Genomic DNA, 50,231 nt, shown 5'->3' with positions numbered 1-50,231 from the left:
GGGTTTCATCGGAATACCTCAAAGCAAAACGTTAACGGTAGAAATTGCATGCCTTATTTTCAGCTAAATTCTACTTTTGCTTGCGTCTTAATGCTGAACCTGCCCCAATTGCACTCATTACAAGTAAGCCTAATCCTGTAGACGGTTCGGGGACTGTGGCTGGTTCTGACAGCGTCACAAACTCATACCTGAGATTATCCAAGGCAAAGTTTTGGTATCCTTCTTTAAAGGTTATCTCAGCCCGGAGAAAAGGTACAGTACTTTCAACACCAAAGAATCCACCCAAAAACCATGGGTCTTGACTAGCCTCACCGGAAAGCGTTCCTAAAAAGTTTTCGGCGGCGTCGAATAATTTCACAGTAACAGCATCTTCTTCAAATGTTTTATCAATAGGAGCATCCCAATAAAAATCATCGTATTGACTTAAGGCAAAGCCAAATCCTAGACGATTTTGGGGTTCTGGGAATATAACTGACAGTTGATCATCAAAGCTCCCACTCCAGTGACCAAATTTAATATCAGGTGGATTGATGTTATTGGTCTGAAGTATATCCTGACTGTAGCCACTGTCTCCCAGATAACCGATATGTACAATTCCGTTGACTATATAAGCAGGTGGAATGCTTTGATGCCAGTAACCATTAGATGCATAGTCAATTAATGTTTCCTGTTCAGAAAAATTATCGATTTCGATAGGTTTTAGAGTTGCTGGAATCGGTTTTGTGAGGGTTCCTCCCCAATCAAGAACAACAGCATTAGGATCTGGATCAGCACGGAAAATTCCACTAGAACCGTCAGCCAGTTTCGCAAAGAAAGCGAATTGATCGGCATCGTTGAATCCTTTATTAGAGAAACCTACGCTAGTCACAGTAGAACCAAAGAGTTCATCACCGACAGCAATCACCTTATCAGCAACTGGGTCAGTTCCGGTAAAAATTCCGTATTCCCCAGTATCGAGTAGAGCGCCAAACGCTACAGCATCATTATTGTTAATAGCAAGACCTGAAAAAGAACTAAATGCCCCGCTAGTATCAGCGATGGAGGAGAAGGAACCATTCTCACTGGAGAAAGTGAAAATACCTTGGCTTTCATCATCGTCTAGGGAAGCGACGAAAGCCAGAGTATCAAAATCTTTCGTATCAGAATCGTTCAGCGAAAGGGTGCCAAAACTACTAAATATATCGTTAGTGTCGGCTATTCGGATAGGTTGCGTATCCCCATTGCCGATAAAGATACCACTATTTACAGCATCGAATAACGTTGTAAATGCAACATATCCATTGTTATTAATCGCAAAATTACCTCCGCTACTTTCAGCGATAATTTTGCGGTTTACACCATCGCTGGTAAAAATACCATTTTCTGACAACACTCCCTGATAAAGGACAATACCATCATTGTTAATAGCTGAGTTACTAAAAGCAGAATGTTGAGTGAGGCAGTCTTCGCTTTTGGTAATAGTAGTAAAGGGTTCACCATTGCTCGTTAATAGTACATTGATTGGACAACGAGGAGAACTTTCAAATGTCCCTAAAGCAATAGTATTACTATCATTTATATCCGTCACATAGAAAAAATCTCTATGGGGCGTAATTTGGGTGATAGATTCACCATTACCAATCAAGATAATATCTCTCCAATAATCATGACCCCAGCTAGCATTGTTCAAGGGCCATTGATCAGAGTCTAATGTAGCTGTAAAGGCTACATTTCCTTGATTGTTAATGGCGGGTAAGTTGTAAGAGAAGTTGTAGGGACCGCTATCATCAAAAATGCGACTAAACGTATAGGCGTCAGCGTCTCCCATCGCCAATAAGCTGAGAGTCACACCTACTGCTGTTGCTGATAAGTGATAAATTGTTGGGGGTTTCATCGGAATACCTCAAAGCCAGAATTTAACGAGAGAAGTTAGAGGAGTACAGAGTTCGTCTATCATGAACTTTCTGTCTTTTCCAGGTACTTCCGTGCTTTTAGGATTTCCTACCTCAGGCGTAGTCACCGATTAATGATGTCTGGCTGGGGGAGACGATGGGAAAATACCTGGGGTTCAGCTATCTGTTTTACACGCCCGCTATAAACGCTAAAACAGAATACCTACTCTTTATTATTCTCCCAGCATAGTTGAAAGGCTGTGAAGATTTGATGAAGATTTAGCCGTTAGATGAAGCTTGTGTGAAGATGGGGGGCGGTGGGCGAGTCAATAAAAGTGAGAGGTTGTCCGATTAACTTGGGTACAGAGACTCACCCCTACAGCCCCGACATTGGATATGTATTTATGTGAACGACCAACATCAAACCGAGCTAGTTAAAACTGTCGCCTACCATAGGTAAGATAGATTGGGTTAACCTGTATCCATTCATCTCATCGCGCGATCGCACTCTGTAAACCAATACCCTATCTCTGCTATTTAGGCGGGTAAAAGAAACCTTAGCAAAGGGCGACCCGATCAAATTAAGTGGACACCGTTGTTACTTGCTGCAAGCGGGTCGCCCCTACAGTCAATCTGACTTTTCACGGCATATAATAATTTTGACCGGAAAACCGGGATACAATCCCCGTCCTTCTAGGACGGCTTTTTTATGTCCTTTATCCAATCTCGAACCACCTATGAACTAACGTCCTTGCTAGTCAGGTATGGTGCGTAAATGTGTAGGGGCGGGTTTCACTACTATTTCTTCGGTTGCACCCAGATGAGACTAAACCCGCCCCGATTCGTCGGTTTTGTGATTTCCTGTGAAAAGCCAGTACGGTAAAGAGTGACCCGATAAAATTCAGTCAAGGGCGACCCGATAAAATTGAGTGGACACCGTTGTTAATTTGTGCAAGCGGGTCGTCCCTACCGTTACGATAACCATTCAATTTCACACAATCTATCAACATTCACAATACAGGTGGAAGTCCCACATCTCTAGGCTTGACAAACTTACCATTAAACCCTACTGCTTTCCCCTCAATTGTTCTGGCTTCCGCTAATTCTCGCCGCAGTTCTGCTTTTTCCATCCCATCTTCTGTCCCCGCAATAATATAAATCAGTAATCGGGCGGCTAAATCTCGTCCTGATACCATGATCCGCTTCTTATTTGGGTCAAATAACACCCCATACCACAAAGATTGGGGCGTCTCCATCTGACTAAATCCTCCTTCCGCGTCGTATTTACTGAGTTTCTTAAATACCGTTTTTAGGGATAACTTTTTCTTAAATATCACAATTCCTAAGGCTTGGGTAAAGGCAATTTGCCCGACGGGACGGAAGAGAATATTCCCTTCCCCACCATTTTTCTCAAAGCTGAAACGGCGTAACTGGGGGGTTTCTTCTCCTTGTTCTAATCGTTGATAGCTGGGTAAGCTGGCTAAGTGGTCAAAAAATTGATTAAAGGTGTCAATTCCCGCTGCTAATTCCTCATCATCGGGACGCATCGGGATTAACCCTTTCTTCTCCGGCGGTTTCCAGTGGGGGAATTGATGGTCTAGATACCGTTGAGACATTTCATTTAACGCCTGGAGGGTGGTTAATACGGTGGATTTGGCGGCGACGGTGGCGCTATCCCAATTGACGCGGGGGTTGCGTCCAGGGACTTCTTTTAATAAGGGATGGTTGACGGCGATTTTGCGGGCGACGATGGAAAAACCGTCATTTTCATTTAATAGCGCCAGTTGTCCTTTACTTAAGCGTAATGCCATTAAGTTGACGTGGACAAAAATCGACCGGACGCGCCGCCTTGCTTCGTCGCGGGTTTCGCCTTTGGCGATGGCGGGGATGAATTCGATACCGATTTTTTCTTGGGCAAGACTTTGTAAGTAGGCGGGCTTGAGTTGGTATTCGTCGATTAGGTCGTCTATGGTAATTACACTGCCGACGGGTTTCTTGTTTTTGTTGTAACGTTGCAGTCTTCCGGTTTTAAGTAAGGTCATTAGTCCCTGAACACCCATGAGTCGGTGTTGACCATCCAGGGCGAAGATGGAAACGGAGGGGGAGACATCGAGGAGTCCCACGGTTTGGTTTTGGTCAAGGGGAATGAAATCCGCCGCAGACTGGCGGGCGCGTCCTTGTTTATCCCATTCCTTGGCTTTGGGATTGTCTACCCAGGTGGGGCTGTGAACGACGAGAACGGCGGGGAATTTGTGGGCTTGGCGGGCGGCGAGGTATTGGGTGAGGGGGGCTTGGCGTGACCAGTCGAGGGGACGTTGCAGGATTTCATCGACGGTTTCTTCGTCCCGGATGACGTTATCGGTTTGGGGGTCGAATTTTTGCCGGAATAGGGGGAGTTGGGAGGCGAAGCGAACGCGGCTATCTAACCATTCGAGGGTGACGGACCCGATAAAGGCTTCGGTACTCCCCATCTGGGTTTTCTGGACAAGAAGGCGATCGCTTCTGGCTAAATGGCGATCCAATAGCAGGGCTAGCGCCTGTCGATCCTGGCTGTCTTGTTCCAGGATTTGGCTGGCGATGTCTGCTTTTGGCTTGTCGGGGCTACTCATAGGTTTTATAAAATTTTAGTCTGTTTTTAAAAATAACTGTTTTAATATTTTTATGTCAAATGGGTTTTTAAAAACCAAAATTGTGCCATACTAGGGATGTCACCTGCTTTTGGCTTGTCGGGGTGAGTTTAGCCAACAGCTACAGCCCTCACCCCCAGCCCCTCTCCCAAGCTTGGGAGAGGGGAGTAAGAGAGGATCTTTCTTTTCACCGATAACCTATCAACAAAATCCGCCATGAACCAATATTTTAATAACGACAATGAGTCATCCAGTAAAGGTTTTAGATCCGAATTCTATTGAGGCGTATCGGACACGAGTGCAACTTCTCGCAGGTGAGTTGAAAGCTGCCAAAAATCAGGTTGCGCGTGTGAATATTGCCTTAATGTTAGCGGATGCAGCAACAACATTAGCACGGCTGGAACACGATGAATGGCAAAACCCAAATTCCTAATCGGTAAATCAATGTAAATCAACCCAACTTTATAACTAAACCTATAACCAAGGACAAAGGACAAAGGACAAAGGACGAATGACCAATGACCAAGGACAAAGGACTGATTCCTTCTTTTGAGTACGTTTTCCCCGCAATCCGAGGGATTCAAGCGGGACGGGAATATTATGTGTCGATGTGTCCAGTACGATTTATTCCTAAGCTGTTTGCGAGGGAGGATGAGGAGAATCCGCCAGATCAGAGAGTGGCGCGATCGCTAAATTCTAAACGAGTCCCAGATATGGCGAACTATATCTTGAATAATCCCGATAATTATACCGTTTCCGCGATTACCGCCGCGATTGATGCTGATATTAATTTTGAACCCATTGGTATCGAAAAAGAAGGGCGAAAAATGGGGCGTTTACGAGTTCCCATGGATGCGCGGTTTCAGATTACTGATGGACAACATCGCTGCGCGGCGTTTGAGTGGGCGCTGAAGCAGAATCCGGCGTTGGGATATGAGACAGTGGCGGTTATTTTGGTTTTGGATATCGGGTTGCGCTATTCCCAGCAGATGTTTTTGGATCTCAACCGTTATGGGGTTCATCCCGATGCGTCATTGGCGATTCTCTATGATCATCGCCATCCCCAAGCAACTGTGGTCAAAGCAGTGATTAGAAATATTAATGTGTTCCGCAGCCTAATAGATAAGGAACATCAGACATTACCTGTGCGATCGGGGAAGCTATTTACGCTGCATACCCTTTATAATGCTACGTCTATGCTGTTGGCGGATTGGCAAACGGCTGAATTAGAACAGCAGATTGATTTGGCAATCCGGTATTGGCAAGCGGTGAGTTATTGTATTCCCGATTGGGAGGCGGTGAGACAACGGACTGTAAGCGCCAGGGAGATGCGCCAGGATTATGTTCATAGTCATGGGATTACACTTTTGGGATTGGGGGCGGTAGGGTCAGTGTTACTCTCGGTTTATCCCCATAGCTGGGAGGAACGTTTGCAGGAATTGCGACAGATTGATTGGTTGCGTTCTAATCCCGATTGGGAGGGACGAATTATGGTCAAGGGTCAGATTTCGCGATCGCGAACCAGTATAGGGCGGATGGTGGCTTATTTGAAAGGGTATTTGGGTTTACCGTTAACCTCACAGGAGGAGGAGTTAGAAAATGCTAGCGGTTTAGTTAAACGGAGTTAGAAGATTGGATGAGATTAAAATGATCACCACTATTTACATCCAGCCTAACTTTGTCTTAGCTGCATTCACAGCTATTCTGATCGGGCTGGCACTGGCTGAGATTTTGTAAGGTTTAGATGGATTTTTTGGGTTAGGGTCTTTTTTGATAATATTTCCCTGCCAAAGTTCACTGGCTGTTGACCAATTTAGTTGGGCAAGTTGTAAAACTTTTTCATCGTCAAATGTATAAATGCCTCGGTTCAATGTTAAGTAGAGCAAGCGTCCCAGAATTTCTAGTCCAACACTTCTGCCTAAAATACAGTCTTCTTTGAATGTAGCAATGTCTTCAACGGTTAAGTCATCAACATTAGTTTCACAAATATCTTGCGTTTGACTGCATTCTGAGAAAAACTGATTGAGGCAACTCGCTAAGGCTTCAGAGGCTTGAGCAACGTCATGGTTTTTTAGGTCACTATTCGGATCATTGACAAAAGCACAACTTACTGATTTAGCTATATAATTCGTTGTGTAAATTAATTTCTTTTTCGTAGATGGAGAATTTTTAATGCGTTCTGTCTTATCTTCAAACATGGAAACTTGCTCGATTAAATTCTTGGTAATGCCAACTGTACCTTCAAATTCACCAAAGGACAAAAGTAGAGATTTATCCAATGCTTTAGTTTGAGCCATATCTCTAAAATCAGTCTGGCATTGTCTAAAATCACCCTCTATAACCAGTGTTATGGGAAAATCATTATCAGCGATTGACTCACCATGAGGACTTTCTATGAGTTCGTGAATCGCCCGCTTGCGATGCTGTCCATCCGTAACATCTAACTTAACCCCGCGAGGAATGATGACTAGACAAATTCCCCTTCCCAATTCAATTAACTCAATCTTCTCTGGATCAACATTGGCGGTTAGGGTTCCGACAATCCAGGGTTTGTCTTTACCAATACGATTGAGGATATAGTGTTTAATTTCATCCGTATGTCCTTTTACCTCTGGACGATTTTTACCCGAATCAGGATTGTTATCCGTGGAGGGTTTAGCTTGAAGCAGAGTAGGCAAATCATCGGCAGGAACGTTAATCTGGATCATTTGACGCTTGCCCTGCCGGAAAATCAGTCCAGGATAGCACTTTTGACGGTGATGCTTAGCAAAGTACGGCTCAAGCACTTGATCAAGCTGCTGATTGGATTCAGACTGGAGGCGGTTGTAATCAGACATATAAACCAATAAAATCAGTGAAGCATTATGTATCTATTCTAATTATGACTCGCTGGAAACGTAAATCGGTAAAATACGGACTTTGAACGATGACACAAGCCCATCAGACTTCTCTCTTCCCACCACGTACTGTGGCTGAGTTAGTGGAAGATATACAGAAGCTAACAGCAGAAATCCAAGATTTATACTGTCAAGATGAAATACCCTTCGTTATTGGCTGGAGTGGCGGGAAAGATAGCACAACCGTACTCCAGTTAATTTGGAACGCGATCGCAGCCTTGCCACCGGAAAAACGGAGGAAAAAGATTTATGTTATCACAACAGATACGCGGGTAGAAAATCCGATTGTCTCTACCTGGGTTCGTAAATCCTTGGAACGAATGAAGCAGGCGGCAAAAGAGCAAGAAATGCCGATAGAACCCCATTTGCTCTACCCGAAAACTGAACAAACATTTTGGGTAAACTTAATTGGCAAAGGATATCCAGCACCACGCAACCAATTTCGTTGGTGTACCGAACGTCTGAAAATTCATCCGGCTAACCATTTTATCCGTGAAGTTGTTCGCATGAATGGTGAAACAATTCTGGTGTTGGGTACTCGTAAAGCAGAAAGTGCTAAACGTGCTGCCACAATGGAAAAGTATCAAGCGGGTAGACTTCGCGATCGCCTCAGCCCTAATGGGAGTTTACCCAACTCTCTAATTTACTCTCCGATTGAAGATTGGCGCAACGATGAAGTTTGGCTTTATTTGATGCAGTGGCAAAATCCTTGGGGTAATACGAACAAAGACTTATTCTCCATGTATCAGGGCGCAACAGCCGATAATGAATGTCCTTTAGTAGTTGATACCTCAACGCCTAGCTGTGGTGATTCCCGGTTTGGTTGTTGGGTTTGCACCATGGTTAATAAAGATAAATCCATGGAGGCGATGATCCAAAATGATGAGGAGAAAGAGTGGATGCAGCCTCTCCTTGATATTCGCAATGATTTGGATATTAAAGACGATCACGATAAGAGAGACTTCCGCCGTATTTACGGTAAAGTTGAACTCTTTGAACGCAATGTTGATGGTGAAATCTCAGTTAAACCGATTCATGGTCCCTATACGAAATACTGGCGGGAACATTGGTTAAGACGAGTTTTAGAAGCCCAAACCCATGTCCGAAATACTGCGCCCCCAGATATGCGCGATATCACTCTAATTACACCAGAGGAACTTAGTGAAATTCGCCGTATCTGGTTAGAAGAAAAGCATGAATTTGACGATAGCTTACCTCGTATCTATGAAGAGGTTACAGGCGAACCCTTTCAAGATTCCCGCCCTAGCGCCGAACGTAAACTTTTGGGAAGTGATGAATGGACAGTCTTAGAAGAAATCTGTAACCAGGATGAAATGCACCTGGAACTCATGGCAAAACTTCTAGACACTGAACGTCAATATCATACTAAATCTAGACGCGGTATCTATGAAGCCCTAGAAAAATGCTTTAATAGCAGTTCTCGTTCTCGAGAAGACGCGATTGACCACGCCCACTATCAGCGACATATGAAAAATACGGTTGAGGATATCAAACAGGATTTGTCAGACGTTCATGAATTGAGACAGGCTTGGGATAAGCCGAAGCAAGAGAAACCTAAACAGCTATCCTGGGCGAGTTTAAAATTCCCTGAACCCGATTCAGAAAATACTGAAGATGCAGACGGATAGATAGCCAAAATATTGTAGAGGCGTTTCATATAATGTCTCTACAATCAACATTCACATTCTATTGTGTTCGTAGTAGGCACGAAGCGTGCCATAAGCGCTAAAGCGCTTACTACAAACTTACTATAAAGTGACATTTCTATTCGGTTAAAGATCATCGCTGATTTTATCCCCCGTCTAAATTAGCCCCTGACTATGATATTTCTGGAACTCGCCCTGCAAAACTTTGGTCCCTATCAAGGGCGACAAGTGATTAACCTGCGTCCCGAAACTAACAATTCTACCCATCCGATTATTCTTTTTGGCGGGATGAATGGGGGTGGAAAAACTACCCTAATGGACGCCATTCGCCTCAGCCTCTACGGTTCCCGCGCCCAATTTTCTACTAGGGGAAATTTAAGCTATAACGACTTTCTCACTCAATGCGTGAACCGGAACACTCCGCCCACGGAAAAAACTCGTATCGAATTAGCCTTTGAAGTCGTAGAAGAGGATAAACCCAGAATTCTGAGAATTGTCCGCTATTGGACAAAAGACGCCAAAGATGGGAAAGATACTCTGGGTATTTTAGTCGATGAAGAGTGGCCCGATAAAGCCCTGGCAAATACCTGGGATGACTATATCGAAAATCTGCTTCCTCTGGGTATTTCTAATCTCTTTCTCTTTGATGGGGAACAAGTCAAAGAATTGGCGGAACTAGAAACTCCACCCCCGCTGGTGGTGAGTGCAATTCAATCCCTGCTTGGGTTAGAATTGGCTGAACGTTTATCCACAGATTTAGATATTCTCGCCAGTCGGAAGCGTCGGGATATTGCCAATCAGAAAGAAGTGGAAACCTTAGATAATATTGAAGCCAAACTTATTGCACAAAAAGAAAAACAGGAGGCGGCGACACAAGACTTAAGCGCCCTAAAATCTAAACTGGACTATGCTGCAAAAGAACAACAGATAGCCTCGGATAAATTTGTCTCCGAAGGTGGTAAACTTGCCAGCGAACGCAGTCAACTGGAAGCCCAATCGGAAACCCTGATTGAACAAGCGAATCAGGTGCGTCAGGAGATGCGAGAACTGGCGGCTGGTGTACTTCCCTTGTCTCTGATTTCTCCGCTATTGGAACAAGCGAAATCTCAAGCCGAACAGGAACAAAAACAACACCAAGTTAAATTGACACGGGATGTGTTAAAAGAACGGGACGCTCGGTTAATTCAGTATATCAAAAAGATTTCCTTGACACCCAAGCGAGTCAATCAGATTCAATCGTTTATAGAGACAGAAAACCAAGAACTCGATCAAGAAATTGCCGCCCAAGAGGAACCGTGGTTATTGGCTGATGAAGCCGCTATTACTCGCCTAGAAACCCTGCTGAACTATGAACTGTCAACCGCACAAAAGAACGCCCAAAGCCAACGAGAACGCCTGCAAAGCCTAGAAACTGAAATTGATGCGTTAGATCGGCAAATTGCTACCGCCGCATCTCCTGAAGCCTACAACGCACTGAAACAGGCATTTACCGACGCCCAAAATAAAGTGGTTAAGGTTAAAGCCGCCTACGAAAATGCCTCTCGTCGCTGTGAGGAAATCAAGAACCAAATTACCAAAACGAAAAAGGAGTTGGAAACTTATGCTGATGAAACGATTAAACTGAAAAACAATCAGCATATTATTAATTCGATTGCCAAGGTGCAAACCACATTGGAACTCTTTCGAGAGAAGTTAACTCTGAAAAAACTGAACAAACTGGAAATCGAAGTTACCGAATGCTTCCGCTATCTGTTGCATAAATCAGACTTAGTTCACCGTGTCGCTATTGACACCCACAGCTTCAGCCTTTCTCTCTATGATCCGGAAGGACAACCGATTCCCAAACACCGTCTCTCGGCGGGGGAAAAACAACTGTTAGCGATTTCCTTTCTTTGGGGACTTGCCCGTGTTTCTGGGCGTCATCTTCCGGTGGCGATTGATACACCGTTAGGACGGTTAGATTCCTCTCACCGGAGTAATTTAGTGGAACGGTATTTTCCCACAGCGTCTCATCAAGTTATCCTGTTATCCACGGATACTGAGATTGGACAAACTGAGGTTAAACGCCTACGGGAATTAGACGCGATCGCGCAAGAGTATTGCCTGAATTATGACCCCAAAGAACGGCAAACGATTGTAGAACCGGGTTATTTTTGGTAAGGATTAGGGGAGAATGGGTTGGGGGGGTTTCGCGATCGCACGCCGCATCTCCCCCAGCTTCCAGACGCGCCATGGCACGTCTCTACATTGCTTCCCCAGCTCCCCCTGCTCCCCCTGCTCCCCCTGCTCCCTCTGCTTCCCCTGCTCCCCCTGCTCCCCCTGCTCCCCCTGCTCCCCCTGCTCCCCTGCACCCAGACGCGCCATGGCACGTCTCTACTTGGCATCTCCTGGTTTTTTCAACGTCGCCAAATATTTACTCAGCGCTTCTGCCAACTCTTGTTCTGGGGATTGCTTTTTGGCTGGAGGTTTTTTCTTCGGTGCAAAGCCACCAAAGAACCACATCCAAAACAGGGCATACATTGCAATTATTACAAAACTAGACATGATAAGAATAAATCCTAAAAGACACTCGTGAAACAAGTCTGCTGAAATTCTTCACGATAGAATTAATTCTATCCGGATAAAATTCAGCTAGTTAGCACCCTCTTTTAGCGATTTCAATACAATTTTATCCTCTATTATTTCAATAGTCTGGTTTCCCACCTGAATTTGAGGATTAAATTCACTTCCTAGAACCTCAACCTCAGGCGCTGTCCCGGATTGAACCGTCATGACAACAATAAAGCGATCGCGCCCTGTGGCTTGAATCCTTCCCCCTGTCTCACTGGGGATAAATTCCAGGTTCACGTCAGAGGGTGTAATAAAGGTTCCTTGCATCGTCGCCCCGGATTCCGCCTCCAGGGTAAACTGTTGACCTTGAATCGTCACGTCTTCCTGGGTATGCATAATCCAAGTTTGATCCGGTTCTGCGGCGTCAACCACCTGATCCACCAAGACAAACAACCCCGGTACACCAGATGCGCCACTATAATCTACTGCTAGCGATCGCAACCAGTTTTGGTGGTGTAAACTAACCATACCCGACCCATCCGCACTTGCCTGAAATCCGGTTAAGTTCGCCGTCTTCCCCGCCTGCTTTTCCGGTAACAACACCACATTTTCATCCCTCTGTTTCCCATCAGATGCCATTCCCGCCGTCACCCAGCGCCCTCCTAATCCCCAAATTCGGAAACTTCCCGCATCGGGAAATGACCAATGTCCGCCTCTGGGTTTCTCTCGCTTCAAAAAAATACTGGTAACAAAATCATTTTCATCTCGCCACTGATTGCGGAACGTAAAGAAGCCTTTTTGTGCATCTACTAATACCCGCCCCCACACATCTGCGGGGTTCTGAATTGTTACGTCTTGGGGATATCCAGCGAAAATATACGCCGCTTCATGGGGTAACTCAATGCCAAAACTGTTATCCCCCTTCCTCCCCCAATGACGGTTAAAGAACCACATAACTCCTGGTAGCAGCCGTTCCGGTACTATCCCCAATCCCACCGCAAACATAGAACCCGTGGGGCTTAAGCGATGACGCCCATAAGTGGGAATCGCCACTTCCCCATCTTCACCCACCATCCGAGTCACATACTGGGGTAGAAACCAAGCCGCGTGCGATCGCGTGACCAAGTCTTCCCCCAATACAGTCTGATACGCTTGTAAAAAGGGCATTACGGTGAGAAACCAGGGTTCGGTACTGTAATGATCACCCTCAGATCCAAAACCGCGATCGCCAATGCCAATGGTGAGATAGCGTTTAATATTCCGTTCCGCCACTTTCAGCCAACGCCAACTCTGGGCATCCCCCTCCTCCAGTAGCGCCAACGCCGCTAACCCAGCCGCCCCTCGCGCCCTTGCATTCCAGTTACTCGCCGGGTTAGGATTCCAGCCATCACCCGCCGTTCCTTTCACCAGCAGGGCGGTTTGAGTCGCTAACCAATCGGCTACCTGTTGTACCTGTTCCTCATCCCAAGCCAAATAACACAAATCATACGCTAACGCCACGCCTGCGACTACTGTAGAATGTTCCAGTAAACGGGGTCCCGGTTGGTTCATGGAATTGACAGTAATCTGCCAAGCGGTTTCGGCGGCGGTTTGATCCTGCTGGATTAGGGAGAGGAAACAATACCCAGCCGCGTGATAGCCCCCCGTTGGCACATAGCCATCGTAATAGATGGGTTGGTCTAGACTCCGTTGCAACTGTGCCAGAATCGCCTCACCCCTAGGCGTCTTAGCCTGTTGACGCAATTGGGGAAGTTGATCTTGGCGAAAAATTAATCGAGGATGTTCTTGGGGACGCAGAGGACGATGATTTGCCACGGGTTGTGACCAATGGGGACGAATAATTCCCTGGACTTCTCCCTTGACAGGTTGGTCATTTAGGGTTCCAGAATAAGTGCCAATTAGTTGATTATCCTCATGCAACCGCACTTGGATATCATACTCTGCTTGTCCTTCTAGGGATTGCCAAGGATCAGGATAAATTTGCATCTGCACATCCAGATTCCATAACCGTCCCCGTTGACTTATCTGGAGAACTCCCTGATGATCCGCCTGATTGAACTTCGGCGCAAATCCCCATACTTCGCGATCGCACTCATCAGCATCACAGACTAAATCTATGGTTATATCCTGATAAACGGGTTCCCCTTCCCAGGTTTTCCACACGCCACGTTTTAGGGTTAAACGGATATCCCCGGATAACATAGCTGGATCAATCATTTCTGCTGGGGAAGGATGAGAACCTCCTAACCAGAAAATAAATGACGCCGCTATTAAATAAAGGATTTTGTTATTGGTCATTGGTCATTTGTCATTCGTCATTGGTCATTGGTAAGGCGCTTGTAGGGGCGACCCGCTTGCATAAATTAACAACTCCCATCCACTCAATTGGATCGGGTCGCCCTCTCCTCTCTTCCCCGTGCAAAAGGGGATCAAATGTATCCCATAAGAGCGGAAAGTGCTGTAAACTCAACAGTCAATTATGTTAGGTACGATTACTGGAGATATTGTTGGCTCAATTTATGAAGGACAAAGTATCAAAACCAAAATTTTTGATCTGTTTAATCCGAGGCGTTATTTTACCGATGACACGGTACTCACCATCGCCGTCGCTGATACCCTTCTCATCGGTTTTTGACTCCTCATGCAATATCTGAGTAGAACACCAGTTCAGTAGTCTCATCTTTACTCTATTCTTCCCGAAAAATTTACAACGACTTAAATGACTTCCCAGCGCGACGCTGATTGCAGCGTTTGCGTAAATTATCATAGAATATTACTGTATTACTTGTTTTACATTGTCTTACAGCTCTGAGTGCCTTTCAGACTGGAACCTGAAAGATAGAAACCACTCATCACCGACTGAGAGCAAGTTGCCATTGTGTAACAGTGAGTCAAAACCCTTACTCCTTACTGAGTAGACTGTCACGCTTTGTAGGGGAGCATCTATCTGAACAATTTAAATGAAAGATGATAATGCAGCAGCCAGATCAAGGCGGTAAGGGGGATCAATCCCCAGATGTGCTGTCACCCGAACAAGCGTGGAAACTCTTGACAGCCCTAGCGGGTAAAGAGCGCATGTTGCAGGATCGAGGCGCACAGAAGGTTGTACCCCTATTATGTGAATGGCTGGGATATCTGTCGTTTGGCATAGAATTAGTCGGGCGATACTTAGCCAAACATCCCGATATATCTTTAACTGATATGCTCAAACGGCTGGAAGCACGACATCCTGATACAGCAAGCCAGCCGCCAAGCCAACCGACACTCCAATGGCGAATCAACACCATCTTGGACTGGGTATGGAGAGAACTCAATCCCCTAACTCAGCAGGTTAGTCAACTTTTGAGCTTATTTGCCCCAACCCTTTGGCGGTGGCAATGGTTAGACTATGCCAGTGAGATTTTGCATTGGAGACAGGCAGATCTCGACCAAGCCAAAACTCAACTGTATCAGTGGCGTTTAATTAAGTCAGTGGCAAATCGCCGGGGTTGCTACACAGTTGAGCCCTTAATTCGGGAGTTTTTTCGCAAAAAACTGGAGACATTGGATGCACCCACCGTCTTTGTGTCTCACCCTCCTTTTCCGTTCCCACCCCAGACGTCGTCCAAGCCGATTCCCCAGCCACCTCAACTGGATACTCAGTCTTCTTTGCCAAGGCAAATTTCCGATGAGGATTCAGCCTCGCAGACGCCACCTCCTAGAGAATGGTCTTCCTTTCTCTTCCCTTATCCTGACGTCCCGGGGTCTGCTGAAGATTGCCTGATTGAGCAGCAACTCTATTTTCCGATTACGAATTCCACTTGTTCGTGTCAACGAGACAACTCTTACATTGCCAATTCAGGAGTTTCCCAAAAAAGCAAGAATAAAGCACCACCCTTAAGAAAACTTCAGGCTGATGACTTCAGGCAGGCTTTTACCGCTATTCTTATTGAACTGGTTCAGCAAATTCCTGATCATCCTACCCGCGAGCCGATAACGTTTTTGGATGAGATCCTGCCTCACATTCAAGAAATAGCCCACACCCTAGAATCAGCCGTAAGGGATGAAGATTTACTCTGCTTATTTGACAGTTTGGGCAAATTCTCTAAAGGTCAAGGATTAACGGATTTACTTTGGCTATTCGATCGCTTAGGTAGATTTTATCAGCATCAGGGAGTGGGCAATCAGGCAGAATCCTGGTTTCAGCGGTGCGTATCTATCGCCCAAGCCGCTTTTGGCGAGGAACATCTTGATGTTGCCACTAGCTTGAATAATTTGGCAGGACTTTATTATACCCAAGGTCGCTACAGTGAAGCTGAACTCTTTTACCTGCAAGCCTTAGAGGTGAGAAAACATCTGTTAGGTAATCATCATCTTGATGTTGCCACCAGCTTGAATAATCTGGCAGGACTTTACTATGCTCAAGGTCGCTACAGTGAAGCTGAACCCCTTTATTTGCAAGTTTTAGAGGTGAGAAAACGTCTTTTAGGCAATTGCAATCTTGATGTTGCCAGTAGCCTCAACAATTTGGGATTATTGTACTATGCTCAAGGTCGCTACAGTGAAGCTGAACCCCTTTATTTGCAAGCCTTAGAGGTGAGAAAACGTCTTTTAGGTAATTGCCATCCGGCTGTCGCGACTAGCATTAACAATTTAGCCGGACTCTACAATGCTCAAAAACGCTACAGAGATGCAGAATCGCTATTAGTTCAGGCATTAAGTTTGAGTGAACAGCACTTAGGAGATGATCATCCTAATACGGCTATATTTCGGAAAAATTTATCCATTCTCCGCACTCATAATAAGACTAATCGTCGCTGGTGGCAATGGTTATGGTAAAAGCGAGATTAGGGAGCAATATTAGGGAGCAATATTAGGGAGCAATATTAGGGAGCAATATTAGGGAGCAATATTAGGGAGCAATATTAAGGAGCAATATTAAGGAGCAATATTAGGGAGCAATATTAGGGAGCAATATTAGGGAGCAATATTAGGGAGCAATATTAGGGAGCAAGATGCTCCCACTACTTTAGAATTTATCCGTTTTTCAGGAAAAAGACTCCCTCAGCCATTAAACCGCAGACACTTTTAAGTTACTCGGTTCTCCCAGTTTTCCTTCTAAAACCACACCCCGTTGATTGGTGTGGAGATGGCGCAGAATTTTATAAATGGCTTCTATTTGGTCAGTTGCCTCTGCTTTCTGTGCCAACTCTGATAAAGACATGGGTTCCCCTTGATCTTGTAAAACCTGAATCACCCGTTTCTGTAAGTCCAAAATTGCAGAGGCGGCTTTTTTACCTGCTTCCACTCCAGGTTGATGGTAAGCGTTGATATTCACCAGGGAAGCATACAATCCTACAGCCCGATCATATAAAGCAATCAGCGCTCCAACCGTGCGAGGATTGACTTGGGGAATTGTTACGGTAATCGAATCTCGTTGATTGTCATACAAGGCTTTTCGGGTTCCCTGTAATAAACCGGATAAATAGTCACCGGATGTTACCCCGGCTTCTAGCTGTGGGGAGTGTCCCTCGCGATCGCGCAACACTTCAATAAAGGTGACAAAGAAATTAGGAACCCCTTCGCGCAACTGCTGCACGTAGGCATGTTGATCCGTTGAGCCTTTATTGCCGTAAACGGCGATTCCCTGATGTACAGTATTACCATCCAGGTCTTTTTCTTTACCCAAAGATTCCATAACTAACTGCTGGAGGTAGCGAGAAAAGAGCAGCAGGCTATCTTTATAAGGTAAAACCACCATATCTTTTTCACCCTGACCATTCCCCGAAAAATACCAGGAAAGTGCCAGCAACGCCGCCGGGTTTTCGTGGAGATTATGGACACGGGTAGCACTATCCATTTCCTTCGCACCTGCCAGCATCTGGCGGATATCAATCCCTTGCAGGGCGGCGGGTAACAGTCCCACGGCTGACATTTCTGAGGTGCGTCCTCCTACCCAGTCATACATCGGGAAGGTTGCCAGCCACCCTTCTGATTTTGCCAGTTTCTCTAGGTTACTATCTTCACCCGTAATCGCCACGGCATGGGTAGCAAAGTCCAGTTTCTGGGATTCATAAGCTTTTTTTGCCTCAATCATGCCATTGCGGGTTTCCGGGGTTCCTCCAGACTTAGAAATGACTAAGACAAGTGTGTTAGCCAGACGCTCTTGCAGTTTAGCAATCGTGGCATCAATCCCTGCCGGATCAGTGTTATCTATAAAATGAATCGCCAAGGGCGGGACGTTAGGAGCAAGGGCATCAGCGACAAACTCAGGACCCAATGCTGAACCGCCAATGCCGATGGAAAGAATATCGGTGAATTTAGATGAACCTGGGGGATGGATATCACCACTATGGACTTTAGTGGTAAAGGATTCAATCTTCTCTAAGACAGTGAGGATATCTTGACGCAGTTCGGGGGTAGGCGCTATGTCAGGATCTCGTAACCAATAGTGACCCACCATCCGATTTTCATCTGGATTTGCGATCGCGCCCCTCTCCAATGCCTCCATATCCTCAAATGCCTTCTCAAACTTAGGTCGCATCGCCTCGACAAAGGCATGATCAAATCGCATACGGCTGACGTCGAGGTAAAAGTCTAACCCTTGGTGGTAATAGAGCCAGTCCTGATAGCGTTGCCAGAGTGCAGCGGCGTCCATAAGTAGCTTCTCAAATTCCTGTTTTTCCAATCACAAGTGTATGTTGTCCGGGGATCAGTTGTCAGTTTTCCTTTTTCAGTCGCTTAGTCTTATCAGCCTTCCCCTGCTCTCCCAGCTCCCAGACGTAGCATGCTACGTCTCTACATGCTCCCCCAGCTCCCAGACGTAGCATGCTACGTCTCTACATGCTCCCCCAGCTCCCTCTGCTCCTTTGCCCCTGCCTTCTGAAAGCCTTCTCAAATATACGGCTTGGGCAACACACGCAAAAACTTGACGATGTGACCCGTCACTTCAATCCCTACCATATAGTTGTCGATGGTAAATCGGTAAAAAATAGCATCTGAGCCGATGGGGTGAAGCCCTGGCAGGTCGTGAATGCTTCTGAGATGGATGAACTTCTCAAAAACCATGTCATAGACCTGCTGATAAGCAGCCGACTCTAGGTTTTTGAGATCTTGTAAAAAAGACCGCGCATAGCGTACTTCTAGACTCACAGGATATACCCCGATTCCCCACGAATCATTCTAATCTTTCTGCAAAGATTTTAGGGCAGATTTAGCAGTCGCAGCGCCTCTTCACGGGTCATCGCATCTCCGGGTCGAATTGTTCGCATGGATTCTTGCATGGCACAGAGCATATACAAGTCATAATAGAACGGTTGCAGAACTTCCCAGGCGTCTGCCAAGCTTTCATCAGGGAGTTGATCCACTAAATCAGGTAACTGTTGGGTTAAGCGTTGCAATCGACCTCTGAGTAAATTCATCAGCAAAGAATACTCCAATTGATTGACACTCACCGCCCTATAATAGCGGTGATTCTTCCGTCGCAGGGATTCCGATGAATTTACCCTCAGAAAGCATCTTGACCCTTCGGCTTATCTCGACTCCGCTCGATACAAGTCGCTCAGGGTCAACCGTGTGTCTCACGGCTGCAAGTCCTCGCAATAAGACTATTTGAGCTGCGGCTACCTCTGTGTCGGTTGTGTAGCCGCAGTGATTACATGAATGGATACGCTCTGATCATAGTTTCTTGCCCGTTTCTGTTAAGCAATTGGGACATATTTGGCTCGTCTTGAGCCAAAATGTAGTCGTTCTCTTGCATAGGAGCAGTAACTGTGTGACTTCAATCGACTAACCCGCATTGTTCAAAATTTACCAGACTTTGCCTCTGAGTGCGATCGCAGAGGCTTGGTTACAGAGGCGTTGGCAAATGTACCGCAAGTGAATAGCATCTTGGCGCGGCTAGACTTAGACGGTTCTGGAGATGGTTGCTTCTGTCGAAGTCATCAGCTTTTTATCTCAGTTTGGACAAGTGACTGACAGGAGAGAGACTTTAACGGTTTTCCTCAACTCTAAGCTGTCACCCATTTACAGCGCGATGGCGTGTAAGTGAGGTACACAGACAGATCCCCGACTTCGTAGGAGTTGTCGGGGATCTTGCTTAGAGACTGTACCTCATCAACCACCAAATCTGCTGTAAATTGGGAATGGGTAGCGAGCAAGATGCAAAGCCTGCGGCATGGCTTCGCTAAACGCATTACAACGATTTTGCTGTTGTTAACATGAAGGTTTAAATGCCGAACAACGTATTCAACCTTTGACAAGCGATGAAAATTCAGACTTGATTTCTGAGTTAATGAACAACCTGTAGGGGCGACCCGCTTCATCTAATTAATAACACTAATCCACTCAATTAGGTCGGGTCGCCCTTTATTCATAAGTCCTGTGGTGGGGATAGATGTTAGGTTTTAGGTATTACCTGCATGGCTGACAAAGAGCGCGATCGCAGGCTTGTTAAAATTGATGTAATTCCTATCCTGACATTACCGAAACATGCAAATCACCCTAGAAGTCCCCGATCGCCTCGGTGAGAAACTGCAACAATTGGGCGATCGCCTCCCAGAAGTCCTTGATCGCGCAATTGAGGAACTTACCCCCCCAGAAACCATCTGCTACCAAGACGAACTCCAGATCGTCGAACTGCTTGCTAGTCAACCCAGTCCAGAAGTTATCCTTGCCATCCGCCCCACGCCTGCTTTACAAACCCGCATGAGCGAACTGCTCGATCGCAATAAATCGGGTACACTCTCGCGATCGGAAGAAGCCGAACTTGCTCGATACTTGCTTCTAGAACATTGGGTGCGTTTAGCAAAAGCTCATGCTTACAAACACTTACAAACAGCAGCATGAGTTATGTATCAGCAACTCTGCGTCGGCTAGTGACTCAACGCGCCGGAGAGCAATGCGAGTATTGCCGATTTCCCCAAACAGCTTCACTTTTCGCCTTTGAAATGGAACATATCATTGCCGAAAAACATGATGGCATCACTGAAGTTGAAAACCTAGCTTTATCTTGTCCTTACTGCAACCGCTTCAAAACGCGATCGCACTCACAGATGTCCCAGCAAGCAAGCTATAGTTGGCTTATGGGAATGCAGGGCAAAGGTTAATTTGACGGTGAAATTAGACGCAAACACCATCAATGAATTAGTTGAACTCCTCCAACCCTTCATGGAAGATGAGCGCAGCCGCCACTCTTGGTTAATCCTAGCGCTGGGTAATAATGCATCAGTGTTACAGCGCATCACTTGGAATGGTGCTGTGGCGACATTCATCCCGGAGATGGTGTGTAAGCTAGCAGACTATGGCGAAATCGCACCGGGAAAACCAGCACTTTGGGCATTATTGGAGTATGTGCGATCGCACTCTGGTATCGATAGACAACAACGTATTGATAAACTGCGTCCTCGAATTGATTTAGGATGGCATTCTGAGCGAGTAACGGATACCTCTGATATTGACGCTCTTGTGGAAAACGTGCGATCGCGTCTCCATGATGATATCCAATCCTTGTATGGCACAATGCCGCTTTGGGGCGTGGATCATTGGGTACCCTTGGGTGATTTGTTTGTGGATGTCAATATTCTGGAGGAGTTGAGCAGTAGTCGTCGGTCAGAATTGCCAGACTTGTGGCAGGATTTTAAGGAGAATCCCGGCTATCGTAGTTTAGATCGCATTGGCTTGGGTAAAGAACGCCAACGGGTGTCAGGATTGGAGGTGCTGGCGAAGAATAGCAACCTTATGGTTGTGGGTAAACCCGGTTCAGGGAAAACAACCTATTTGCAGCGAGTGGTGACGGAGTGCGATCGGGGAAATTTACAAGCGCACCGGATTCCTGTATTGATTAAACTGCGAGAGTTTGTAGACGATGGGCGGGAATTTGCCTATTCGCTAAAAGGGTATCTAGAGCAATTCTGGCAGTTATCGAATACCGAAACTCAATTAGTTCTGAAGCAAGGTAAAGCGCTGGTTCTGCTGGATGGATTGGATGAGGTGACGGGGGAGGATGGGAAGAAAATCACGAAGCAAATCAAACAGTTTGCTCGTACTTATCCGCAAGTGCAGGTTATTGTAACCTGTCGGACACAAAGCCAGGAATCACAATTTGATCGGTTTGATTATGTGGAGGTGGCGGATTTTAATAAAGATCAGGTAGAGGCGTTTGCGGAACATTGGTTTAAAGCGGTAGTGCGGGATGAGTCGGCGGGATTGGCAAAGGCGCGGGAGTTTCTGGAACAGCTTTTTTTAGAGGAGAATACACCAATTCGGGAGTTAGCGATTACGCCGATTTTGTTGAGTTTGACTTGTGCAGTGTTTCACCAGACGGAGAAGTTTTACTCAAAGCGTTCCCAGCTTTATCAGGAAGGGTTGGAGTTGCTGCTGGAAAAGTGGGATAAATCGCGGGAGATTGAGCGGGATGAAATTTATCGGGATTTGTCGGTAGAGCGAAAGCTGGAACTATTGCGCTATTTGGCGGTGAAGAAGTTTGAACAAGAGCAGTATGTGTTGTTTGAGCAGGAGGAGATTCAGGAATATATTGCGGAGTTTTTGGGAATTGGGCGGCGAGATAGTCGAGCGGTATTGGAAGCGATCGTAAAACAGCATGGGTTGTTGATTAAGCGCAGTCGAACAGTTTTGTCATTTTCACATCTGACATTTCAAGAGTATTTAGTTGCCTTAAGCCTAAGTTATAAAGATAAACTTGGGGATGAACTGATAAAATATCTATCTTTTAAAAAATGGGAGCAGGTTATCCTGCTGTTCTCTGAGAAACTATCCCATAGGGATTATTGTGTTTTTATTGATCGCATTCAACTTACTATTGCTCAAACTGTTTCCAGTGATGAAAATCTACAAAATTTACTCAAATGGGCTGATCAGAAAGCTGGCAATACTTGTATTAGCCCCTATTCAAAACCAACTCTTCGTGCCTTTTATTTGAGCTTAATGACAAGCATTAACACAATTGATGAATTAGAACCTCTACAGATGCTAGAACCCTCCTGGAGACCAAGCTGGTTTTTGCAAGATTTTGGTAATCTTTTGTCAAAATTGGATGATGAAATTGAGTTGTCTGTTAATCATTGCTTTGGGACAGGATGGGTCTTAGGGAAGCCTTGGGGTTCTCTAGAGGGTGAACCTGCCTTAGATAACTCTCTCTGCCATGCTCGCGCTCATGCTTCCTTAGACGGGCGAGCTGTACTTTTAGACAAGGAGGAATTTGAGTTGTTTAGTAGCATGGATGATGTCAATTATGATGCAATCGATAAACCTTTGTCTGAGGCTATCGAGTTTTGTCAGAAAAATAATTTTAAAGACTTAGGAGTTGAACTATGCCAACTCTGTGATCAACTTAATCAATGGACTGACTGGAACCAGGAAGAATATCATGAATGGTATGTTAATAACATTGAAGAATGGGCAGAAAAGCTAAGATATATTTCAATTCAATATCGCAATGTAGATTATCCGTGGCAGATGGAAGAGCAAGATTGGTCTAAATTATATGTATATATCTATGTTAATAAAGTTTTACTATGCTGCATTGAAAACAATCCTGAAAAGGGCAATGATATAATTTCATCTATTAAGAATAATATTTTGATGCCATATTCAGAGATTTGAGTAACTTGTAGCTTGGGTTGACGAAGGACATCCAACTGCTCAGTTTTAGAAGCTGGATTTTGCTACAATCAAGCTCATCAACACATATACAATGTAGTAGTTTTCTTGCATAGGAATAGTAACTGTGACTGTTCAACTATCCCAGCCTGACTTTAACCGACTGACCTGCATTGTTCAGAATTTACCCGATTTTGCTAATGTACGCGATCGCAGACGCTTAGTTGCAGGGGCGTTGGAAGGTGTACCCCAGGTGGATGTAATCCTAGCACGGCTGGATTTGGATGGTACTCCGATGGGAGTCTCTGTGGAAGTGGTACGCTTCTTGTCACAGTTCGGACAGGTGGCTTACGGCAAAGAAGCTTTAAGCGTTTTCCTCAACTACATTCAGCCCTTTACTGGTGATGAAGATTCAGACTTTATTCTAGAGTTATTTCAAAAGTATCCCCTCGATGTTCCTGTTAGTCGCAGCCGCTTAATTGACCGTTGGCGGGGAACGAGTAGTGTGGCTGATGTACAGGAAAAGATTATTGGGGAAAATACTCTACGCCACATTTACCTTTTAAACTTGGCTCTTGAAGCATCGAAAGCTGTGGCGCATCTGCGTACTCCAATGGGTGCGGGTACAGGTTTTATGATTGCACCGGATTTATTGATGACGAACAATCATGTTATTGCCAGTCGGGAGCAAGCTGAACAGACTGAATATACCTTCAATTACCAACTAGATATTAACGGGAAGGAGTGCGAAATACAGACAACCCAGGCGTTACCGGGAGGTGCATTTTACACCAATATTGAATTAGACTATACAATTGTATCCCTCAAAGATTTGCCAGACTTTGGCAGTCCCCTTGTCCTCAAGAGTAAGCCAATGCGGAAAGACGATCGCGTAGCCATCATTCAGCATCCAGGTGGACATCTGAAGAAAATCTCGATGCAGAATAACTTTATCGCCTATGCTGATACCACCGTAGTGCAATATACCACCAGCACCTTACCAGGTTCTTCCGGTTCACCTGTGTTTGATGATGACTTTCAGGTGATTGCGATTCATCATAGTGGTGGGAGGTTAGTTGAGCCGGGAACGACGCAAAGTTACTTACGTAATGCAGGTACGAGTATGATGGCTGTGTTGAAGGATTTACAGACCAACGCGCCGGAGATTTATGCCCGTTTACCGAGATAGTTGAGTGATGGCAATTAGTAGCAAGACAGTTCATAAAATATTGCTTCTGCTCAGACCTCATTTACAAGAGGAGAAGGAACGTAAAGGGTATTTGATTAGAGCATTAGGCATCAGAACTGATGTGTTGAACTTGGTTTGGAATCAACCTGTCAATATTTTTATTCCGAATATGGTGCAGGAATTGGTAAGGTTTGGTGAAATTGAACCAGGTAAACCTTCCCTTTGTGCTTTATTAGAAGTGATTCGTGAAGATGTGGGTGTAAATGTACAGTCAGACATAGACGAATTGCTACTTCAGGTTAACAAAGAACTGAAAACACCAGAATCAAATTTTTCCTGGAAAGGTGTACAGACTCTCAAGGGACATTCAGAGTTAGTTCGCTCTGTGGCAATTAGTCCTAGTGGTCAGATACTTGCTAGTAGCAGTAATGATCAAACGATCAAGCTGTGGAATTTGCCGACTGGAAAACTCCTTTACACCTTGGCGGGACACTCCAGTATGGTTACATCTGTTGCCTTCAGTCCGGATGGAAAAACCCTGGCTAGTGCCAGTAACTTGGCAGTTGGAGACGGTAACATCAAATTGTGGGATGTCGAAACAGGAACGCTACAGCAAACACTTGATAAAGGATTGCTCAATTTACGTGTTAGCTGTGTCACCTTTAGCCCAGACGGAAATACTCTGGCTAGCGGAAACATTGATGCCACAATTAAACTATGGCAATTGAACAGTGGTAAATTGCAAAATACTCTCAAAGGACATGGGTGGGATGTCAATTCAGTTGCCTTTAGCCGTAATGGGAAAATCCTGGTGAGTGGAGGTTTGGATGGTGCCATCAAGATATGGAATTGGCGTACAGGGGAATTACTACACACCCTGAATCGACCCTCACCGTCAGATATAATTGGTTCCTTGGTATCTTGGTTTGATTCCTCTGTTGGAGTAATTTGGTCTGTGGCTATTAGTCCTGATGGACAAATAATTGCGAGTGGTGGTTCCGAGCAACCCATCATGTTATGGAATTCTGATCGGGGGAAATTGGTGCGTACTCTTACAGAACATTCAGGAAAAGTTTATTCGGTTACATTTAGCCCCAACGGGAAGTTACTTGCCAGTGGTGGTGATGACAATACGCTGAGGATTTGGAATTATCAGACAGGTGAATTGCTTCAAACATTAGAGCATTTAAGTCCAGTTTATTGTGTTACCTTCAGTCCTGATGGACAGACATTAGTCAGTGGTAGCGTAGATAGTACTATTAAGGTTTGGCGCATACATGATAGTTAGGTAATGGCAATAAATATGGAAAGATTAAATTATCCGGAACTGGTGCAAACAATCCTTAAGACGCACTTTGCCCAACTTCAAGATGACGCAACTGAAGTTCAGTTAATTCTTGATAGAGAACGCAATCATTACTTAATAATGCTCGTGGGTTGGCATAACCAACGACGAGAGTATGGCTGCCTAATTCACATTGATATCAAGGATAACAAAATTTGGATTCAGAGTGATGGAACAGAAGTAGGAGTTGCTAACGAATTGGTTGAAGCTGGAGTGCCACAACAGGATATTGTTTTAGCGTTTAAATCTCCCTTCAAGCGACAATTTACCGACTATGCCGTTTGCTAACCGCAATAAACGCACCCAAACGCCTACTGACTATAGCATTATCCTGGAAAATCAAACGATGAATCATCAAACCCGCTCCCTTTGGCAGAAATTCCTTTGCCATTCCATCGCTGCTTCTGGAGTATAAAAATCACCCACACTCACAGGTAATTCCACGATTTTACCCTGCTAAAATTGCCCGAATAAATCCCCCAGTTTAGCTGATATATGTTGATTAAACCTAAAAAACTTACAGGAATTAATATCTCCACCAATAACCGTAAATGATTCTTGTTCAGGATGCTCAACCGTAAAAGTAAATTGCTGGCGATTATCACCAATCACCATCAGAACTTTAAATTCATTTGTTCCTTTTACAGGCTGAATGGAAAGTAAACTGGTTTTCATCGGTTTTTCTCTAGGTAAATGCCTCGTGTATTCCAATCATTTACAGTTGTCAAGGTGCGTTACGCTTCGCTAACACACCCTACTGGACTGACACAGCTAAAATTGTGGAATAGATTTTATCATTGAATCGGGCGCAAGTCTTTGCGCCCCTACAGTTTCCGGGCGTAATTCTAATTCATCAAATAAGGTGTGCCACGCCACTACGGGGTAAGACTTTGAACCCGTTTTAACGGGTTTAAGCTTTGAGCCAGAACTTTAGTTCATGGCTTAAGTCTTTTCAAACTTCATCCGGATCAATGCCCATTTCTCGTAAACGTTCAGCCAGTTGTTCGGCTCGTTGTTGAGCTTGTTCAGCCTGCTGTTGAGCTTGTTCAGCTTGTTGTTGAGCTTGCGCCGCTTCTTCTTCAGGAGTGAGTAACAACTCTCCTGCTAATGTCGCCCAACGCAGCCAGGTTGTTTGAATATCTTTATAGGAACCTTGCCAACGCACTAAGGCTAAACCTAATACTTGGCTGACAAATCGCCCTTGTTCATCCAAGTTCTTATGTTGATACACGCCACCTTGTAAACTAAATCCCGCCCAATCTTCTGAATCAAAGGGATTGTACCAAAAATATTCCGGAACTCTCACTTTGTCTTGGTAAATTTGTTTCTTTTCGGTTTTATCTTTGGTGGCTGTACTATCAGAAATTAATTCAATCACAACATCCGGTGCTTTGCCTTCATCCCACACAACCCAGCTAAGTCGTTCCCCTTTGGGAACTCCCAAAACGACAAAGACATCAGAACCGCGAAAGTCTTGGTTTTTGATTTGAGCTGCACTGAAATAGAGGAACATATTACCGCCAACATAGCCATCCTCTCGTTGAGCTAACCAGGCGACGAGAGTATCCCTAAGTATTTGCATTTGCAGAAAATGTCGCTGAGTTTCCATGGGAATATCGTCATCACAGGGTAAGTCATACTGGGTTGGCGGTAGAGCTAAATTAACAGGAGCCGATTCAATCGTGGTTTGAGACATGGTTTTTTCTTAATATTGCGCCTATTTTCTTAACTGTAACGCCTGTGATTAGGCTATTTAAGAGATTGAGGGAAAAACCTATTCAGATTGGATTGTGTTTTCAAACAAGTTGTGTTAAGGGAATAGCCCCGACATCCGCCCGAAGCCCGGAGTTCAAACTCCGGGCTAATAGCTCAAGTCCACTAAAGTGGACTAATATAGCAGTACCATCGTTTCAGGTGTTTTTATTCACACGATGCTATATAAGGCGAACATCGTGTGCCTGGGAACCCGTTTATCGGGATATATGGAACGAAATTTCCATAGAATCTTCCTTCTAGAAGAAGGAAGATTGTCAAGGTGTTTAACCGGACATGATGATCAATACTCCCGTTAGAAATTAGTCCGCGTAGGCGGACTTTGTTTGTGTAGCAGCGATTTCAATCGCCGTGGTTTATGGGGTTACTCTCCGAGAAGGCTTCGCCTACGTTTCTGAATCCAACCTACAAAGAGCCTTCTCTAACTTACTGATAAAATACTCAAACGCACCGTATCGCCATCTTTTAACGGCACATCACTGCGAACGACAAACCGTTCCCCTGGCTTTAAACCGGATACAATAGCCACTCTACCCTTAGCGCGATCGCTTATTTCTACTTGACGCGCCTTAACGGTAGATTCACCCCCATTTTCAACCACGACAAATACCGTTGCTTTCTCTGACGTTTTATTCGTTTTCGCCGTCTGAGTCTCTCCACGCCCTGACTCTCCGCCAACCTCCAACGCTGTTTGCGGAACCACCACTTGGGCTTGGGTATTTGGGGTGAAGCTAACTCGGGCTAAAAGTCCACTCCCAATTTGACGATTCGGGTTGGGAATGGTGACTTCTACAGGAATTTGTAAGGCTTCACTATCTGCTGCTGGCGAAATTCGGGTCACTTTTCCGGAAAACGATTCATTGGCAAGTGCATCTAAATGAACCGTTACCGATTGTCCCACCTGAATATCCGCTAATTCTCGATCTGAAACCCGAACTTCCACTTTTACCTGAGAGAAATCCCCTAACTTCAGCAGTTCACTTCCCGGTGTCACCAAATTCCCCGATTCGGTGACTCTTTCTAATACCACACCGTTAATCGGGGAGGCGAGTAACGCATAGGATTGACGTTCCTTATTTTCAGCCAAAATAGCTTGCTGCGCCTTAACTCGTTCTTGTGCAGCAGCGACAGCTTGTTGTTCGGTGCGAATTTGTTTGAGGGCGGCTTGCAGGTTTTGTTGGGCGGTGGCGGCGGCGGTTTGGGCTAATTCGGCTTCTTGTCGAGAAATAGCGCCTTCTTGTGCCAGATTTTGGAGTCGTGTCGCATCAACTTTAGCTTGCTGCAATTCTAACCGGGCTTGTTCTGCCCTGGCTTGGGCATTTCCTACCTGGGTTTGGGCGCGGGCGACTTCTGATTTGAGGGCGGCGAGTTCAGCTTGGGCTTCGGTTACAGCCGTTTGTAACAAAGCGTCATCAATCTGGGCTAAAATTTGTCCTTGTTGTACTCGATCGCCAATATCAACCCCTAGATTCAACACTCGCCCTTCGATTTGAGATCGCAGGGAGACATCCCGTAGGGGTTGAGTGTTACCTTTATACTCTATGGGTTCTACCACCCATCCCGTTTCTGCGATCGCGACATCTACGGCTGTACTGGTTTTCTCTTCTGCACCAGGGGGTTTGGGTTGCGCCCCAGCTTCTGTCTTGGGATTAATGCCACATCCAGTGAGAGACGGTACAAGTAAAATAATCCACAGCACCAGAAAACCCAAATAGTTAGGGCTTGCTGAATAACTATTGTGGTGAGGAGAAGCTGAGGGAGCCGCAGACGCTGAATGACTCAATTGATTCGGAGAGTACACGCTTTTAGTTCCCATTAGGGTAAAGTCGCCAAGGGGTATTTTAAAGTTTCTTCATATATCTACTCTAAATGTTACCGCCTATTAATCATGTTGCCTATCAAAAGCATCGCTACTGGATGAACAGGTCCCTCGCGATCGCAAAATCTGCGGGGGAAGCTGGGGAAGTCCCCGTTGGTGCAGTGATTATTGATAATCAGGATAACCTCATCGCTACCGGAGAAAATCGGCGAGAACGCGATCGCGATCCTACCGCCCATGCGGAAATCCTCGCCCTACGTGCAGCCGGACAAGCCTTAAATACCTGGCATTTAAACACCTGCACCCTTTATGTCACCTTAGAACCCTGCGCCATGTGTGCTGGGGCGATTATCTTGGCGCGGCTAGGGTTGCTGGTGTATGGTGCAGATGACCCCAAAACTGGCACAATCCGCACCGTTGCTAATAGTCCTGATAGCGCTTACTCCAACCATCGCTTACCCGTCTTAGCTGGAATTATGGAAACCGAATGTCGAGAGTATCTGAAATCCTGGTTTGCCCAACGACGCCAGCGCGATCTACAATCAACGCTTAACCATGACATTACTAGAACTGTCCCTTCAGTAGACGACAGGGGTAGTCAGACCTCATAAGGTAAAAGTGGAGAGTCGAAACACAGCAAAAACCGAATCCCTTATGATGCAACTCCAATCCCGTGAACAGAACCAAACTTCCTCAACCTTGGACAAGCCTGATTCAAAGACGGTCAATTCCGCCAAAATAGTTCCCGTTAACTCCAGTGTTTCCCATTGGTTAACATCAATCCTCTATCCGTTGGGGCGTCGTATCCTCATGCCCCTTTATTTTGGGCGGCTGCAAGTGACGGGACAAGACAACATTCCCCAAACCGGTCCAGTTATTCTAGCACCCACCCATCGATCGCGTTGGGATGGGTTAACCATGGCTTATGCGGCTGGGAAACCTGTCACAGGAAGGGATTTGCGGTTTATGGTGTCGCAAGATGAAATGAAAGGATTACAAGGCTGGTTTATCCGCCGCCTGGGTGGGTTTCCGGTGAATACGAAACACCCGGGAATCAGCAGTATCCGGCATAGTGTCGAACTCCTGCGTCGTGGCGAAGCCTTGGTGATGTTTCCCGAAGGGAATATTTTTCGTCTTGGTGAGGTTAATCCACTTAAACCTGGTATGGCACGAATTGCCCTGCAAGCCGAATCCAATCAACCCGGTTTGGGATTAAAAATTGTACCCGTTAGCATCCGTTATAGTGAACCTGTTCCTCAATGGGGTTCTGATATTGACGTTCAGATTGGATCTGCTTTAGATGTCGCCAAGTATTGCAACCAGTCGGCTAAAAAAGGCGCTCAACAGCTAACCACGGATCTGGAAATAGCACTGAAACAAGTTGATCAAAAGTTGGAAGTAATCAAAGAAGCTGTTTAAGTTGGTGGGAAAAATTAAAGTTATCGGTGGGAATTGTCATTCGTCAGGCTTAAATTTCCGGCTGGCGCTGTACTATAGGTTGATGTGAATAGTCCTCCCCCTGGGGTTAGAGTTAAATTCGGGGTAACAATAGAGATTGAACTTCCAGGTATTTCCCAGTAGGGTGAGGATGATCCCTGGACGCTTCATAATTCGGTTATTTGGGTTGGACTTGAGAGTATATTAAGCGGTAGGGTGTGCGATCAGCTTTGCTGGTGCGCTTCGCGCGATCGCGCTTTTTCTTAGGAATGGCTGAAATGCTGTCCCAAACAGGGATTGGTGTTTTGGGCTGTGGGAGGCGATCGCAATGATCCTAATCTATGCCAATTTCTCGTTTAATTGCTTCAGATTGCTCAAAGAATTCTCTAGCTTTCTGTTCTTGTCCCATGGCGCGGTAAGTTAACCCTAAACCGTAAAGGGATTTAAATTCGCCAAATTTATCACCAATTTGTTGGAAAATGGATAAAGATTCTTGATTAAATTCTACGGCTTTCTCGTATTGATTAATTTGGGTATAAGCCATTCCCAAATTACCGAGGGTTTGAGCTTCGCCTCGTCTATCCCCAATTTCTTGAAAGATGGTTGACGACTTCTGATACAATTCAATAGCTTTCTCGTATTGAGAAGTTTTGGCATAAATTATTCCCAAACCCATGAGGGAATTTGCCAAACCTTTTATATCCTCAATTTCCTGAAAAATAGACAATGACTGCTGATATAAATCAATTGATTTATCGTACTGAGAGAGATGGCTGTAAGCTACTCCCAAATTGACGAGAACACCAGCCAAACCTTGTCTGTTGCCAATTTGCTGATAGAGGGTTAAAGATTGTTGATAAAAATCAATCGATTTCTCATACTGAGAGAGATTGCTATAAGCTAGTCCCAAATTATTGAGGGAACGAGCTATACCTCTTTTATCCCCAATTTCTTGATAGATAGGCAAAGATTGTTGAAAAAAATCAATGGCTTTATCATACTCAGAGAGATTGCTGTAAGCTTCTCCCAAACCTATGAGGGAAGCAGTGACACTTTGTCCATCGCCCAAGAAGAAAATCCTGCTATTGATTATCGCATCCATGGTTGCAGCCGTTGGATTGGATATGGCGATCGCACGGAGCGTCTATCATCCCTTAAACTACCTCTATGGGATACTTAGTTGGACGAGTTGTCGGCTGTTTCCCTGTTATCCCCAACCAACGGAAGCGGTGAAGGGGGAACGGGGGATGGTGGTGACGGCGCACAAGGAAGCGTCGCGGGTGGGACAAGAAATTTTACTGTCGGGGGGAAATGCGATTGATGCTGCGGTGGGGGTGGGGTACGCCTTGGCTGTGGTTCATCCCTGTTGTGGGAATATTGGCGGGGGTGGGTTAGGAGTGATTCAGCCAGCTTCAGGGGAAGCGGTGTTTCTCAATTTCCGGGAAACTGCGCCACTGGCGGCGTCGGCGGATATGTATTTGGATGGTTCTGGGGAGGTGAAGACTAAGTTAAGTACCCAGGGATATCTGGCGGTAGGGGTTCCGGGAACTGTGGCGGGTTTGGATAGGGCATTATCTGAGTATGGTACGATGAACCGTCAACAGGTGATGGCGGGGGCGATTCGGTTGGCGCGGGAGGGGTTTATTCTGTCACCGGGGGATGTGGAACGGTTGCAGCGTCAGACTAAGGTGTTTTCTCAACAGGAGACTGTGGCGGCGATTTTTTTGGATGGGGGGGAAGCCTTTCAGGTGAGGGAACGGTTGGTCCAGGAGGAGTTGGCTGAAACGTTGGGTGCGATCGCGCGATCGGGTGCTTCGGTATTTTATCAGGGTAGAATAGCTCAGGCGATCGTGCAAGCGAGTCAGGAGAATGGCGGGATTCTCACCTTAGAGGATTTTACTCGGTATCGGGTGCGTCAGGAAACCCCCTTGCGCTGTTTTTATCGGGGGTATGAAGTGGTAACCGCGCCACCGCCGGGAGGGGGAGTGACGGTGTGTCAGATGTTGAACGTGTTGGCGGGGTATCCTCTGAGGGAGTGGGGATGGGGTTCGGTGGAGAGTCTGCATTCCTTTTTGTCTGCGGCGCTATTTGCGTATCGGGATCGGAATCAGGTTTTGGGTGATCCGGATTTTGTCGAGATTCCCGTTAAGCGCCTGTTGAGTCAAGGGTATGCGGCGCAGATACGGGAACAAATAGGGGAGAGGGCGCTGAATCCCCAGGCGTTGCAGATGCAGGATATGCCTCAAGGCACCCATACGACGCACTATTCTATTGTGGATCAGTTTGGCAATGCGGTGGCGGTTACCTATACGATTAATTCCCTGTTTGGCGCTAAGGTGATGGCAAAGGATACGGGGTTTTTTCTGAATAATCAGATGAATGATTTTACGGTGAAGCTGGGGGAGGGGAATCAGTTTGGTTTGGTTCAGGGGAAGGCGAATCAAATTGAACCGGGGAAGCAACCGTTGAGTTCGATGAGTCCGACAATTGTTAAGAAAGATGATCAGGTGGTGTTGGTGACGGGTTCCCCTGGGGGGGCGACGATTCCGACTACGGTGGTGCAGGTGATTACGAATTGGATTGATTATGAGTTGGATATCGCGGCGGCGGTGAATGCGCCGCGTGTTCATTATCAGGGATTACCGAATTGGGTGCTGACGGAACCCTTTGCGGTGGAGGGAGATGGGGTTTGGAGGTTGTGGGAGAAGGGATATCGGGTGATTCCGTTTGTGAGTTGGGGTGCGGCGGAGTCGATTCAGGTTGAATCGGGGGGGGTTTGGGGGGTGAATGATAGGCGGCGAGTGACGGGGGAAGCAATGGGGTATTAAATTGGACTATTTTTCCTAAAAAGATGTCCCGATAAATACAAGATATCTCCTATAGGATTTCCCAATAAATCCAGTCTCGTCAACTTCGTGAGTTTAGTCAGAGATTCCGGTATGTTTCTTATCTGATTATTTGATAAATCCAGAAATCTCAAATTTGTGAGTTGAGTGAGACATTCTGGAACCTGTCTTATTTGATTATTCGATAATTTCAGCGTCATTAAGTTAATCATTTGGGTAATTGATTCGGGTATCTCTCGGATTTGATTATTATTTAAACCCAGCAACCTTAAGTTAGGAAGATGAGTAATAGATGCAGGTATTTCTTTTATCTGATTATTATCTAAGTGTAGGGATGTCATTTCCTTGAAGTTGTCGATATCTTTAACTATTTTTATATTTTTTATTTGATTGTTATGTAAAGATAGACCTTGTAATTTAGTTAATCTGGTAATATATTCAGGTATTTCTTGAATTTGGTTATCTGACAAATCAAGGATTCTTAACCATTTAATTTTGCTCAGAAATTCTGGTATCTGTTCTATTTTATTTTTTGCCAAACATATCATTCTTATTTTTGCTAATTTTTCACCATGTTTTTGCATATTTTTTATTTGATTATTGCCTAAATTAATATCCCACAAATGAGTCAATTGAATAATGCAGTCCGGTATCTCGGTTAGCTGATTATCCGATAGGTTCAGTCTCTGAAGCTTACTAATTTTAGTAATACAGTCGGGGATTTCTGTCAAAGCTTTACTGGATAAATCGAGTGATGTTACTTTTGCTTGAGCAGCTTGATTAATGATTTCGATGACTTCTGTATGATTGTTTTGAATTTGTGTATATTTTGACATTTTAATCGCCTTTTTATCTGTATTTTAAGCTATTCGGTACATTCTATCTGTTCATTGCTGAGACTAAAACGTTTGTATCAATAATAACTTTCATTGTCCCTGGCGATAGGCTTCTATTTCGGCGGCAATTTCGGCTTCGGTCATTGGGTTATCGGCGTGTAAGGCTTGGGTCTGTTTTAATAAGGTTTGCAATTGTTCGACTAAGGGTGTTCTGGGGTTATCTTCGGCGAGGATAATGACTTCGACTCGCTGTCCGGGTTGAAAGGGTAAGTCGGATAAGATAAGTTGTTTTGGGTCTTCAAGGGTGATATATTTTTTGTATGCATTCATGGCTTTACTTTAAAGTTTAGTCTGTCTTAGCTTCTATCTGCGCGATCGCTTCTGCTGGTGACATTTTCCCAGATATGACGGACGTAATCCCAGGTAGATATTGATCCATCATCATGACATTGGTGTAAACTAACTGTTTAATTATTTCCGAACTAATATCATTATTTTTCACGTCAATACTGGTTTTGTAACGAACTTCACCGTCATCAAAATTTAACTCAAAGTTGCCGATAATCATGCCATAATTGGCTCTAGAGAGAAACTCTCCTACAGCCCGACGTTTAGGTTTTGGAACTTTGGCAGGACAAACGGAGTAAAAGACAAATTGCTTCTGTTGTTCTCTGGCTTGGGCATAGCAGTCACATTTTCCATTTTTTCCCTCGAAGGCTAGGTGTAATGCTGATTGTCCTTTTATCTGGGCAAACGACCAATTGTCTTCTTTGAAGAAGTTTACAATTGACTGAAAAAGTGATTGTGTCGATGGAGTATCTTGAGGCTTTGCCTTGGGAGGTTCTTTTGGTGGCGGTGGGGTAGTGTTTTGATTGGAGCTTTCAGGAATATTTTCTGCCAAGTTTCTCAAAAAATTAGTAACTGCCCCAATTGATTTAGTGGTAATTTCTTTGGTAGCCGTGTCCAGACCGAAACCTGTTAAATCTTGGAAGAGGTTAGTGATACTCTCAGATATTTCTTCTTTAGAAGAACTGGCGACAGATAGTCCCAAAAGACTAAAGTGAGACCATAAGGTGCGATAGCCTACCTCTCCTGACTTTTGAAATTGTTTGACTGACAAGGCTAACCAATTCTCAGTAGCTAGAAGGGGGTTTGGAGAGTTGTCATTATTAGACGATTCAGTTTTAACCGTTTCTGATTCTCCCGATTTCTGCTGCTGGGATTGGTTTAAAAGGTAGGCTGCGGCTTCCGAAGCATTGGTAGCGTGTTTGAGGAGGTGGGGTAGCAAGTCGGGTTTAAGACTGGCTTCGATTTGGATATCGGGTGAGGGTTGAAAGTCGCCGCCAGTGGGGGAAATCCGCACAAAGGGATTGAGATTGAATAAGGCGTTAGTTTCAATGCGTTGATAGAGACTTAGGTTAACTAGAAAGATGAGACGACACTCAATAATTTCGTTTTCTTTTTTAGTTAGTGTTAGGTTTACTGCACGCACAGTTAAGGATGAGTTTAAGGAGTCATACAAGATTAGTTGGATATCTGTTTGATGATTTTCTGTTTTTGTGACCATGCATCATTATCCCTGAACCAAATTGACTTTTTCTCTTAAATCAGCATTGCTTCAAGTTCATTCACTGGCATCTTCTGGCTACCATCGCCCGCAGCACTAATATCGATCCAGTCTCCTAGTAAATTTGTTACGGTAGCAACAGATCCTTTAATTCCGAATAAGCTAGAAGCATGTAAGGAAACCTCTTCAAGAAGCCCTCCTGAAAAGTTGGCAGAACGCAAGTCGCAGTACAATAACTTAGTTCTTTGTAGCCTAGCATTCTCCCAGTTACTTTCCTGCATTTTGCAACGGACGAACTCAGATCTGGTTGCGTTAACATCAATCAAAGTGGCTTTTGTCAGGGTGACTTCATACCATTGGCACTTGATTAACACCCCATGTTGCAGGAGTGCAGCATATAAATTTACATTTCGCATAAAACTGCTGCTTAATTCTGCACTCGTTAGATTAGCCCCACTCAAATCAACATTTTCCCAATTGGATAGATGCATATAGGTTTGGGCTAAGTTAGAGCCATTCAACTGTACGTTAGTTAGCTGTGCAAAAGCCAAATCTGAACCAGACAGATTGGCATTACGTAAATCCACATTGTCTAATTTGAGACTTGCTAGCTGGCGATTCTGTAAATTAGCACCACTTAGATTGAGATTCTTTAAAACTAGAGGTTTTCCTTCTCGTTGACCTGATTGATGCCAGCGCTCATGCTGATCAAGAAGTCGATTTAGTTTATCCATACTTAATTCTATATTACTGTGTTGGCACTGCCTCTGAGGTAGATTCACGTTCTCCTTGGTCAGGTATCACAGGAGGTGGAACATTCGCAAAAGGTGGTACTGGCTGCACGCGGGTAGGCAGTTGCGGCACAATGTCAGCATGTCCTCGATTAATTAGCTCATTAGCTAACCGTTGCATCAGATTGCGGAATTGGGGTTCGGACAAAGAACCTTCACGATCAATCAGAATGTTTCTACCACTGACTAGATCATCGGCGATGGTTTCTGGTCCGGAACGGCCGCTCTTGACATCCCATACGGTGTTACTAGAGTCCACAAATTCACCACCAACTTCACTGCGCCTGATCGGACCATCTACAACACCTTCTCGCTCCGCTAATAGCCCAAGACGTGCTTCGTTAACCCCTTGATCTTCAATCAAACCTTGATGATCCATATCGTAGGCGAGTCGTTTTTCACGGGGCGTTGCTTCGTCCCACCACTTCTGATTACGTGGATCTCGAATTCTGTTTTCTGCGTTAGTGATACGCTCATCAAACGACTGCTCGTATTGTTGTTGTCCTCTCTGACGATTACGCCACTCTCTGAGTCGTTGCATATAATCGGCTTGAGATTCCCCCTCACCTCGTTGGGGTCTCGCTCCAGGACCCGGCTCTTCAGGTGCGGCAGGTGCTTTCCGCCCAAGGCGTTCCCTTACCCACTCTTGCATATTTCGGACGCCCTGGCGTAGACCAGTATAGAGTTCTACCCCAACACTCCTCATCCCTCTCCAAGCACTAGGTAGTGCATTTCGCCATCCCACCCAGCCTCTTGGCATACCAGTGGGACGTATATATGCACCGCCAGGTGGACCTTTAATGGCAGCTCGCGCACCAAAAATTAACATTACGGCTGTGAACAATCCAGTTGTGCCACGATAGGTTTGTTCACCAGCACTTAGCTCTTGACCCGTTACGATATCTTCTCCTGTAACCCCCTCAATAATCCCTGTAATTCCTGTGGTGTCCATAACTGCCAAGCCAATTTTCTCCCATGGACTGGCATCGGCTAATTCTTCTTGAGTGAATCGGTGATACAGCGAAGCCCCTAATCCCACCAGCAGTAGGATAGCACCTGCAACCATGATTGCAGTCCAGGCTGTTAGGACTACGCCAAAGGCAGCCGCAATAGCTGCTACTACCAATGCCACAACGACCAGAATAACGAGTCCAACAACGATGTCCCCAATGGCTCGTAATAACCCAGAGAACCAAGACTCGTCGGCTTGTTCAGCAGCTTCCTCAACTCGGTCTTCTAGAGGATCAGTTAATGGCTTCTTAGCTTCTTCTATACTCTTGTCCGTAGCTGGTGTGATTTCAGTTCGGAATTGCTCGGTGATACCTAGAACTTCGCTACGAGCTTGTTCTATAGCCTGGTCAATTTCAGCTAACGCCTCATCGATCAAACCCTGCTGTCTAGTGGTTAATTGCTCGATAATACTCTGAGCTTGTTCGCTACGGGTTTGGAGTGTTTGCTCAATCGCGCTGGTTGCCTGTTCCTGTACTTGGTCAGCACTTTGCTGGGCTTTTGCCGTAAGTTGGCTAGCTTGCGTGTCAAAAGATGTCACAATTTCCGTCATCTGCTGACTGGCAGCTACCACAGAGGTATTGAGCTGTTCGCGACCCGCTGTACTGGTTTCAATGAGCGAACTCCGCGCTGCCTCAACTACCTCAACAACACCTGGTAGGTAGGGTTCTTCTTCAGCAGAGATAACAGTGCTTGCTTGATCTCCTGTACGCTCAATGGTAGTGACTAAAGCATTAGCAGCAGCATCTATCTCACCTGATGTTTGTTGAGACAGGGTTTGAATCTGCCCGATTGCCGTTTGACCTGCCACACGTATTTGAGGGATAGCTTTGGCTTCAGCTACATCAAGTGCCTTCAAATCAACTTGTAGCCGATTATCTATCGTCTGCAAGGTCATGTCTCGACCTTGTTGCAAATTATTGATGGTTTTCGTTACTGATTCGCGCAGCGCTGGAACAATACTGGTTCTGACCTGTTCGATTTCAGCGTTAATCTTATTGCCATACTCGGGATAACGAGCCGAAAACTCCGCAGCGCGTGATTGTAAATCTTGCGAAATCCCAGGCTTTTTCTCACGGATATCAGTAGCACTTTCGGCGGCTACCTCTTTGGCAGCGGCTCGTTGTTTCGGAGCGGGATCTTCACTTCCAGGATGGCGACTAGCTTCAGCTTCACCAACTTGTACGGCTTGACCCGCAGCATTATCAAGTTCACTGTTAGCTCGATTTGACTCTTGCTGGGCAATAATCTGTGGCTGTTGGCTCTCTTGTTCAATGAAAGCAGAAAAATCGTTTTGTCGCTGGGTAAGTTGAGCCTCAATGTCAGCAATGCGCGTTTCTGTATCAGCCTCAACCTGAGTAATTTCTTGAGCGACTTGTGCCTCTAAGGCGGCTTTTTGCTGTTCGGCATTACCCATCAGGTTCGAGCGGGCTGTTCCATAGGACTCCCTAATGGTGCTGATCTGCGTCTCTATCTTGGACTGAATAGCAGCGATTTGTGCTTGAGCCTGGGCAGCAATTTCCGCCTTCTGAGCTTGGGTATCATTTTGAACTACTGCTTTGTGCTGCTCAACATCGGCTTGCAATCCATTGAGCAACTGCTGAGACTCCGCTTGGTCTTGCTCTGGCGTCTGACCCGACTCAAAGACTTCTTGAAACTCTTCAAACGTAAGTTCCCGTTCTGGAATCTGCTGGCGCAATGCATCTGGGGATGGGGAAGGTATCGGGGGAGTACCAGCCTCAGCTCCTGCAACCTGTCCCTCTGATACTGCTCCACCTGGTTCATGTCCTTTTTCAGCCGTAGGCTGGACACCTTCTTCTGGTGTAGGTGCTGCTGCTTCAGATGATGTATTTTCAGATGGTGTTGGGGTTGCGTCAACTTCTGCTAGTTGCTGCATCGCCGCCTCTGCTTCAGATGTACCGTTGGATACATCATTAGTATCAGAAGGAGATGCCTTGCCAGCGGCTTCCTGCTTTACTTCTTCTGGGTGAGAAGGTTTTGCTGTTGGCGTGGGTAGCGAGGATGGCACAGGCTCTGGCGTTTCTGTAGGGGTCTCACTTGACGTAAGTACCGCAGGACCTCCTCCAGTTTTCTCCACCTTTACCCCAGGCTGAGCTGCTGCTGAGGCTAGCTCTTGATTCATTAGGGACTGATCTGAGTCAGACTCCGCTTCAGAGGAGGTTTTGGGAGAATCTGCGGTTTCAAGAGGTTGACTTGTCGTCTCATCTCCTACTGTTTCAGCTACTGATGGTTTTTCTCCACTGGTTTCTCCCGGAACAACTGTTTTGACTGTAGTGACTGTTCCGTTTTCACCAATAACTTCTGTAGGCTGTAGAGACTGAGCCTTATTCTGAGAATATTCAGTGGTGGGGTCAGAGATTTTTTTAGCTTGAAGCGGTTGAACTTCCTCTTCCAACTCCATCAGTTGTAGTTGCTGTACCTTATTTTCGGCAAGTTCGGCAACGTTACTGGTAAGTTTCTTCGTCTGAAGCGGTTGAACTTCCTCTTCTAAATCAGAAGGCTGTAGGGACAGTCCCTTATTTTCGGAAAATTCGGGAGTGTTATGGGTAAGTTTCTTCGCCTGAACAGTTTCTCCTTCCCCCTCTTGTGTCTGAAACAGGTTATCCTGCTTGTTATCAATCAACTTCGGCTGAATCGCACTACCACTCTGAATCCCAGCGTCCGGTAGCGACTGATTCCCCAGAAGTCCATCGTCTGATTGCTGCTTTCCTTCTACTTCCCTGTTACTTTCTTCTAGCTGACTAAATTGCTGAACCTTAAACTGATTCAACCCATTAAGTACAAAATTGGTTCTCTCTCCCAAGAGCGGTTGATATTGAGGCTCGCTACCACTCTGAGACAGTTTCCTCTGAATCGGTGATTGCTTTGTTCCTGGAGTATTAACCGGAATTTTGAGCCAGTTAGAACTTAAACGAGATGCTCTTTCCTTTTGAGCTTGTAAATCCGGTATTTGGGATTGCTGCTTTCCGTTTTCTGCTTCCTCCTGCTCAGGAGGGGTGACACCTTCTCCCTCTACCTCTGTGTCAGGAGATTCCTGATTCGGTGATGCAGCAGCGGAAGACAGTTCCTCCTTTTGCTCAATAGTCTCTTCTTCTTGTTCTGAAGTTGTCTCGACTTCTGGCACTTCCGGCTTTTGAGAGTTATTGTCTAACTCTCCATTAGCAGGTTGTTTCTGAACAGGTTGCGGAGGTGGTGTGGCTGGTACATTAACTGGGACATTCAGACCGTTATAGCCAACAAAGGCTGTCTGTTCCAGTTTCTGTTGAAGAAACGCCTTTTGTTCTTCGGGCGACCGTCGCACAACGGGTTGCGGCGGCTTAGGCATTTTGAAGCGACGCCGCTGCAATGGATTGGGCGCTGGCGTCCGATTCGATGAGAGCTTGTTTTTGCGGATGGGTTCTCGATAAGACATTGCCAGAAGCTCCCAATCAACGCTGGTCTTTCCTGTCCCTAATTTATCCTGCCGATGAAGTGCATCAGGGATTGTCAGAATAAATCATTCTCAATTTTACCCCCTTAAACGCGATCGCTCTTTTCTTATTGGGGAAAACTTAACAAACTGCAATCTCTTCAAGTTGTCTGAGTGCTTACTTAAACATCAAGCAAGCGCCCTCACTCACTCCCTCTCCCCCTCAAACACCAACTGACTTTTAGGAAAAACCACCTCCAACTCCGTATACTCTCCCACCTGAGACTTCACCCCAATCGCCCCCTGATACTTATGTACTAACTCATAGACAATATACAACCCTAACCCCGAACCCTCCCCCATCGGCTTCGTCGTCACCAACGGTTCAAACAAGCGCTTCTGCATCGACTCACTTATCCCTATCCCATTATCCCAAACCCGCCAAATCACCGACTCATTTTCCTCAACACCTCGACTTCGCTCGGTGTTAACCCACTCAATCCGAATCTGGGGGATGTAACCAGAAGCTGGGGAAGCATCAAACTCCTCCAACCCCTCCCGCTTACACCGCACCGCATACACAGCATTATCCAGTAAATTTGTCAATACCCGCAACACCAACAACGGCACCTTCACCGGAACCCCATCCCACTCCCCCAATCGCCACTCTATCTCAATCCCCTCATCCTGGGGACAAGCCAACTTCACCGCCAACTCCACAATCATCCCCACCGTCGCCCTCGCCAAACTCTGGGGTAACTCCCCCTGGGGAACCGGAAGCAACGTCGCCACCAACCCATTCGCCCGATTTAACTCCTGTTTCGCCTTCTCTATCTGCTCCTCCCATTTGCACACCACCTCCTCTCCCTTCCCCTCGCGCCATTGCTGAGTTAACAGGGTTAAAATCTCCAACCGATTTCCCAGCGCCCAGAGGGGATTTTTCATCTCATGGGATAAATTTCCCACCAACGAACTCATCGCCGTAAGTTTCTCTTGCTGAATTAACTGATTTTGCGTCGTTTGCAGTTGAATCAACGCCTCCTCTAAATGCTGCGTCTTCTGATTCACCTGCGCCACCAATAAACAGTTATACTCCTGCAACTCCTGAATATAAAAATACAGCACTCCCCACACCCCCATTAGCCCAATTCCCACCAACGCCGCCCCCGACGGTATCCAGATATCCAGCAAAAACGCTGTATATGTCACCCCCACCAAAACACCACTTAAACCCATCCCCCCGATTAACGCCATCATCAACGTCAACCCCGGATAACGCCCCCGTCGCCAGCGTCGTATCCAGAGATACTCCAAACTCACCCACAGCCAAATCCAGCCATATTCCCACAGTTGCGCCACCCCCCGAATTCCTCCAGCTTCCAAGAGCGCCGCCTGAATAATCTGACTCGTCAACAGCGCCTGAATCTCCACCCCATACATGGGTTTGGGTGTAGTTACCTGATAGTGAGAAAAGGGCGTATAAAACCTATCCCGTAGCGACGGCGCGTAAGCCCCAATCAACACCACCTTATCCTGAAACCGTTGCCCAGAAACCCGCCCCTGTAGCACATCCATCAGCGAAAGGTTATCGGTGGGGAGGGCGGGTTTTGTTGATAGGTTATCGGTGAGTGGCTAGGTTTAGTGGCTAAACCCGCCCCTACAAGTCCACCAGAAGACGTTCCACGGTCAGACGTTCCACCGGAACGTCTCTACGAGTTTCCCCATAATTAACCGGAACATCGCGAAACAAACTTAACCCTACCACTACGGGATTAAGACCAGAATCTGACTGAGTACCTGTGCCAAAAGGCGATCGCTTATCGGATAATGGTCTAAGTCCTGGATATCCGCCTCGGTTATCCCTACAATCACTATATAATCGCTATAGGCGGTGAGAAGCGCTTCCGGACTAACCTTTATTGACATACAAAAAAATCATTAACCTTAAACAAAAATTAAGTTTTATTGATGTGACTTTAAGGATAGTTTTAATAAAAACTTTGAGCAAACTTGATAAGATTAGCTGGAAACAGGCTTATGCTAGGGTAGTGATTGACTAGGGAATCCTAACCGATTGTTCCCTTCGTCCATCGTTAAAGACAAATAAGCATCAGGTTCAGATATCTACAACTGTCCCTAACATCTCTACATACCCATGAGCATGACCGAAACCACATCCTGGAACGATGTCCGCATCGCCTTTAAAAAAATATGGGGATATGATAATTTCCGTCCGCCTCAAGGTGAGATTATCCGCAGTATTTTGGAAGGGCGAGATGCACTGATTGTGTTACCCACAGGTGGGGGAAAATCGATTTGTTTTCAACTTCCCGCCCTATTACAAACCGGATTAACCTTGGTGATTTCCCCATTAGTTGCTCTAATGGAAAATCAGGTACAAGAATTACGCGATCGCAACTTACCCGCCGCCCTGTTACATAGTCAATTAACCCCGCAACAACGGCGAAAAACCCTGAAAGCCCTGGAAAACCAGGAACTCCGATTACTCTACCTCTCTCCAGAAACCCTCTTAAGTGCGCCCGTTTGGGAACGACTCTCTCAGCCGAATCTGAAAATTAATGGATTAATTCTCGATGAGGCACATTGTCTGGTTCAATGGGGTGATACCTTTCGACCCGCGTATCGACGGCTAGGCGCAGTACGACCCACCCTACTCAAATCTAAACCACCCGGCAGCCAAATCCCGATCGCGGCATTTACGGCGACGGCTGATCCCATCGCCCAAGACACCATCAACAAGGTGTTGCAATTAGAACACCCCCAAGCCTTTTTAATCAGTCCCTATCGCCACAATCTCAACCTAGACGTGCAAATCGTCTGGACACCACGGGGACGCCGCCAGAAGATGTTACGCTTCATCCAAGCCAGAAATCGGCAATCAGGGTTAGTTTATGTACGTTCGCGGCGAGATGGCGAGGAATTAGCCCAATGGTTTAGGGAACGGGGATATGCGACAGCCGCCTATCACGGGGGGTTGAGTTCTCAACAACGGCGAGAGATTGAACAGAGTTGGCTGAGTGGCAAAACTCAATTTGTGGTGTGTACCTGCGCCTTTGGGATGGGAATCAATAAGCCCAATGTGCGTTGGGTGGTACATTTTCAGCCCCCCCAATTATTATCAGAATATATCCAAGAAGTGGGTCGCGGTGGACGAGATGGCAAACCCGCAGATGCGCTGACGTTGATCAGTGAGCCAACGGGGTGGTTAAATTCAGAAGATAAGCAAAAGCGTCAATTTTTTGTCGATCAGATGCGATCGCAATACCAACAGGCACAACGCTTAGTCAAAAAGCTACCCGAACAAGGGAATGTCGCCACTGTCAGCCAACAATTTCGCCAGGGTGAAGTCGCATTAGCCCTGCTGCACAGTGCTGAACAATTGGAATGGCAAGATCCCTTTCATTATCACAAACACCCATCCCCCGATTCCCGCGCTTTGGCTAACTTAAGTTCTCACCAAGTCCAAGTACAGAAACTGATGACACAATACCTGACAACCCGTCAATGTCGTTGGCAGTTTTTATTAAAAGCGTTTGGGTTTAAAAAGGAGGCGATGGGATTAAAATGTGGACATTGTGATAATTGTCGGAAATAGAGAGTTGGGAGATGGGGGAGCTGGGGAAGCTGGGGAAGCAGGGGAAGCTGGGGGAGATGGGGGAGCTGGGGAAGCTGGGGGAGCTGGGGAAGCTGGGGGAGCCGGGGAAGCAGGGGAAGCTGGGGAAGCAGGGGAAGCAGAGACGTTCCGATAAAACATCTTTTGTAGGGGCGGGTTTTACCACTAACGTGTCATTTTCACCCTGATATAACTAAACCCGCCCCAACCTCACCGTTCAATTATCACAAATAACAAATGACAAATGACGAATGACGAATGACGAATGACGAATGACAAATGACAAATGACAAATGACAAATGACAAATGACAAAATTATTTCTATTGTTCTAAGTACCTTTTTATGGGTAACTGTATCCTATCCCCAGAGTCTAAACGCTCAAGGTGAAGAGGGATTACAGTTACAAGATTTTAGTTACTGGGCTAACCTCTGTGCTTCCCAAAAAGAGGCTAAAAACTATGAAGAAGCCCTAGAAGCCTGTGATCAAGCGATCGCGTTAAATCCTAATGAACCTCAAGCCTGGATTGATCGAGGTGATATTCAACGGGCATTAGATAATTATGCCGAAGCCGCCGCCTCTTATGGGCAAGTCATTCGCCTGGAACCCAGACATTCTGAAGCCTGGGCAAAGCGCTGCGCGGCGCACATCCAATTGGCAAACTATGAAGCCGCAATCACTGACTGTGAAACAGCGTTGCAACTTGATGAAAATTGGAATCAGGTGACACGAGCTTATGCACTGTATCATCAAGGGTTAGCTCTTTGGGGACAAGCAGAACCAGAAAAAGCTCTATTTTCCTTGGATTTAGCGGTTCAAAGTAATCCCAATTATTCCCTGGCTTGGGCGCAACGGTGTTTGTTATTGTCCCAATTTGATCAGACGTATGATGCCCTCAATTCCTGTGAACGGGCATTACAAGTGAATGGGGATTGGGGAAATCGGACTCCTGCGATCGCGTGGACGAATCGTGGTAAAATTCTGGCTCAGTTGGGACGGTATGACGCCGCCCTAGAGTCTTATGATCAAGCCCTGGCGATTGACCCCAAGGATGCAACCGCTTGGACGGAACAAGGTAAAGTTTTATTAATTATTGGTCAACCGGGTGAAGCGTTAACCTCTCAGGAATGGGCGCTGAAAATTCGTCCCGATTATTCGTTAGCTTTAGCCAATCAATGTGCCACCCTGAACCAACTGAGTGAATACGAGGATGCTTTAGCCGCCTGTGATCAAGCGATTCAAGAGGGAGATGGGCGCTGGGGAGAAGAAGGGGCGGCGTATGCGTGGAGTCATCGGGCGGATGCGCTGACGGGTAATGGTCGATTTCAAGAGGCGTTGGCATCGGCTAATCGGGCGGTAGCACTCAATCCTGACTATGCTGATCCTTGGAGTAGTCGGGGGGCGACGCTGTGGTTTATGGGGCGGTTTGAAGAGGCGCTAGGGGCGACAGGACAGGCGATTAATATTAACCCCAATTCCTCGAAGGCTTGGTTTAACTATGCCCGAATTCTCACCACATTGGGACAGTATAATGAAGCCCGTGCTGCTTATCAACGGGCGCTGTTAGGGGATGCGAATGTAGGCAATATTCTGACTCTGGCAGAGATTTGGGTGAATCTGAGTGGCTTAGATTTCCGTCTAGAACGCTATCAAGAGGCGATCACCGCAGCCGAACGAGCAATTGGCATTAATCCGGATTCGGCAGCAGCATGGTATAATAGGGGGCTATCACTCATGGCATTAAATCAATACCGTGATGCCGTAGTGACTTATAATCGTGCGATCGCGATCGATGCAGAGAATGCTGATTTTTGGGCTGGAAAAGGCATTGCGCTGCGGTTTTTAGAGCAATATCCTCAAGCTTTGGAAGCCTTGCAAACCGCATTAGAATTGAATCCATCTCATCCGCAAGCATTGGTCAATCAAGAGTTTGTCATGCAAAAGTTACAAACTCCTAATGGGATGGAAGCTTTGCCAAATTCAGGGGTTAGGTAAAATCGAAAAATCTAGGTGCTAATGCTTCTCCCCTACGAATGCGTGATTTCCTATCCCTTACCTTAACCCTAACCATGCAACGTTCAAGAATCCATCTACCCCTGCTTTACCCAACAATAACCGCAACACTACTGGCTTTGGCGACGGGGTGTTCTCAAGTTGAATCGCCTCCACCCACAGCACAACCGAACACGCCAGCAACACCGATTCCCGCGTCTCCTACATCTGTTTCATCCCCAGCCACTTCGCCGGAACCTGATCCCTTTTCCCAAGCCCTGGATACCGCGATGAGTGCAGCGACAATTACACAATCGGCTGTATCCCCGGATGACTGGAATCTAGTTGTTAATCGCTGGCAAGAAGCGATCGCACTTTTGGAAAAAACGCCATCATCTCATCCGAAAAAGCAACTGGCAAGCCAAAAAATAGACCAGTATCAGCGCAACTTAGCTTACGCCAAAGAACAATCGGTCAAACGTTCTCAACCTAAACCATCTCCCAAAATTATCGTGGCATCCCAGCCATCCGTAACCACTTCCTCCTCTCAACCCCAGACTCAATCCCCTCAGCCGCCTGCAACGACTCCATCCTCTCAACCCCAGGCTCAATCCCCTCAGTCGCCTGCAACGACTCCATCCTCTCAACCCCAGGCTCAATCCCCTCAACCCAGACAATCTCCAGCAATTTCGGCAAACGTCGCTCTAGCCCAACATCTGCAACAGATTGGTGCCAAAATGTATGAAGCCTACTGGTGTTCTGTTTGTCGCTGGCAAGAAAAACAGTTTGGACCCGAAGCTTATGCTTACGTTGCAACGATTGAGTGCGATCCCCGTGGCAAAAATGCTCAACCTGAACTCTGTCGTCAAGCCAAAATTCGAGCCTTTCCGACGTGGGAAATTAATGGTCAATTTTATCGGGGAGGAATGCAGTTAGAACAACTGGCTAATTTGTCAGGATATTCAGGTTCCCGTGACTTTAAATAACGGTGGCTGTGTCTAAATAAGGGCGGGTGCAAGTTGTTCGTTCAGTTATTGGTGGGGAGGCGGGTTTTGTTGTTCAGTTATCGGTGGGGAGGGCGGGTTTTGTTGTTCAGTTATTGGTGGGGAGGGCGGGTTTTGTTGTTCAGTTATTGATGACTAGGGCGGGTTTTGTTGTTCAGTTATTGGTGACTAGCTGAATTGATTCCCTAAACCCGCCCCTACAATTGATTCCCTAAACCCGCCCCTACAATTGATTCCCTAAACCCGCATTGACAATCTTTAACTTTACTTGTGTCCACCCACTTATGAAACATTCTAAACCGTTAGCGGCATACTCTGCCCAACGCCACCGTTCTAAATTTCTCTTGCCTGGATTAGTCTTTGGCGCAACGGTGATTCTGATTTTAGCGGTTAGCCAATCTTGGCAAAGTCCTTTGGGGGAAACACTGACGAATTTTGCCTTCGAGGTTGGCAATAACTATCGACAATGGTTTGAGCAACAACGTACTGATAATCCCTTGATTTTACTGGCTTTGTCCTTTGCTGGAGGATTAATCGCTAGTATTTCTCCCTGTATTTTATCCCTACTACCTGTAAATCTGAGTTACATTGGCACCCGTGAAATTACCTCGCGCCGGGATGCTTTGGTCAAAGCGGGGTTATTTGTCCTGGGAGTGGTAACCATGCTGAGTCTGTTTGGTTTATTTTCCTCTTGGGCAGGGGCTATACTGATTCAATTCCGGGGCTATGTACAGATTGTTGTCGGTGTCGTGATTATCCTTATGGGGTTGATGCTGTTGGGGATAATACGCCTACCCTTACCTCAGACGGGTTTTAACGGTGCGATCGCAGGACCCTATGGTGTTGGCGTAACCTTTGCCTTGGTGAGTTCTCCCTGCACCAGCCCCGTCATGTTTGCCGTTCTCACGGCGGGTGCAGCAACAGGTTCCCCGATTCAGAGTACCTTGGCAATGGTGTGTTATGCCTTGGGTTACACGGCGATCATTTTTTTCGCCAGTCTCTTCACCAGTTTGGTCAAACAAACCCGTTTTTTGTTGGGCTACTCTGACGCAATTATTCGGTTTGGCAGTATTGTGCTTTTGCTAATCGGCGGATTTTATCTGGTTGATGGCTTTCTCTGGTGGACTTCCGTGATGAATATGATTAACTGATGTAAAACTGCGGTAAACTAGAATAATACGTTTTTGAATTTTTTAGCAGAATTTTGTTACAAGCCCTATGACTGTGGTAATTTCAGCAGCTCGTTCAGCGACATCTGCTGCACCAACTCAAGCTCCTGAAAAATCGCGTCAAGTTACCCGCAAGCCTTATCCTAACTATAAGGTTATTGTTCTGGATGATGATTTCAACACCTTTCAGCACGTCCATGACTGCTTGGTGAAGTATATTCCTGGAATGAGCAGCGATTACGCTTGGAAACTGACGAATCAGGTTCACTTTGAAGGTCAAGCCATTGTTTGGGTTGGTCCTGAGGAACAAGCTGAACTCTATCACCAACAGCTAAGTCGGGCTGGATTAACCATGGCTCCCCTGGAGGCGGCGTAAATGTAGAGACGTAGCCTGCTACGTCTGGGAGAGGGGGTAATGATTTTGCACAAAACTGATCGACATGCAATTTAGATAGACAAAAATATATCATGGGTAAGTCCAATGGCGGTAGACTGGTTTGGAATCACTCAACTCACTTACCCGGGTTGATTCCGGTTCTAGAACGTCTCACTAGCTATACTGGGATTCAAACGATTACGCCGGCTGTCATTGGACGGGCGAGAAGTCATCGTCCTCGCTTAGAGTTAAAAGTGTCTGTACCCATTCGCGGTGGACATAAGATTATAGCTCGCTCTGGTAAAACATTTCAAGAAGTGTTTATTGTTACTGAGTTGAGTAAGCGAGAATTAGAAGGTGCGATCGCGCAAGCATTGAAAAAGAAAAAGTAATCAGTCGGGCTTGTTGAATAAGTAGGGTTTGGCGAGTTTTTCAGTAAGCCCTCAGAAATAAGCATACCCTCGAAGATCGTGAAAGATTAATTGTAGGGGCGGGTTTAGCCGTTTCATTGTGATACCTACCGATAACCTCTCAACAAAACCCGCCCTCCGTCATATCATCAAAGGTCAATTGTAGGGGCGGGTTTAGCCGTTTCATTGTGATACCTACCGATAACTTCTCAACAAAACCCGCCCCGACAATTTACCTTTGATGATATGACGGAGGGCGGGGTTTGTTGAGAGGTTATAGGTAGGTATCACAATGAAACGGCTAAACCCGCCCCAACAATTGAACTTTGATGATATGACGGAGGGCGGGTTTAGTTGAGAGGTTCTGGGTAGGTATGACAATGAAACGGCTAAAG

At 46.0% G+C, this 50,231-nt stretch carries 42 protein-coding genes and 2 pseudogenes; 24 read left to right on the top strand and 20 right to left on the bottom strand.

What is annotated here, in order from left to right; genetic code table 11:
* Nucleotides 1-70 precede the first annotated feature (70 nt).
* Together RIB93_RS23335 and RIB93_RS23330 are read right to left on the bottom strand one after the other, a co-directional pair.
* On the bottom strand, nucleotides 71-1,873 hold the full coding sequence (locus tag RIB93_RS23335) for a DUF7453 family protein (RefSeq protein ID WP_446376125.1): 1,803 nt from the start codon (nucleotides 1,871-1,873) through the stop codon (nucleotides 71-73).
* A gap of 1,008 nt (nucleotides 1,874-2,881) precedes the next feature.
* Entirely contained in the window at nucleotides 2,882-4,480 is a 1,599-nt protein-coding gene (locus RIB93_RS23330) for a DGQHR domain-containing protein (RefSeq protein WP_446376123.1), read from the bottom strand.
* 259 nt (nucleotides 4,481-4,739) lie between these two features.
* On the opposite strand from RIB93_RS23330, the gene RIB93_RS23325 reads away from it, so the two are divergent.
* Together RIB93_RS23325 and dndB are read left to right on the top strand one after the other, a co-directional pair.
* Complete coding sequence (locus RIB93_RS23325) at nucleotides 4,740-4,931, top strand: hypothetical protein (protein WP_446376121.1); 192 nt, start codon at nucleotides 4,740-4,742, stop codon at nucleotides 4,929-4,931.
* 85 nt (nucleotides 4,932-5,016) lie between these two features.
* The gene (gene dndB, locus RIB93_RS23320) at nucleotides 5,017-6,126 is read left to right on the top strand and encodes a DNA sulfur modification protein DndB (RefSeq protein WP_446376119.1); all 1,110 of its coding nucleotides are present in this window, start codon (nucleotides 5,017-5,019) and stop codon (nucleotides 6,124-6,126) included.
* A 33-nt stretch (nucleotides 6,127-6,159) separates the two neighbouring features.
* Here dndB and RIB93_RS23315 read toward each other — a convergent pair whose 3' ends face one another.
* On the bottom strand, nucleotides 6,160-7,335 hold the full coding sequence (locus RIB93_RS23315) for a DNA sulfur modification protein DndB (protein WP_446376117.1): 1,176 nt from the start codon (nucleotides 7,333-7,335) through the stop codon (nucleotides 6,160-6,162).
* 89 nt (nucleotides 7,336-7,424) lie between these two features.
* Between RIB93_RS23315 and dndC the strand changes: the two genes are divergently transcribed.
* The gene (dndC, locus tag RIB93_RS23310; protein ID WP_446376115.1) at nucleotides 7,425-9,044 is read left to right on the top strand and encodes a DNA phosphorothioation system sulfurtransferase DndC; all 1,620 of its coding nucleotides are present in this window, start codon (nucleotides 7,425-7,427) and stop codon (nucleotides 9,042-9,044) included.
* Nucleotides 9,045-9,236: 192 nt separating this feature from the next.
* A complete protein-coding gene (gene dndD, locus RIB93_RS23305; RefSeq protein ID WP_446376113.1) occupies nucleotides 9,237-11,222 on the top strand; it encodes a DNA sulfur modification protein DndD in 1,986 nt (661 codons plus the stop codon).
* A gap of 213 nt (nucleotides 11,223-11,435) precedes the next feature.
* Here the strand turns inward: dndD and RIB93_RS23300 are convergent, their stop codons facing one another.
* Nucleotides 11,436-11,606 carry a hypothetical protein gene (locus tag RIB93_RS23300; RefSeq protein ID WP_446376111.1) on the bottom strand — a complete coding sequence of 57 codons (171 nt, stop codon included), beginning with the start codon at nucleotides 11,604-11,606 and terminating at the stop codon, nucleotides 11,436-11,438.
* 87 nt (nucleotides 11,607-11,693) lie between these two features.
* The gene (locus tag RIB93_RS23295) at nucleotides 11,694-13,910 is read right to left on the bottom strand and encodes a hypothetical protein (protein ID WP_446376109.1); all 2,217 of its coding nucleotides are present in this window, start codon (nucleotides 13,908-13,910) and stop codon (nucleotides 11,694-11,696) included.
* A gap of 181 nt (nucleotides 13,911-14,091) precedes the next feature.
* On the opposite strand from RIB93_RS23295, the pseudogene RIB93_RS23290 reads away from it, so the two are divergent.
* A pseudogene (locus RIB93_RS23290) lies at nucleotides 14,092-14,241 on the top strand (ADP-ribosylglycohydrolase family protein); the annotation flags it as partial.
* A 344-nt stretch (nucleotides 14,242-14,585) separates the two neighbouring features.
* Nucleotides 14,586-16,430: a tetratricopeptide repeat protein gene (locus RIB93_RS23285; protein ID WP_446376107.1), complete on the top strand. Its 1,845-nt coding sequence runs from the start codon at nucleotides 14,586-14,588 to the stop codon at nucleotides 16,428-16,430.
* Nucleotides 16,431-16,662: 232 nt separating this feature from the next.
* Here the strand turns inward: RIB93_RS23285 and RIB93_RS23280 are convergent, their stop codons facing one another.
* The 4 genes and pseudogenes from RIB93_RS23280 to RIB93_RS23265 form a co-directional block, all read right to left on the bottom strand.
* Nucleotides 16,663-18,249, bottom strand: coding sequence for a glucose-6-phosphate isomerase (locus RIB93_RS23280; RefSeq protein ID WP_446376105.1), 1,587 nt, complete (start codon nucleotides 18,247-18,249; stop codon nucleotides 16,663-16,665).
* A 236-nt stretch (nucleotides 18,250-18,485) separates the two neighbouring features.
* Nucleotides 18,486-18,743 carry a cytotoxic translational repressor of toxin-antitoxin stability system gene (locus RIB93_RS23275; protein ID WP_446376103.1) on the bottom strand — a complete coding sequence of 86 codons (258 nt, stop codon included), beginning with the start codon at nucleotides 18,741-18,743 and terminating at the stop codon, nucleotides 18,486-18,488.
* Between the two features lie 50 nt (nucleotides 18,744-18,793).
* Nucleotides 18,794-19,045, bottom strand: coding sequence for a hypothetical protein (locus RIB93_RS23270; RefSeq protein ID WP_446376101.1), 252 nt, complete (start codon nucleotides 19,043-19,045; stop codon nucleotides 18,794-18,796).
* A gap of 4 nt (nucleotides 19,046-19,049) precedes the next feature.
* A pseudogene (locus RIB93_RS23265) lies at nucleotides 19,050-19,322 on the bottom strand (zinc ribbon domain-containing protein); the annotation flags it as partial.
* 759 nt (nucleotides 19,323-20,081) lie between these two features.
* On the opposite strand from RIB93_RS23265, the gene RIB93_RS23260 reads away from it, so the two are divergent.
* From RIB93_RS23260 to RIB93_RS23230, 7 genes are all read left to right on the top strand, one after another.
* Nucleotides 20,082-20,438: a hypothetical protein gene (locus tag RIB93_RS23260; protein WP_446376100.1), complete on the top strand. Its 357-nt coding sequence runs from the start codon at nucleotides 20,082-20,084 to the stop codon at nucleotides 20,436-20,438.
* Nucleotides 20,435-20,698, top strand: a complete 264-nt coding sequence (locus RIB93_RS23255) for an HNH endonuclease (protein WP_446376098.1) — start codon at nucleotides 20,435-20,437, stop codon at nucleotides 20,696-20,698. The genes RIB93_RS23260 and RIB93_RS23255 overlap by 4 nt, the downstream gene beginning before the upstream one ends.
* 7 nt (nucleotides 20,699-20,705) lie before the next feature.
* Nucleotides 20,706-23,213 carry an NACHT domain-containing protein gene (locus RIB93_RS23250; RefSeq protein WP_446376096.1) on the top strand — a complete coding sequence of 836 codons (2,508 nt, stop codon included), beginning with the start codon at nucleotides 20,706-20,708 and terminating at the stop codon, nucleotides 23,211-23,213.
* A gap of 124 nt (nucleotides 23,214-23,337) precedes the next feature.
* Entirely contained in the window at nucleotides 23,338-24,399 is a 1,062-nt protein-coding gene (locus RIB93_RS23245) for a trypsin-like peptidase domain-containing protein (protein WP_446376094.1), read from the top strand.
* Between the two features lie 7 nt (nucleotides 24,400-24,406).
* Nucleotides 24,407-25,687: a WD40 domain-containing protein gene (locus tag RIB93_RS23240; protein WP_446376092.1), complete on the top strand. Its 1,281-nt coding sequence runs from the start codon at nucleotides 24,407-24,409 to the stop codon at nucleotides 25,685-25,687.
* A gap of 15 nt (nucleotides 25,688-25,702) precedes the next feature.
* A complete protein-coding gene (locus tag RIB93_RS23235; RefSeq protein ID WP_446376090.1) occupies nucleotides 25,703-26,032 on the top strand; it encodes an element excision factor XisI family protein in 330 nt (109 codons plus the stop codon).
* Complete coding sequence (locus RIB93_RS23230; protein ID WP_446376088.1) at nucleotides 26,019-26,159, top strand: hypothetical protein; 141 nt, start codon at nucleotides 26,019-26,021, stop codon at nucleotides 26,157-26,159. The genes RIB93_RS23235 and RIB93_RS23230 overlap by 14 nt, the downstream gene beginning before the upstream one ends.
* A 41-nt stretch (nucleotides 26,160-26,200) precedes the next feature.
* Here the strand turns inward: RIB93_RS23230 and RIB93_RS23225 are convergent, their stop codons facing one another.
* From RIB93_RS23225 to RIB93_RS23215, 3 genes are all read right to left on the bottom strand, one after another.
* On the bottom strand, nucleotides 26,201-26,419 hold the full coding sequence (locus RIB93_RS23225; RefSeq protein WP_446376086.1) for a hypothetical protein: 219 nt from the start codon (nucleotides 26,417-26,419) through the stop codon (nucleotides 26,201-26,203).
* A 277-nt stretch (nucleotides 26,420-26,696) separates the two neighbouring features.
* Nucleotides 26,697-27,440 carry a Uma2 family endonuclease gene (locus RIB93_RS23220; protein ID WP_446376084.1) on the bottom strand — a complete coding sequence of 248 codons (744 nt, stop codon included), beginning with the start codon at nucleotides 27,438-27,440 and terminating at the stop codon, nucleotides 26,697-26,699.
* Between the two features lie 498 nt (nucleotides 27,441-27,938).
* Nucleotides 27,939-29,333: an efflux RND transporter periplasmic adaptor subunit gene (locus tag RIB93_RS23215; RefSeq protein WP_446376082.1), complete on the bottom strand. Its 1,395-nt coding sequence runs from the start codon at nucleotides 29,331-29,333 to the stop codon at nucleotides 27,939-27,941.
* 53 nt (nucleotides 29,334-29,386) lie between these two features.
* Between RIB93_RS23215 and tadA the strand changes: the two genes are divergently transcribed.
* Together tadA and RIB93_RS23205 are read left to right on the top strand one after the other, a co-directional pair.
* A complete protein-coding gene (tadA, locus tag RIB93_RS23210; RefSeq protein WP_446376079.1) occupies nucleotides 29,387-29,947 on the top strand; it encodes a tRNA adenosine(34) deaminase TadA in 561 nt (186 codons plus the stop codon).
* Nucleotides 29,948-29,993: 46 nt separating this feature from the next.
* Complete coding sequence (locus RIB93_RS23205; protein WP_446376129.1) at nucleotides 29,994-30,755, top strand: lysophospholipid acyltransferase family protein; 762 nt, start codon at nucleotides 29,994-29,996, stop codon at nucleotides 30,753-30,755.
* Between the two features lie 352 nt (nucleotides 30,756-31,107).
* On the opposite strand, the gene RIB93_RS23200 is transcribed toward RIB93_RS23205, so the two are convergent.
* Nucleotides 31,108-31,875: a tetratricopeptide repeat protein gene (locus RIB93_RS23200; protein ID WP_446376077.1), complete on the bottom strand. Its 768-nt coding sequence runs from the start codon at nucleotides 31,873-31,875 to the stop codon at nucleotides 31,108-31,110.
* Between RIB93_RS23200 and ggt the strand changes: the two genes are divergently transcribed.
* Complete coding sequence (gene ggt / locus RIB93_RS23195) at nucleotides 31,874-33,601, top strand: gamma-glutamyltransferase (protein WP_446376075.1); 1,728 nt, start codon at nucleotides 31,874-31,876, stop codon at nucleotides 33,599-33,601. The two genes, RIB93_RS23200 and ggt, sit on opposite strands and share 2 nt — an antisense overlap.
* Here ggt and RIB93_RS23190 read toward each other — a convergent pair.
* The 7 genes from RIB93_RS23190 to RIB93_RS23160 all read right to left on the bottom strand — a co-directional run bounded on the left by RIB93_RS23190 (nucleotide 33,598) and on the right by RIB93_RS23160 (nucleotide 43,177).
* Nucleotides 33,598-34,455 carry a leucine-rich repeat domain-containing protein gene (locus tag RIB93_RS23190; RefSeq protein WP_446376073.1) on the bottom strand — a complete coding sequence of 286 codons (858 nt, stop codon included), beginning with the start codon at nucleotides 34,453-34,455 and terminating at the stop codon, nucleotides 33,598-33,600. The genes ggt and RIB93_RS23190 overlap by 4 nt on opposite strands.
* Before the next feature lie 90 nt (nucleotides 34,456-34,545).
* Nucleotides 34,546-34,785: a hypothetical protein gene (locus RIB93_RS23185; protein ID WP_446376071.1), complete on the bottom strand. Its 240-nt coding sequence runs from the start codon at nucleotides 34,783-34,785 to the stop codon at nucleotides 34,546-34,548.
* 16 nt (nucleotides 34,786-34,801) lie between these two features.
* On the bottom strand, nucleotides 34,802-36,022 hold the full coding sequence (locus RIB93_RS23180) for a YbjN domain-containing protein (RefSeq protein WP_446376069.1): 1,221 nt from the start codon (nucleotides 36,020-36,022) through the stop codon (nucleotides 34,802-34,804).
* A gap of 35 nt (nucleotides 36,023-36,057) precedes the next feature.
* A complete protein-coding gene (locus tag RIB93_RS23175; protein WP_446376067.1) occupies nucleotides 36,058-36,756 on the bottom strand; it encodes a pentapeptide repeat-containing protein in 699 nt (232 codons plus the stop codon).
* A gap of 13 nt (nucleotides 36,757-36,769) precedes the next feature.
* Nucleotides 36,770-41,254 (bottom strand): hypothetical protein, encoded by a 4,485-nt coding sequence (locus tag RIB93_RS23170; protein WP_446376065.1) that lies wholly within the window; start codon nucleotides 41,252-41,254, stop codon nucleotides 36,770-36,772.
* Between the two features lie 204 nt (nucleotides 41,255-41,458).
* Nucleotides 41,459-42,829, bottom strand: a complete 1,371-nt coding sequence (locus tag RIB93_RS23165; RefSeq protein WP_446376127.1) for an ATP-binding protein — start codon at nucleotides 42,827-42,829, stop codon at nucleotides 41,459-41,461.
* 186 nt (nucleotides 42,830-43,015) lie between these two features.
* Nucleotides 43,016-43,177 carry a CHASE2 domain-containing protein gene (locus RIB93_RS23160; protein ID WP_446376063.1) on the bottom strand — a complete coding sequence of 54 codons (162 nt, stop codon included), beginning with the start codon at nucleotides 43,175-43,177 and terminating at the stop codon, nucleotides 43,016-43,018.
* Nucleotides 43,178-43,406: 229 nt separating this feature from the next.
* On the opposite strand from RIB93_RS23160, the gene RIB93_RS23155 reads away from it, so the two are divergent.
* The 8 genes from RIB93_RS23155 to RIB93_RS23120 all read left to right on the top strand — a co-directional run bounded on the left by RIB93_RS23155 (nucleotide 43,407) and on the right by RIB93_RS23120 (nucleotide 49,818).
* Complete coding sequence (locus RIB93_RS23155) at nucleotides 43,407-44,867, top strand: RecQ family ATP-dependent DNA helicase (protein WP_446376061.1); 1,461 nt, start codon at nucleotides 43,407-43,409, stop codon at nucleotides 44,865-44,867.
* Nucleotides 44,839-45,021, top strand: coding sequence for a hypothetical protein (locus tag RIB93_RS23150; RefSeq protein WP_446376059.1), 183 nt, complete (start codon nucleotides 44,839-44,841; stop codon nucleotides 45,019-45,021). Before RIB93_RS23155 ends, RIB93_RS23150 begins: the two co-directional genes overlap by 29 nt.
* A gap of 164 nt (nucleotides 45,022-45,185) precedes the next feature.
* The gene (locus tag RIB93_RS23145; RefSeq protein ID WP_446376057.1) at nucleotides 45,186-46,880 is read left to right on the top strand and encodes a tetratricopeptide repeat protein; all 1,695 of its coding nucleotides are present in this window, start codon (nucleotides 45,186-45,188) and stop codon (nucleotides 46,878-46,880) included.
* 74 nt (nucleotides 46,881-46,954) lie between these two features.
* Nucleotides 46,955-47,863, top strand: a complete 909-nt coding sequence (locus RIB93_RS23140; protein WP_446376055.1) for a hypothetical protein — start codon at nucleotides 46,955-46,957, stop codon at nucleotides 47,861-47,863.
* Nucleotides 47,864-47,889: 26 nt separating this feature from the next.
* Nucleotides 47,890-48,057, top strand: a complete 168-nt coding sequence (locus tag RIB93_RS23135) for a hypothetical protein (RefSeq protein ID WP_446376053.1) — start codon at nucleotides 47,890-47,892, stop codon at nucleotides 48,055-48,057.
* A gap of 108 nt (nucleotides 48,058-48,165) precedes the next feature.
* Nucleotides 48,166-49,032 (top strand): cytochrome c biogenesis protein CcdA, encoded by an 867-nt coding sequence (locus RIB93_RS23130; RefSeq protein ID WP_446376051.1) that lies wholly within the window; start codon nucleotides 48,166-48,168, stop codon nucleotides 49,030-49,032.
* Nucleotides 49,033-49,099: 67 nt separating this feature from the next.
* On the top strand, nucleotides 49,100-49,426 hold the full coding sequence (clpS, locus tag RIB93_RS23125; RefSeq protein ID WP_446376049.1) for an ATP-dependent Clp protease adapter ClpS: 327 nt from the start codon (nucleotides 49,100-49,102) through the stop codon (nucleotides 49,424-49,426).
* A gap of 92 nt (nucleotides 49,427-49,518) precedes the next feature.
* Nucleotides 49,519-49,818 carry a DUF2103 domain-containing protein gene (locus RIB93_RS23120; protein WP_446376047.1) on the top strand — a complete coding sequence of 100 codons (300 nt, stop codon included), beginning with the start codon at nucleotides 49,519-49,521 and terminating at the stop codon, nucleotides 49,816-49,818.
* The last annotated feature ends 413 nt before the right edge of the window (nucleotides 49,819-50,231 follow it).

Source organism: Coleofasciculus sp. D1-CHI-01 (assembly GCF_040218875.1).
Classification (GTDB): Bacteria; Cyanobacteriota; Cyanobacteriia; order Cyanobacteriales; family Coleofasciculaceae; genus Coleofasciculus.
Note: the sequence above shows the minus strand (reverse complement) of the source record. Positions and strands in the feature narration are given on the sequence as shown.

What these genes read in the sequence shown, in the direction of transcription:
- RIB93_RS23335 (WP_446376125.1), bottom strand. Translation starts at nt 1,873, where the DNA reads ATGAAACCCCCAACAATTTATCACTTATCAGCAACAGCAGTAGGTGTG.
- RIB93_RS23330 (WP_446376123.1), bottom strand. Translation starts at nt 4,480, where the DNA reads ATGAGTAGCCCCGACAAGCCAAAAGCAGACATCGCCAGCCAAATCCTG.
- RIB93_RS23325 (WP_446376121.1), top strand. Translation starts at nt 4,740, where the DNA reads ATGAGTCATCCAGTAAAGGTTTTAGATCCGAATTCTATTGAGGCGTAT.
- dndB (WP_446376119.1), top strand. Translation starts at nt 5,017, where the DNA reads ATGACCAAGGACAAAGGACTGATTCCTTCTTTTGAGTACGTTTTCCCC.
- RIB93_RS23315 (WP_446376117.1), bottom strand. Translation starts at nt 7,335, where the DNA reads ATGTCTGATTACAACCGCCTCCAGTCTGAATCCAATCAGCAGCTTGAT.
- dndC (WP_446376115.1), top strand. Translation starts at nt 7,425, where the DNA reads ATGACACAAGCCCATCAGACTTCTCTCTTCCCACCACGTACTGTGGCT.
- dndD (WP_446376113.1), top strand. Translation starts at nt 9,237, where the DNA reads ATGATATTTCTGGAACTCGCCCTGCAAAACTTTGGTCCCTATCAAGGG.
- RIB93_RS23300 (WP_446376111.1), bottom strand. Translation starts at nt 11,606, where the DNA reads ATGTCTAGTTTTGTAATAATTGCAATGTATGCCCTGTTTTGGATGTGG.
- RIB93_RS23295 (WP_446376109.1), bottom strand. Translation starts at nt 13,910, where the DNA reads ATGACCAATAACAAAATCCTTTATTTAATAGCGGCGTCATTTATTTTC.
- RIB93_RS23285 (WP_446376107.1), top strand. Translation starts at nt 14,586, where the DNA reads ATGCAGCAGCCAGATCAAGGCGGTAAGGGGGATCAATCCCCAGATGTG.
- RIB93_RS23280 (WP_446376105.1), bottom strand. Translation starts at nt 18,249, where the DNA reads ATGGACGCCGCTGCACTCTGGCAACGCTATCAGGACTGGCTCTATTAC.
- RIB93_RS23260 (WP_446376100.1), top strand. Translation starts at nt 20,082, where the DNA reads ATGCAAATCACCCTAGAAGTCCCCGATCGCCTCGGTGAGAAACTGCAA.
- RIB93_RS23255 (WP_446376098.1), top strand. Translation starts at nt 20,435, where the DNA reads ATGAGTTATGTATCAGCAACTCTGCGTCGGCTAGTGACTCAACGCGCC.
- RIB93_RS23240 (WP_446376092.1), top strand. Translation starts at nt 24,407, where the DNA reads ATGGCAATTAGTAGCAAGACAGTTCATAAAATATTGCTTCTGCTCAGA.
- RIB93_RS23235 (WP_446376090.1), top strand. Translation starts at nt 25,703, where the DNA reads ATGGAAAGATTAAATTATCCGGAACTGGTGCAAACAATCCTTAAGACG.
- RIB93_RS23230 (WP_446376088.1), top strand. Translation starts at nt 26,019, where the DNA reads ATGCCGTTTGCTAACCGCAATAAACGCACCCAAACGCCTACTGACTAT.
- RIB93_RS23225 (WP_446376086.1), bottom strand. Translation starts at nt 26,419, where the DNA reads ATGAAAACCAGTTTACTTTCCATTCAGCCTGTAAAAGGAACAAATGAA.
- RIB93_RS23220 (WP_446376084.1), bottom strand. Translation starts at nt 27,440, where the DNA reads ATGTCTCAAACCACGATTGAATCGGCTCCTGTTAATTTAGCTCTACCG.
- RIB93_RS23215 (WP_446376082.1), bottom strand. Translation starts at nt 29,333, where the DNA reads ATGGGAACTAAAAGCGTGTACTCTCCGAATCAATTGAGTCATTCAGCG.
- tadA (WP_446376079.1), top strand. Translation starts at nt 29,387, where the DNA reads ATGTTACCGCCTATTAATCATGTTGCCTATCAAAAGCATCGCTACTGG.
- RIB93_RS23205 (WP_446376129.1), top strand. Translation starts at nt 29,994, where the DNA reads ATGCAACTCCAATCCCGTGAACAGAACCAAACTTCCTCAACCTTGGAC.
- ggt (WP_446376075.1), top strand. Translation starts at nt 31,874, where the DNA reads ATGGTTGCAGCCGTTGGATTGGATATGGCGATCGCACGGAGCGTCTAT.
- RIB93_RS23200 (WP_446376077.1), bottom strand. Translation starts at nt 31,875, where the DNA reads ATGGATGCGATAATCAATAGCAGGATTTTCTTCTTGGGCGATGGACAA.
- RIB93_RS23190 (WP_446376073.1), bottom strand. Translation starts at nt 34,455, where the DNA reads ATGTCAAAATATACACAAATTCAAAACAATCATACAGAAGTCATCGAA.
- RIB93_RS23185 (WP_446376071.1), bottom strand. Translation starts at nt 34,785, where the DNA reads ATGAATGCATACAAAAAATATATCACCCTTGAAGACCCAAAACAACTT.
- RIB93_RS23180 (WP_446376069.1), bottom strand. Translation starts at nt 36,022, where the DNA reads ATGGTCACAAAAACAGAAAATCATCAAACAGATATCCAACTAATCTTG.
- RIB93_RS23175 (WP_446376067.1), bottom strand. Translation starts at nt 36,756, where the DNA reads ATGGATAAACTAAATCGACTTCTTGATCAGCATGAGCGCTGGCATCAA.
- RIB93_RS23170 (WP_446376065.1), bottom strand. Translation starts at nt 41,254, where the DNA reads ATGTCTTATCGAGAACCCATCCGCAAAAACAAGCTCTCATCGAATCGG.
- RIB93_RS23160 (WP_446376063.1), bottom strand. Translation starts at nt 43,177, where the DNA reads ATGTCAATAAAGGTTAGTCCGGAAGCGCTTCTCACCGCCTATAGCGAT.
- RIB93_RS23155 (WP_446376061.1), top strand. Translation starts at nt 43,407, where the DNA reads ATGAGCATGACCGAAACCACATCCTGGAACGATGTCCGCATCGCCTTT.
- RIB93_RS23145 (WP_446376057.1), top strand. Translation starts at nt 45,186, where the DNA reads ATGACAAATGACAAAATTATTTCTATTGTTCTAAGTACCTTTTTATGG.
- RIB93_RS23140 (WP_446376055.1), top strand. Translation starts at nt 46,955, where the DNA reads ATGCAACGTTCAAGAATCCATCTACCCCTGCTTTACCCAACAATAACC.
- RIB93_RS23130 (WP_446376051.1), top strand. Translation starts at nt 48,166, where the DNA reads ATGAAACATTCTAAACCGTTAGCGGCATACTCTGCCCAACGCCACCGT.
- clpS (WP_446376049.1), top strand. Translation starts at nt 49,100, where the DNA reads ATGACTGTGGTAATTTCAGCAGCTCGTTCAGCGACATCTGCTGCACCA.
- RIB93_RS23120 (WP_446376047.1), top strand. Translation starts at nt 49,519, where the DNA reads ATGGGTAAGTCCAATGGCGGTAGACTGGTTTGGAATCACTCAACTCAC.